This window comes from Paraburkholderia domus, assembly GCF_905220705.1.
GTDB lineage: Bacteria > Pseudomonadota > Gammaproteobacteria > Burkholderiales > Burkholderiaceae > Paraburkholderia > Paraburkholderia domus.
In genome coordinates this window covers 1-57,088 of sequence record NZ_CAJNAT010000020.1, presented here as the reverse complement: position 1 = coordinate 57,088, position 57,088 = coordinate 1, and the positions used below count along the sequence as shown (strand labels likewise).

The window sequence follows — 57,088 nt, the reverse complement described above, 5'->3', positions numbered from 1 at the left end:
CGCAGCGGATTCATGCCTCGCGTATGACGCGTGTCGTGGCAATCCATACGACGCGGATGATGTGCCCTGTTTTAAGGGTTTTTGCTTAAGGGCGCGCCGTTGTGACCTGTGCGCATCCGATCGCTTGTCTCGACTGACTACAACTGCGGGAACGCTTCGTTAAGCATCGTTTTTTGAGCGGCTCGAGCTTTTCAACCAGCACGCCGCCTTTACGGCGGCCCGACAGCGTGCAGCGCGGCGGCCGACTCGAGCAAACGCAGAAGGCGCTCGGGCGTCAAAGGTTTGGCGCAATGCGCGTCGAATCCAGCGGCCTTGGCACGCGCCCGGTCTTCGCGCGACGCAAAAGCCGTGCAGGCGACGAGCAGCATGTCCGAAGTCAACGTGTCAGCCCGCAGACGACGAGCCAGTTCAAGGCCATCGAGCCCAGGCATCTTGATGTCGAGCACAACGGCGAACGGCTGCCACTCACGGGCCACGCCGCACACGGCGAACGGATCTTCCAGCGCGCGGCACTCGAAGCCATCGGCATTCAGGAGCATCTGCAAAGCTTCGGCTGCTTCCAGGTAATCGTCGACCACGAGCACGCGACGGTTTGATGCCATCGCATACTGAATAGACCGCCAGACCACGACGTCATCGCTCTCGTCCATGCTGTTGTCGAACGTCACCCTATTCTCCCTGGTCTCTTCTTAGTGGTATTTTGGGGCATCGAAAAACTTGCTCGCAAGATTCGCTCCCGTCGCGCAGCGAGCGCTCATTGCTCGCCAGGCATTCGCTTCGGTTTGCGTCACGCTGCGCCCGATGCGCCGCCCCATACGCGTTACCTCATCACCATAGCTCACTCGGCGGACTGCCGCTTCCTGATTTACGCTGTCTTGACGCGTCCCGATATACCGTGCGCAAGCACGGGATGTTGCGCTGAAGTACGGATGAAACGCACTTCCGTCGTGCATGTCGCCCTTGCCGCGTGCATTGCGCATCACTTCGCGTTGACCTCGACATCATCAGCCCGTTGTATACGAACGAATATAGTCGTGGCGAGTTGGGGAAAACACCCAAACTTCAGTTGAAGGAAAACCCGCAATCTGTCGGGAAACCGGCATCGCGTTAAGGAATCCTGCCTGCGGGTTATCCCGCACCGTCGTCGATGAAATTCTTCAGACTGCGGTACCATGCCCATTTATTCCGCGCCTCGCCTATTCGCCGCTTATTCCGGCAGGCCACAGGACTCGACGATGAGCACCAGCAAGCGCAACAACATACATAACCCGGCTCGCGGCAAGCGGACCATCAGTCTGTAAGACGATGCAAAGCACGCATCAGAAAGAGTTGCAGGAAAGCCGTGACGTGCTGAGTCTCGCCATGCGCGGCGCGCGCATGGGTGCGTGGTCGCACGAGCCGAAGTCAGGCAGATTCTGGTGGAGCCGCGAACTGGAAGCGCTCGCGGGCTACGCCGAGGGTCGTTTTGCGAAAATGCCCGGCGGCTTTTTCGAACTGATTCATCCCGGCGACCTGATTGCGCTCAAAGAGGCGGTCGACCATGCCGTGGCAAGCGGTGACGACTACGTCGCCGAATTCCGCTTCCGGCATGCAAGCGGCGACTGGTGCTGGATGGAAGGCCGCGGCCGCGCCACCTACGACCGTCACGGCGAGCCGCTGACGATCTATGGCCTCGGCATGGACATCACCGAACGCAAGGACGCACAAACTGTGCTGTTGCGCCAGGCTGCGATCTTCGAGCACCTGAGCGACGCGATCGTCATCACCGACCTGAGAGGCAACATCACCGATTTCAACCCCGGTGGCGAGCGCATGCTGGGTTATCGCATGCGTGACATTCTCGGTAAGCCGATTGCGATGCTCAATCCGCCGGAAGATGCGTTACGCATCCGCAGGGAAGCGCTTGCCGCCCTCGCCGCCGACGGCACGTGGCGCAGCGAACTGATTTTCGTGCGGCGCGACGGCACACGCGGGGTCTGTGAAACAGTGGTCAAACCGTTGGCGAACGCACGTGGCGACATCTACGGCGCAGTCAGCGTGAGCCGCGACATCACCGGGCGCAGGCGTGCCGAACAGCAATTGCAGCGTCTGAATCTGGAACTCTCAAAGGCCGACAGACGCAAGGATGAATTTCTCGCCACGCTCGCGCATGAGCTGCGCAATCCGCTCGCGCCGATGCGCAATGTGCTCGAAATCCTGCGTCTGAAGGAATTCGCCGACCCGCAATTGATCTGGTCCCGCGACGTATTCGACCGGCAATTGCAACACATGACGCATCTGGTCGACGACCTGCTTGAAGTGTCGCGCATCACACAAGGCAAGCTCGAATTGCGCAAGCAGCGGCTCGAACTCGCGCGCGCGATGCAATCCGCAATGGAAGCGGCGCGGCCCACCGTGCAGGCGTTGGCGCATCATCTGAGCGTGACGTTGCCGCGCGAGGCGCTCTTCCTCGACGCCGATCCCACGCGCCTCTCGCAGATGATCCTGAACCTGCTGAACAACGCCGCCAAGTACACGCCGCCCGGTGGCAGCATCTCGCTCGCCGCGGAGCGCGAAGGCGACGAAGCCCTGATCGTCGTGCGCGACTCCGGCATCGGTATTCCGCGCGAGCATCTGGACAGCGTGTTCGAAATGTTCTCGCAACTCGCCCCGGCGCTCGATCGCTCGCAAGGCGGGCTCGGCATCGGTCTCGCGTTGGTGCGCGGCCTCGCCGAGCTTCATGGCGGCACCGTCGCCGCGTTCAGCAGCGGTCCGGGCACCGGCAGCGAGTTCGTGATCCGCCTGCCGCTATCGAAAACGCCCCCGGTGCCGTCGCATAGCGCGCCGTTCGAGGTGCCGCGCACGGCGGGCTTGCGCGTCGTGATCGTCGACGACAATACGGACGCCGCCGATAATCTCGCCATGGTGCTCGAACTCGAAGGCCACGAGGTACGCACGGCCGGCGACGGGATCGCAGGGCTGCAACTGATCGGCGAATTCGCGCCGCAAGCGGTGATTCTCGATATCGGCTTGCCGAGCCTGAACGGCTATGAAGTGGCGCGGCGCATTCGCGAGACTCATCGCGACACCGGGATTCTGCTGATCGCCGTCACCGGTTGGGGCCAGCAGCAGGACAAGCAGACCGCTGAAGAGGCCGGCTTCGATCATCATTTCACCAAGCCCGTCGACCCACGGGAATTGCAGCGCGTATTGAGCCGGCAACGGGATTAAATGCTCGTGGCCCATTGAGTGGGTCCGGGCTACCCGTCTGTCATTCCTCGGTTACCAGGCGGGTATGTCGCGTGTGTCCCGCTGTCATTCCGCGTTTAACCGTTAAACTCACGGCACAACCGCTTGCCTCGCCAACATGCTCACCGACACGACTTCAGCCCTCGCCGCCGTCCTGCACGAAACGTTCTCGCCATGGACGGAGACTTCAACCGATGCTCGATGAAGCGCTGGTCGTCAGTGCCCTCGCTGCGCGTGACATCGTTCCCGATGTCACTCAGCGCGAAGCCATCGCGTCGCTGGTCGCGCTGCTCGGCGCTAACGGCCGACGCACGCATTCCGGCTCCGCGCTTGCACACCAGGGCGTGTATTGCCACGGCCTGCCCGGCCGCGGTAAAAGTCTGGTGGTCGATACGGTGTTCGAGCTGGCAAGCTGCCGCAAGCGCCGCCTGCACTTTCACGAATTTCTGCGCGAGATGAACCGGCGTCTGGTGAGCGAGCCACGCGGCGACGATCGGTTGGGGTCGGTCTCGAGACAATGGCTCGACGGCGTGGAACTGCTGTGCTTTGACGAATTTCACGTGCACGATATCGCCGATGCGTTCCTGATGGGCCGTTTTCTCGATACCGCGATTGGTCTCGGCACGCGCGTCGTGCTGACCTCGAACTACGCACCGGACGCCCTGCTGTCCGATCCGGAGTTCCACGAGCGTTTCCTGCCGACGATCGAACAGATCAAACATTGCTTTACCGTGATTCACTTCGACGGCGCACGCGATTACCGTTTCGACGGCGAAGAATCGGCACTTCCGCATTTTTTTGCACCGCTCGACGCCGCAACCGGCGACGCGCTCCTGCAAATTTTCGTGCGCTATGAAGGCAGCGAGACGCTGGAGCCCGCCACCGTCAGCGCGGCAGGCCGGCCGCTCGCTGCCCGCGCTGCGGGCGCGGCCTTGCTATGGGCGGACTTCGAGAGCCTGTGCGTGGCGAGCCGTTCGCACCTCGATTATCTGGACCTGGCTGAGCAATGGCACGGGCTGATTCTCGACCGGGTGCATACCGAATGGCTTGCCCAAGCGCATACGCTGCAGCGGTTCATATGGCTCGTCGATATCTTCTACGACCGCAAATGCGCGCTGTTCATTGCATCTGATCGACCGATCGAGGCGGCCCTCAGTGGACTCGAGGGCGCGCACGATCTGTCGAGAACGCTCAGCAGGCTCGCCGAAATGCAGTCGCGTGGCTATCGCACCACGCTCGACGGCACTGCTGGCAGCATTGGAATTGCAGCAACGCAGACGGTCGCTCTGCCGTGATAGCAGCGCGACCGTCCGCGAACACGCCCTACTGCTTGCTGCTCTTCGCCTTCACTCGCGCAATCTGCTGCTTCGCCGCGTCATAAACGTGCTCGGACGTGAAGCCGAACTTCTTTTTCAGGTCGGGGAATGGCGCGGACGCGCCGAACGTATGCATCACCACCTGCGCGCCGAGCCGCCCGACATAGCGGTCCCAACCGAGCGTTGCCGCCTGTTCGACCGCGACGCGCGCGTCAACATCGGGCGGTAGCACGGCGTCCTGATACGCCTCGCCCTGGCGCTCGAAGATATCCCATGATGGCATCGACACCACCCGCGCCGCGATGCCTTCGCTCTTGAGCTTCTCGTAGGCATCGACACACAGCGACAGTTCGCTGCCCGTGGCGATCAAAATTACTTCGGGCTTCTGCCCGTCAGGCGCATCGGCGAGCACATACGCGCCCTTCTCCACGCCTTTCGCCGACGCATAGCGCGTGCGGTCCAGAGTCGGTAACGCCTGACGCGTCACGACAATGCACGACGGCCGACGCGGATCCGACATCGCCACGCGCCACGCCTCGGCGACTTCGTTCGCGTCGCCCGGTCGCAGCAAGGTCAGCCCCGGCACGCCACGCAGCGACGCGAGTTGCTCGATCGGCTGATGGGTCGGACCATCTTCGCCGACGCCGATCGAATCGTGCGTGAACACGTAGATGGCCGGCACTTCCATGATCGCGGAAAGGCGAATCGGCGGCTTCATGTAGTCGCTGAAAATCAGGAAGGTCGAACCGAACGGCCGCATATTCGACAACGCGAGCCCATTCACCGCCGCGCCCATGCCGTGCTCGCGAATCCCGAAGTGCAGGTTGCATCCGCCATAGTTGTCGTGTTCGAAGCTGCCCGCGCCTTCGAATTTCAGATTGGTCTTGGTGGACGGCGCGAGATCGGCCGCACCGCCGATCATCCAGGGCACGCGCGCGGCAATCGCATTGAGCACCTTGCCCGACGAGTCGCGCGAGGCCATGCCCTTCGGGTCGGCATCGAACGTGGGGATGTCGCTATCCCAGCCCGCGGGCAATTCATGCGCGTCCATCTGCGCGAATTCGCGCGACAGTTCCGGGTATGTGCTCTTGTACGCGTCGTACTTCGCCTGCCATTCCTCGCGCGCCGCCTTGCCGCGCGCGCCGATGCCCTGCGCGAAGCGTTCATGCACACCGTCCGGGACATAGAAGAACTTGTCCTCGGGCCAGCCATAAAACTTCTTGGTCAGTGCCACCTCTTCGACACCGAGCGCTTCGCCATGTGCGGAGGATGTGTCCTGCTTATGCGGCGCGCCCCAACCGATGATGCTGTGGACCACGATCAGCGTCGGCCTGTCCGTGACGCCTTTCGCTTCGGTAAACGCGGCTTCGAGCGCGGCGGCATCGTTCGCGTCGTTCACATGCAGCGTGTGCCAGTTGTAACCTCGGAAGCGGCTTTCCACATCGTCGCTATAAGCGAGGTCGGTGTGGCCTTCAATCGTCACGCGGTTACTGTCGTAAATCCAGATCAGATTCGACAGCTTCAGATGCCCTGCGAGCGAGGCCGCTTCGTGCGAGATGCCTTCCATCATGTCGCCGTCGCCGCATAGCGCATAAACGCGGTAATCGAATAACGGCGCGTCCGGCTTGTTGAAGTGGCTTTCGTGCCAGCGTGCCGCCATCGCCATGCCGACGCTATTGCCCAGCCCCTGGCCGAGCGGCCCGGTGGTCGTTTCCACACCGGTCGTCATGCGGAATTCGGGGTGGCCCGGCGTGTTGCTGCCGAGCTGGCGGAAATGTTCGATGTCGTCGAGCGAGACGGCGGGCGCGCCGGTCGGCTTGCCGTCGTCGTCCAGGGCCTTCACGTTTGCCAGATGCAGCAGCGAGTACAGCAGCATCGACGCATGCCCCACCGAGAGCACGAAGCGGTCGCGGTTCGGCCACAAGGGCTCGTCCGGATCATAGCGAAGGTGGTTTTGCCACAGATGATAGGCGACCGGTGCCAATGCCATCGGCGTGCCGGGGTGACCGGAATTGGCCTTTTGCACAGCGTCCATCGAGAGCGTGCGAATCGTGTTGATGCACAGCTGGTCGAGGGCGGGATCGTTTTGCATGGGGACACTCCTTGTTCGGCGGTTGGGACATCGCCGGAACGCATTGCATCGGCGTGGCCGGCGAACCGTGTTCGTGTGGAAGAACGTGCAAAGAACGCATGAAGAACCGCAGCCAAGCTCGTCGATGATGCGCCGATGCGCGCGAATCTGCACGGCGCGTTACATCCGGCGCCGTGTTGAACTGATGATTGGAGACAGTTCTTTCAGACGGCTTGCGGTTTTGAGCGAACGCAAAAAGGGGTGCGATAAAGGGCAACCGGCGCGATCAGGGCGCGTAGGGGAAGATCGAAAGGGACTCACGATAAGATAGTCGGTCATTCGGCCTCAGCCAAATCGAAAAGCATTATTCGTTATTTGACCATTCATCATTTGCCACTCGCCATGAACGCGCCTGAACTCACCGAAGACGAAAACCTGGGCCTTTACCAACGCGCGACCGAAACGGGCGCGGAATGGTGGCGCGTCAGCGTGGCGGACCGGCCGGAAAATTACCGCCTGGAACATGGGGTCGATGACGGCAACGGCGCCGGATCGGTCGATATCGATCTGGTGGTCGACGCGGAAAACCTGCGCGCCAAGCTGAAGAAGTGGCGCCGCGAGGGTTTTGCGATCGATACGCCCGATGCCCCGGACCAAGCGGGCATGGCAGAACGGGTGGCCTTTATGCCGGAGTTGCAACGCGTTGGGGCGCTGGCCTCGGCGGCGCGGCGACATCGGCAGGTCGAGCGCGCCGGCGAAACCGTGCGTATCGGCCATGTCGACGTGCCTTGCGGCGTGGACAACCCGCTCGTCCCGCGCGTCAATCCGGCCTATCTTTTCTCCGAGCGCTTCAACGACATTGTCGAAGACATCGTCGAGAACCGGCGCGTCATGCTGATCGGTCACACCGGCGCCGGCAAGACCAGCCTGATTGAACAGGTCGCCGCGCGCTCGCAGCACGGCGTGGTGCGCTCGAACATGAATGGGCAAACCACCGTCGGCGATTTTGTCGGCTTCTGGACGGTCAAGGGCGGCGAGACCATCTGGGTGGACGGCGTGCTGCCCACCGCGATGCGCGAAGGCTTGTGGCTGATCGTCGACGAAATCGATTTCGCCGAACCGTCGATTCTTGCCGCCCTCACCGCCGTCCTCGAACCGCACGGCCGCCTCGTGCTGAAAGAGAAAGGCAACGAGATCGTGGCGCCTCATCCCGCATTCCGGCTGTTCGCCACGGCGAATGCGGTCGGTGCAATGAGCCAGTTCCGTCATCTGTATCAGGGCGCGAATCTGATGAACGAAGCGTTTCTCGATCGCTGGCGCGTCTACATGCTGGACTATCTGACGCCTGCCGAAGAAGCCGACGTGCTGGTGCGCACCCTCGCCCCGCATATGACACGCGCGCTCGCCACCACCCTCGCCGCGATCGCCGCCGACTGTCGCGCGGCGTTCGCCCGCGAAGACCTGTCGAGCGCGTTCTCCACGCGGCGCCTGCTCGACTGGGCCGAGCTGATGCTGCGCACCAGCGACCCCGAACGCGCCGCCGGTCCTGCGATCTACGCGAAGGTCAGTCCCGAAGATGCGGCGCTGATTCGCGGCATCGTTCGCCATCACATCGCGCCGGCCGCCTGACGGTAACAATATGAGCGCCATGCACGCAACGCGCGACACGCGAGGCTTCGCGTTCGAATCGACGCTCAGCAAAGTAGCGCGCGTGCTGACCGGCCAATACGGCGTGACGGTCGCCTTCAGTCCGGATGGGCCGCGTGTCGAACCCGGCCGCATTGTGATTCCCGACTATGAGTTGAGCGGCGGCGTCGAGCGCGACGTGCTGATCGGCTATCTGGATCTGCTGGTGGCGCGCGCCAAGCATTCGTCGCTCGCGCAGATGGATGCGCTGCCTGCCGGGGTTGCCGCGAATCTCGCGCAGGTCATCGAGGACCGCCGCGTCTCTTCGCAACTGCTCGACGAGTATCCGGGCGCGCGCTGGTTCATCGGCAAACTGCGTGTGCATGCCGCCGAGCAGGCGCGGCAGCGCTGGCCGAAGCTGCATTGGCGTGACCGGCTGGTCTGGCTGGTGGAGCGCGCGCTGTGGGACGAACAGCCGACCCTGACCGAAGCGAGCCATTCACTGCTGGCCGCGCTGCACGCCGCGCAGGATCTGCTGGACGAAGCGCGAAGAAGCCGTTCGACCGCGCATAGCATCGCGGCGGCGCAGGCATTGGTGGCACGCGTGCGGGCTTTGTCGGCGGGCGATGTCAACAGCATGGTGTTCACCGCGGATCCGGTTGAAGATATCGACACGGAAACCGCCGCGTCGTCGTCCGAGCCGTTCAACGATGACGATACGGCTCAGCCCGACCAGGACAACAGAGCCGCACCGCCGTCCGATAAAAGCGGCGGCGCGCAAGCGGAAAATGCGGTGGGCATGGGGCAATCGCTGGCCGATGCGCAGCAGCCATCGGCGCGTTCCGATGGCGAGGCCCGTGCAGCCTCAGACGCCGCTCGCGTGCAGTTGTCGATTCCGCTCGCCACCGAATTCGATGAGATTACCGACGTCACCGGTCAGGGCGACAGCGCAACGTGGCGCGAGCTTCGCGCAGCGGCCCGTGCGGATACCGCGCCACTCAAGGAGAAACTCGAACGCGCGCTGAGTGCCGACGAACGCACGCGCTGGCGCCGCGAACAGGAACGCGGCGAGATCGACCGCACCGCACTGGCAAAGCTGGCAACCTCACCCGGTTACCGCACGCCGTTTCGCACGCAACGGGCGGCCAAAGGGCGCGACGTCGCCGTGACCTTGCTGATCGATCGCAGCGGTTCAATGGCGGGGCGCAAGATCGAACTCGCGCGCCTGTGCGCGACCGCGTTGTGCGATGCGCTGACGCAGTTGTCGTTCGACTGCGAAGTGCTGGGCTATTGCTCGCTCGAATCCGCACCGATGAAGCAACTGTATGAGCGGCAACGGGCGGCCGGGGCGGATTTGCGGCGCTATAACCGTTTTGTCGAACGGCTCGATCTGAAGGTCTACAAACGCTTTGGCGCAACGGATCTGAGCGGCATCGCCACGATCGATTGTGGTCACGAGAATCCGGACGGCGAAGCGCTGGCCTGGGCCGCGACGCGGCTCGCGGATCATCAGGCCGAGCGGCGCATCCTGATCGTGTTCTCCGACGGCTATCCGTCGACTGGCGACGGCGACCCGCAAGTATTGCGCAGCGATCTGCGCGAACGCATTGCGGCGATCCAGAAACGCGGCATCGAACTGCTCGGAATCGGCGTGCTGACCGACGCTGTCGAGGATTTCTATCCGCACAACGTGGTGGTGAGCCGCCTCGCCGAATTGCCGTCGACGGTGTTCTCGGTGTTGAGCTCGATGCTGCTCACGCGCTAGCGCATCAAAACGCGCCTACGCCAGTTGCGGCTTGAACGAATACTGCTCGATCTCGCCGCCCCGCGCGACCACGGCCGTGCTCTCCGGAATCTCCTCCCACCAGCCCGGCAGATCCGCAAGCGGCTCTGACAACACCAGAAACGCGTCCTGGCCAGCCGTCACGATGCGCGGGTCGTCTGGATACAGTTCGTGCAGATGCCGGAACGAGGTGCTGTGAAAGAGCGAGCGCGACTGCCCTTCGCTCGAATAGCGAACCGCGATGATCTGCTCGCCGTCGGTTGCGCAAACGGTCATGTTCAACGGCTCGTCGATATCGTGTTTGCGCCCGACGTCTTCGACAAAACCCACCATCCGCTCGAGCGCGGTAACTGGCGTCAGTTCGAGGCCGAAGGTCAGCGCCAGAAAAAACAGCACTTCGGAATCCGTCGAGCCTTCGATGGACGGGAACAACTCGGGATCGATCGCCAGCATCAGGTCGCGACGGGCCACCGGAAAGTTACGCACCAGTCCGTTGTGCATGAAAAGCCAGCGGCCGTAACGGAACGGATGGCAGTTGGTTTCCTGCGACGGCGTGCCGGTGGCCGCACGGATGTGCGCGACGAACAGCGGCGCGCGGATCGCCCGCGCGGCCTCGCGCAGATTGCGATCGCTCCATGCGGGCTGGATGCAGCGGTAGCGAAACGGGATGTCGGTCGGATGACCGTACCAGCCGATGCCGAAGCCGTCGCCGTTGGTGGTGGTCTGGCCGAGCCGCGAATGCAGACTCTGGTCGATCAGGGAGTGTTTGGCGTTGAACAGCACCGTTTCGAGTTGAATCGGGTTACCGGTATAAGCGAGCCAGCGGCACATGCGTTGACCTCCTGTCACGACGAGATGTCCGGCGAACCTCGCACAGCCTCGAATAGGCTCGCGCGCCGCCGTCCGTTATTTGACCACGGGTTGCATCTGAGCGATCGGTATCAGGAACTCCGAAAAACCGGTCAGGATAATCTGCACGCCAATGCACAGCAGCAGAAACGACGAGACACGCATCGCGACCTTGGTGCCGTCCACGCCGAGATACTTGGCGAACACCACCGCCCGGCTGTAGATCAGATAGACGGTGGCAGCCACGAGGACCGAGATCACCACCGACGCGATGCTCGACAGCACGAACGCCGAGAGCTTATGCGTGCGGTTCGCGGTCAGCGCGATCGCGGTGGCGATCGAACCGGGCCCGGTGGTGAGTGGAATGGTCAGCGGGAAGAATGCTTTCGACATGGCGTTATCCGAATCCACGCGCTTGACTGCCGGCTGCTCGGCCGGTTGCGTGTCGGGCGCGTTGAGCATCTGCCAGCCGCCGACGGCGACCGCGAGGCCCCCGCCGATACGCAGTGCCTCCATGGAGATGCCGAAGAAATGGAGAATGGGGGTGCCGACAAAGAAGGCGACGAGCAACACGCACATGACGTTGAAGGCAATTTTCTTGGCGAGTGCGGTGCGGTCTTCCGTGGTGAGCGATGCTGTCCGGTCGAGAAAGACGAACGCCATGCCGATTGGGTTGATGATGCTGATCAGCCCGGTGAAGCCAAACAGAATATCCGAGATCAGACTTTCGACCATATGCGATCCGTTTCGGGCAGCGGCTCGGGCAGGCTGATTGACTGACTGCCTACCGATGCGCCGCGCTTGAGTTGAAGTGCTGGACGCCTTCGGGCTGTCCAGATTGATGCTCGCGTTGCGTGGGTCAGATGATATCGCGGCGCGGCATGCAATTCGGTAAAAAAGGGGGCGATGCAAGCAGCGCGCGGCGTTGCACTGCAGCAGACGAACGCAGAAAGATGCGCGCGCAACTTTCGGAAAGCCTACACTTTTTTGACTGACTTTACGTACTCAAAGCATCCGGCATACAGTCCTCAACGAAGCTGCACTTTCAACGAGACGTACTTACCGGTTCGAGGAGTTGCCCCCATGTTGCTTCGTGTACTCGCCGCGCTGCCGTTCGTCGGCATTCTGCTCGGTGTTCCGTTTGTGAATCGTGTCGAGCCGCTGGTGCTCGGCATGCCGTTCGTGCTGGCGTGGATCGTCATGTGGGTGGTGCTGAGTTCGATCATCATGGCGATCGTCTACCGTCTGGACCCGAGCAACCGTCAACTTGCTGCAGAAACCGAGGAGGCCCGATCATGAGCGCACTCGTCATCATTGCGGCAATTACGCTGTTTGCGCTGTACCTGGGCGTGCGCGCGCGGCGCGGCCACGACATGAGTCTCGAACAATGGACCGTGGGCGGCCGCAGTTTCGGCACCGCGTTCGTGTTCCTGCTGATGGCGGGCGAAATCTACACGACCTTCACTTTCCTCGGCGGCAGCGGCTTTGCTTACGGCAAGGGCGCGCCGGTCTACTACATTCTTGCCTACGGCACGCTGGCGTACATCCTCTCGTACTGGATGCTGCCGCCAATCTGGCGTTACGCGAAAAATCACCGCCTCGTCTCGCAGCCGCACTTCTTCTCGCGCAAGTACGACAGCCCGGCGCTCGGCACGCTGGTCGCGCTGGTCGGCGTGGCCGCGCTGATTCCGTATCTCGTGCTGCAACTCAAGGGCCTCGGCATCATCGTCGCGACTGCCTCGTATGGTGCGATCTCTTCGACCGCCGCCATATGGATTGGCGCCGCCGTGGTGACGGCTTACGTGATCATCTCCGGCGTGCGCGGCTCGGCGTGGAACTCGGTCGTGAAGGATACGTTGATCCTGGCGATCGTGCTGTTCCTCGGCATCTATCTGCCGTTGCACTACTACGGCGGCTTCGGCGACATGTTCCGCGCAATCGACGCCGCGCGTCCGGGCTTCCTGACCTTCCCCGCCAAGGGGTCGAGCGTGACCTGGTTCCAGTCGACCGTGCTCCTGACCGCGCTGGGCTTCTTCATGTGGCCGCACACGTTCGGTTCGATTTTCACGGCGAAGGACGAGCGTATTTTCCGGCGTAACGCGATGGTGCTGCCGCTGTACCAGTTGATTCTGCTGTTCGTGTTCTTCGTGGGCTTTGCGGCAACGCTGAAGGTGCCGGGCCTGAAGGGCGGCGATATCGACCTGTCGTTGTTCCGTCTGTCGTTGCAGACCTTCGACCCGTGGTTTGTCGGCGTGATCGGCGCGGCGGGGATTCTGACGGCGCTGGTGCCAGGATCGATGATCCTGACGTCGGCATCGACGCTGCTCGCCAACGACGTGTATCGCGGCATGGTGAGTCGCAAGGCGTCGGATGCGACGGTGGCCAACCTCGCGCGCTTCCTGGTGCCGGTGGTGGCGCTGGTGGCCGTGGGCTTTACGCTGCATGGCGGCGAAACGATCGTGGCGTTGCTGCTGATGGGCTACAGCTTTGTGACCCAACTGTTTCCCGCGGTGATCTGCAGTTTGCTGCCGCATAACCGGGCGACCAAGTACGGGGCGTTTTGCGGGATTCTTGCGGGCGTCGCGGTGGTGACCTTGACGACCACCCTGCATCTGAGTGTTGGGCAGTTGATGCCCTTTTTGCCTGACGCGCTGAAGGACATCAATATCGGCTTCCTGGCGCTGGCCGTGAACATCATTGTTTTCGCTGTGGTGAGCGCTGTGACACAACCGCGGCCGGCAGAACAGACTCACGCGCCGGTGCATTGAGGATGGGTGCCTGCGGCGCTTGCGCCAATCCGAAGGTGTGACTTGCACCCACAAGAGTGCGCCCATGCTGGGCGCACCACATAAAGAAGACGCGATTGCTCGCGCCTTCTTTATGGCGGCGGCGCTGGAAACTTTAGCCGTGCCGCCGCTAAATCGGCTATCGCTTTTTCCTGGAAGGCTTAAACTCCAACTCCGGAGGCGCGATGTCCGGATGTTCTTCGTAGAGTGGTTCCAAGCCCAACACGTATAAATGATCAAGCAACCTAGCCATCGTTAGGCGGAACTCTTTGAACTCATCGTCAGGGCAGCGGTCCCGCGCAAGAATGATTGCGTCGTCGATTGCGCCGCCCATCTTTAGCAGTCGATTGCTTAGCTCCACGGCTACCTCTCGATTCTTAATCATGGCATTCCTTTAACATCCGTTGTCGGCAATACATTTGTTTTTGCACCGGAAAAATGGAATTCCGGTGCCGCCGGGCGTCGGAAGTGTTGTATCGGCGCAGTACTCGATACACTTCTGGTACACCTTGGCGCACCTTCCTGACAAGGCACATTTGACGAAACCAGGATCGGAATCGCTGTTGGCCTGAAACAGTTGAGCATATAGCACTGCGCGTTTCGATTGCCCGTTCTGGTCAGGCATCAGAATAGGAAACGGAACCTGCTCTTGCGCAGCTATTTGCAGTTCAGGCACATCTCCCCGAACCGGTTGCCCTGCCGGCGTGACGGTGAGCCCACGATAGAACAGTTTCCACGCCAACTTGGCTTTTGTGAAGACATAGCACTCCGCGCATACCGGCGGAATCGCTGTCAAACCGCTCGCCTTCAGTGCTTTGAGCGAGCCGGAGAGATTAGCAGGTGGTCCGACCGGGTCGGCCCCCGACTCATAGTTGCTAATCCACTGGTCGATGTCATCACTGGTTATCGGTTCGGCACTACCCCCATTTCTCGCCACGGTGCCGGTGCGACTCGCGACGCGACCATCCGGCGTGTAAGCGTAGTTGACAGTGAGGAAGCGGTGCAAGCCACCAGTCGATGGTCGAGCCTGTTCATCGTACGAAAACTGGCTGACGCGACCGCGTTTGTCATAGGTGAGTCGAGCTTCCCGATAGTTGCCCGTCAGCGACGTAGCGCGGTTAGCCGCGTCACGGTTCTGCGTCCCGAACAGCCAGCCCGAAACAACGTCCTGAGCGGTGTTTATGTTGCCGGTAGAGTCAGAAAAGTAATACCAGTCTTCGGTTTTTACACCGTTCACATAGACAGTTGCTTGCGCCAAGCGGTTATTGGCATCGTAGCGCGCGCCAACAGTCAACTTGTTGCCTGTGCCAGTAGCGGCGAAGCCACTTGCGCCTGTTATGTCAGACGTGTCGAACTCGCTGTATCCTGTGACGTTGCCACTCGCGTCATACACGAACGCACGCATCTTGCCGGGAGTTGCAACAAGCGCTGGATGCAGACTCGTCGCGTCTGCGTAGCGGACTGTCGTTATCACTGTGCCACTAGCACTACTCACCGCCGCACGCACCGGCCGACCCACCGGGTCATATGAATAGGCAGCGGTGCCGGCGGGTGCTGTTTTCTGTAGCAGGTTGCCGTTCGCATCCAGGTTTCGGCTCTCGTTGCCGTCGGCAGTGCTGCCGCCAGTCAGTCGCAACATTCCAGCGATGGACGCGTAGTTGATGGTGCCGGATTCATTACTCCAGGACATCGTGGTCAAGTTGTTGCCATAGGAAAACTGAACGTTCTGCGTCGTATCCGGGTGACTTGCGGCGGTCGCGCGACCCCGTTCGTCATATGTCCACGTTGCGATCCGTGAGCCGCTTTCGTCAACTACGCCGGTGAGTAAATTCTTGAAGCGAGAGTCGTCATAGACATACCGTCGCACATACCCATCGGGCCACGTTACGGATACGAGATTGTTGTTCGCGTCATACCCATATTGCGTAAGTCCGCCGCTTGGGTTGGTCATGCGGTTGATCCGCCCTTGAGTGTCGTAATCAAGTTTGATCGTCAGCAGTTCATACTTCGGGACTGCATCTGCCGCACGCTGATTGATTGCCGTGAGCCTTCCCGCGCCATCGTAAGTAAGCGTCCTGGTAAAACCCGTATGGGTTGTCTCAGACAGCATGGCACCCTGTGCCGAATATGACTCGACGGTATCGGTCGTTAGGTCGGTAAGCGTCCATCCGGAGCCGTTTTGAGTAATCGCAAACCCACTAAAACTGGACGTCCTCCACTGTCCACCGGTCAATAGGAACGTGAGCGGTTGGCCGTTTGCGCGATAGGCGATGACCTTCGGAGAACTGCCGCTCGCCCCGGCGACGTTTAGTTGCCGCTGCCAGTTATTTATCCACCCTGGCCCCATGGCAGTCGCCGAGTTAAGAAACGGTGAAGACAGGTAGCTTCGTATGAACGTTAGCGGTATCCCGTCACCGCTGCGGAAGTCATTTTCAGAGAGCGTCACCATGCCGTTGGCAGGATAGATAGGATCGGCAACCGGGCAGGAATCTTCAGGCTGCGGATCGGTTTCGCCCGCGCACCACTTCTTGATGAGATCGATGTCGTTCAGGCAGGCGTAACCACCTGGACCGCCCGGCGAGTTACTCGCCGCGTCAAGCGCACACCATTTACTGCCTTGTGTCGCACCAGATTTTGCATAGCGACTGGTACAGTCAGACGTGTAGTCAGCTCTTGCGCCGAACGCCACCAGTAGCAGCATGAATGCGGCCAGTAGACGGGCAAAATTGCCTGCTGGCCGACAAGACGGTTTGTTTATTCTCATACATCTCCCTTTTGTAACGTGTCGTTAGAAATTCGTAGTGAAACGACACTGCATCGGGGAGTTGGGAGCCAAAATAGGATTTTTCTGAAAAGCGCCGTCGTGCGACACATCCTTACAGACAGGCTGAAATTGGCAGCGTTAAAGCAAGTCCGGCGCTAACCCTGCGCGACAACAACGCCCCCATCTCGGGCATTCTGCGGATGTCACCATCAGCGACTCACATATCGAATCGGGCGCAACGGAAGAACTCGATGCACTGGGCGGCATCATTGAACTGCGCGAACTTGAGATGGACCCGGATCATGGTGACGCGACCGAAAACTCATTAAAAAGCCCGCAGTAGCGGCACAGGAATGAGTCATTCGCCAGTTCACGGTCCGTCACGGCGATGACGTGTACGCATGCATGAGCGGCGTGCAGATTCATTCGTGTCAGGCTTCAGCAAAAACTTACCGCACTCAAGTTGCTCAACCTGCCGCGTGAGAGAGCCAGCGGCAAGCTCACCCGAACCCGCGCCGCTCCCCCGAACCGACGGGACAGCCCTGGCGAATCTCATATTGCGCGTCGCTTATCCACTTGCTCCGCTCCGCCGCTATGGCTGTTTCAGCTCGCTGTAACCTGGTCTCCCATGCAGTCTCTCGAGCTCGAGGCCTTCACGAGTCGCGCTAGACTACGCCCAAATTCAAGCCGGTCAAATCGAACAAACATGCGGAGCGAATCAATGGACTACCTTCTTTATTACTCGCCAGGCGCGGCCAGCATGGCCGTTCACTGGATGATGATAGAAATGGGCATTCCGTTCGATACCCGTCTCGTCGATATCGACGCCGGCAATCAGCGCAACCCTGAATATCTGCGCTTGAATCCTTCAGGCCGCGTTCCCACGCTGGTGGTCGACGGCGTACCGCGCCACGAGTCGGCTGCGTTGCTCATGCTGCTGGCCGAGCGGCATCCTGAAGCCGCCCTCGCACCCGCGCCGGGGTCGGCCGATCGCGCGGCGTGGCTGGAGTGGATGATCTATCTCGCCAACACGCTGCTGCCCGCCATGCGCGACTGGTTTTACGCGGACGTCGACGGCGATCCTGCCGGCGCCGAAGCAGTCCGGGCATTGGCACGGCGACGCATCGAAGAAGCCTGTGATTGGCTCGATACCCATCTCGCCGACGGACGTGACTATCTGGTCGGCGGCAAACTCAGCACCGCCGATTTGCTCGCGGTCATGCTGATGCGCTGGACACGCAATATGCCGCGCCCCGCACTCGGTTGGCCGCATCTCGCGCGCTATATCCGCGGGTTGCGCGCCCTGCCCTCGTTCATCGAATTGAATGTGCGAGAAGGGCTCACCGAGTGGCGCAATCAGGACGATTGATGCGCGCTCAACCAATTTGCTGCCGAAGCTGGCTGGCGTGACAAGTGGCTCGTAAAAAGCGTTGGTTAGTTCGCTCGCGTGCCGACGATCACAATCCCGCGTGAAAGTCCGCTCACACTGTCGACCGCCTGAGCCCCTGCATACAGTTGCGTGACCGGCACCCACACTGCCGGATACTTGTAGCGCGCAACATCGAGAAGCAGCGCGCTATCGCTCGCGGCGTCGTATGCGGCAAGCGGCGACCAGTGGCCGCCACCTGCTTCGCCTATCTCCGCCCGCCTGAAGTTCAATAACGCGAAGCGGTCGCTGCGGCCCGTCGTGTCACGAATCAGATCGCGAAACTGACCGAGCGTCAGATCGCCGGCATGGAATTTCCTCACCTCGACAGGAAATGTGCTCAGGGCCGCGCCGAGCTGGTCGAGCGTCATACCCTCCTTCGATACCTGCGCGGCGTTGGCCACCTGCGGGTCGATACTGCGAAAGAAATCCTCTTGCGAGAAGTAGGGAAAGTCCGGGTACTGCGTCGATTCGGGACGATGGATGCCCAGTGCATTGAGCGCCATCACCGAAGTCGCGACCGAACAGTAGGCTTCGTTGCGCTGCGTTTCGAAGTACTCCGAGAGCGGCCAGTACGACTGGTTATGGGCGGAGGCCATCAACCGTTTCTGGCCGGCCGGTTGCGTCAACGCAATGAGGTTCGGAGGAACGGGCAGCGGCCCGGCGGCCGGGCGTGCTGCGGCCGATGCGGCCGATGCGGGGACTTGAAGCGAAGCTTGATGCGAGGTTTGATCGGCGGCCTGATTGCCAGCCGGCGGCACCGGCGCACAGGCCGCCAGTGTTGCGACCACACATGCGGCAAGCCACGCAAGCGGGTTCGCACTTCGCGCTGCACGAATCAAAGAATATCTGGGCATTGTCCTGACCGCAGAGGTTGAACTTCGAACCATTGCTTTCCTGCCTTGCCGACGCCCCGAAGGAAGTCCCCTCGGGGGACGCGTCTCTTCTGCATCGGCGATGCTTCGAATTTGTAACACGAAACAAATCGACGCGTGAGTTCGCGCCTCGGGCGCATGCTGGTTCAGCCGCTTGATATACTCCCGCGGCATATTCTGGGCGACGCGCCCGAACAGCTTCTCGGCGTCGCTCACAGCCAATTCAAGCAGACCGGATTCGAAATGAGTGACTTAAAAAGCGCTGCGTATGGCGCGGGAGGCGACCCTGGCTCGGCGGGCGCATCCGATATAAAACAAACTGAATCCAGCGGAATCGGCGCGCCGATCATAGCGGTTCCTTCACCTTGCATCGACATCTGCAAACTCGACGTCAATACAGGTTTGTGCATCGGCTGCCTGCGCACGCGCGACGAAATCCGCGGATGGAAACATATGACCGACGACCTGCGCCTGCAGTTGATCGATGATCTGTCGCACCGCAAGGCGAAGCTGGACACCGCGAAGGCGGAAACGCTGTAAAGCAGACCTCATAAAGCGCATGGGTCAACGCGTCTCGCCCACGAACGCGTAACTGTTCTTGCCGCTGCGCTTGACCCGGTACATCGCTTCATCGGCTGCGGCCACGAGGCGATGGTAATCGTCGACAGAATCCGGAAAACTGGCAATGCCGATGCTGGCTCGAACCAGTCCGACCCCTATGTCCTTGTCGGTTTGAACCACGCAGGCGATCAGCCTGCGGGCGATTTCGCCCAGTTCTGCGTTCGTCGAAAACTCTCGAACCAGGACGGCGAATTCGTCGCCGCCGATCCGCGCGACGACATCGCCCTTACGCACCGACTCGCGAAAGCGTTTCGACACCGCGATCAGAAATTGATCACCGACGCGGTGGCCGAGCGAGTCATTAACCTGCTTGAATCCATCCAGATCGACATACAGCACGGCTATTTTGTGAGGCGCCGCGCTCACGGACGACTTCGTCGCCGCCTCTTCGAGCGCGGCAAACAGCTTGCGCCGGTTCGACAAGCCGGTCATCGGGTCGTGCAACGCCGCGTACTCGAATTCGTGAGACTGACCTGCCAGCAGACGATTCCGTTTGGCATACATCCCCAATGCTGTGATCAGCATGCAGAACAGTAGCGCCGCCAACGCGATCAGCGTGCGCGCGACGTGAGCAATCCGCAGGCGTACGTCGGCGCTGTCGGCGTCGCGCTGCGCGCGCCAATAAGCCGATACGGTGCTAAGTAAGGCATCCGTGTCGGGCAGATCGGCGTCGGCTGTGAGCAGGGATGGCGGCAGATGCGGCGCGGCTGAGGGACTCGCATTCACCAGTGCCGCGAGTGACGTGAGGCGATGGGCAAGCTCGGTTCGCGCATGCCGATACCCGGCGGCTCTGGTTTCCGTTGCGTCGGGCAGTTGCTGCCAGACGCCGACCAGACTCCGGGCACCTTCCGCCCGTTCGACCGCTTCGAGAACGAGCCCCGCATATTCCTGCTTCAACTGGTCGGAAAAAATCGTCCTGATCTGCTGCGCAAGATACAGAAGGCCGATCAGCAGGCAAATCAGCGCGGCGGCGGCGATTGGCGCCGGGCCCGGCCTGAAGCGGATCGCGAGGGCGCGCCCACGAGCGGCGCGCTGAGTACGTGTGCGCTCAGGGATGGGAATAGATGTCTTGCTGGCTTCCGGTGCCATGCTGGCGATAGCTTACGCGACGAAAGAACGACCCCATCCGGGCGAACAGACTGCTCTTGTGCCGGGAATTTGCCGTCGAAGAAGATCGATGATCCTGCTGTGCGAGACGTGGGTCTCTGCCGGGACGGCTGGACGCCAACTGCTGCGCGGCTGGATTCGAAGGGGCCGTCGCGCGGTGAGCGGCTGGGACAGACGATGCGGCGACAGCGGGTGTCGCATCCGCGACGCTCGTTTCGCGACCCGCAGGCGTCGAGAATTGCGTGACCGGGCCGGACCAGGAGGCTTGTTGTCCTCCTTCTTCTCCGTCCAGTTCTGCTACTGCCTGCGTTCGTGCTGTTGCCGGCATACCGGCCGTTACCTGCATTCCTGTGGTCACCGGTGTGGCTGCGGTTGTGGCCTGCATGCCAGCCGCTGCCCCCCCGGCTGCCGCCATCGCTGCCGATCGCGTCGCTGCCGCGAACGTTACCGGCCCTAACGGTGCAATTGATTGCGCCAACGCCGGTCCTCCCATAGGCGCTGACGCAGCTGCCCCGAGCGCTTGCCGCGCGCCTGCCATCGCATCGGCATACGCCTGCTGATCATGGTTGAACCAGATGCCATACGCGACCGTACCCACCACGCCAAAAGCTAGCGCGCTCGCCGCCGCGACGCACAGTGCAAGACGTCCGAATCGCGCGGGCGGTGCCGTAGCCGACGGCTCAGCGCCAACGTCGAAGCCGGCATCAAGACTATCCATGGCAGTTTTTTGCAAGTCGGTATCGTTGAGCATCGCAATACGCTCCGGAATCCTTACGTCTGACGTGTCGGCAGACTTTGTTCATACGATTCGGCGATGGTCGATCTGAAGTCGTTAGAAGAATTTATCCCGCACGCCGCGGCCGCGACAATATGTATGGCAATGCTGCGCTTTAAACGCCGGCTTTGCGAGTCCGCTGCGCATCGAAACTACAAGTAAAAGATTCAACGCCGCGTGTATCCCCGGGCGGTGCCGCGAGCCCTCGCAGGCCGCTTCCATGCTGGGCTGGGAGGCGGCGATGCGAGCAAGCGTTGCGTCTCTCCGTTTTGCAAAATGCACGCCAATATGGAACGTCGCGATCTGCGGCCATCGCTTAAAACGCCGTGCACGCACAGTGGGGCGCATGGCGCCCCACTCGGAATCCGGCACCTATTGCACGGTGATCGTTTCTCTCATGTTCGGATGAATGCCGCAAAACACCTTGTACACGCCAGGCTTGTCGAACTTGAACTGGAACGTGTCGTTCTGATCGAGCGCGGCGGAGCGGAACATGCCCGCATCGTTCACGACCGTATGCGGCTCGCCGTCGAGATTTTTCCAGGTGACGGTCGAGCCGGCTTTGACCGTGAGCGCCATCGGCGAGAACATGAAGTTCTTGATGACCACAGCGTTCGGGCTCTCCGCACGCGCAACGGAAATGCCCGCCGACGCTGCCAGCAGCGCCGAACTCCCGAGCAGCACAAAGAATGCGCGGCAAAAAACATTAGTTTGCATAACTGATCTCCTACGAGCGAAAAATATTCACAAAATCAAACGAGTGTCGTGTCGGCAAGCGTCGCCTTCAACGGATGACGCACGATCTTGATACTGGTCACGCCGAGCATCCTGGGGAGCTGATCGCTCGCTACCGTGAGTGGGCCAGGGCCGGGACCATTGCCGGCGGTCGGCTGCGGATAGGCGGTCGAGCGGGCGGTATGGAAGGTAATGTTGCCTTCGACCTTCGACACAATCTGGTGAATATGGCCGTTCAGCACGGTCACCGAGCCGAAGCGTTTCAGATAGCTCATGGCCTGACCGGCATCGCCCGTGCCCCACCCCCACGGCTCGTAGATCGTCCACATCGGCATGTGGGCAAAGACGACGATCGGCGTGCTGGATGAGCGGCCCTTCAGATCGTTTTCGAGCCAGGCGAGTTGCTCGTCGCCGAGACCGCCCAGGCCGTTCGGCTTGAAATGCATCACGTTGACGAGCGCGACGAAGTGCACGCCGTTGTGGTCGAAGCTGTAATAGCCTTTGTTGTCCGAGGCCTTACCGAAGCGGCTGAAGTATTCGGTGCCGGGGCCATCCGTCACGTCGTGCTCGCCCGGCACGGTGTGGAGTTCGGTAATGTTCAGACCCGACATCAACTGCGCCGCGAGATCGAACTCCGCCGGTTTGGAGAGATGCGTGATGTCGCCCGTATGGATGGTCAGCGCGGGCTTGACCGGCATGGCATTGACGTAGTCGATCGTCTGTTTGAGCGTGCCTGCGACGTCCGGGTTGGCCTCCTTATTGAAGCCGATATGCGAATCGCTGATCTGCAGGAAAAGCGGCACGCCCGCGGACGTCGAGGATGATTTCGCATCGGCCGCGAGGGCCAGTTCCACTGGCGTGAGAATGCCGCCTGAAAGAACGAACACCGTGCCTACGCCACCGAAGGCGAGACATTTCAGCGCGCTGCGGCGTGATGGGTTAAATGCGGGGTTGAATGCGGGATTGAATGCAGGATCGGATGAATGATTTGACGACATGTTGACCTCACGATAAGGATTCGCAGGCAAACCGCGGGGTCATCCGGCGGGCCTCACGACTCGGTTCATCTGGAAGACTGCCGTGCCGCCGGTTTTATTCCCGGAACAGAAAATTAGCGCGGGTCAGCAAATCCAGCCGTTTGGGCTGACATGACCCGCACCAGGGAAAATGTGGGAATAGCCACGGCGTGCCTGCAGTCAAGCAGATGAGAGAACCTGAAAAGGAGTAGCCAACATGGACATCATCGACATGGCCCGTGCCTCGGGCATGGCGGTCATCCTCGACGGCAGGATTGGCCGCGAGGAATACCAGAGCGTGTGCGGCTCGCTGTCCGCATTACAGCGATTTGCCGAAGCGGTGCGCCAGGGTACGGTGCAACAGAGCAGACACCAGAAGCGCACTACCACGGCCGCTCGCAGCGCGTGAGATAAGGCAGACGCGCCGGCAGGCTCGGCGCGGCTCCACTGCGGTCTCCCAGGCCGTTTTCGGGAGCATACAAAATGAAAGGAGGGTAATGTGCGACCGGAATTGCGGCCCGTTCTGCGCCGCCTGCAACTCGGATCAGGCGTGGTACTGCTCATTTATCTATTTTTGCACCTGGTCAATCATGCGCTCGGAATCTGGTCGCTCGATCTTGCCGGACGCGGACTCACGTTCGCATTGTGGATCTGGCATAGCGTGCCCGGCACGATCCTGCTGTACGGTTCGGCGCTTGTTCATTTCGCGCTGGCTGTTCGCACGATTTACGGGCGTCGTCACTGGGCGCTCCCGCCCGCCGAATGGATCCGGCTATGGGCAGGACTCAGCCTGCCTCTGCTGCTGATCCGGCATGCGGTGGCGACGCGCCTCGCGGCGTCGCTGTATGGCTTCGAGCCGAATTACGAACGAATCGTGATATCGCTGATCACGAGCGGCACGCAGGGTCTGCAACTTGCGCTGCTCGCGCCGGGCTGGATCCACGGCTGCCTCGGCGTGTGGTTTCGATTGCGTCACTATCCGGCGGCGCAACGCGCGCGGCCCGCACTGCTTGCCCTGCTCGTTGGTTTGCCATTGCTATCTGCAGTGGGTTTTTTGCGGATGAAACAAGTTGTCTTATCCATGCATGCTGTCCTCCCTGCGCCTGATTCGAAACTGCTGGCGCACCAGTTTGCGCTCGATACGTGGCGTCACACCCTGGTCACGCTTTACCTTGCCGTGATCGTTAGCGCGCTTCTGGCGGGACTATTGCGTAACTGGCTGGAGCGCCGGCCGCGTTCGGCATGAGTGGCAACGGAAAAGTCCGCGATCGTCAGGCCGTCGCCAAGCAGCCACTGACGGCCTTTGAGGTGCTGATCGAGTACGCCGGCATGCTTGCGAAACCAGCCCTGCCCCTCTGCGACTTTCGACGGATCGGGTTCGCCGAGTCCAAACGCCGGCTTGATGATGTGCTCGAAGTAAAGCGAGCCGGCATGCCGGTAAAAATGCTGACTGTTCCAACTCAGCCAGCGCACGACATCGGTCTGCCTTGCATCATGCGGCCAGAGTTCGGATTCCGCGCGCTGCGCGAGATGGCAGATGATGGCGTCCTGTTTGCGGACCATCGCCAGTCCGTTCTAGACTGCGGATCGGCCACATTCGAGAGGACAACCCGGTATGGAGATTCTTCAAGGGATGGCAGTGTTCAAACGTGTCGTCGACGCGTCGAGTTTCTCGAAAGCGGCCGATCGGCAGCGTCCGCGTGACGAGGGCGCCGCGTCTCCTGCGGCTTACGCCCGCTCGATTAGTCCGTAACGCGCCAGTTCCGCCGACAACGCTTTCGCGCTGACAAACTGATATCCCTGCAGGCCGGCGTCGAGGGCGCCCGTCACGTTGGCGTCCGTATCGTCGACGAACAGCGCTTCGGCCGCGGGAACACCAAGTTGCTCTACACAGCGAAGATAGGTTTGAGCAGCGGGCTTCGCCGCGCCGAACGCAGCGGACGCGTAGACGTGAGGACCAAACAGTTGCGCGGCGGGTGGATTCAGAAAACCGATATGGTCGGTGAGCAGACGGCAGTTGTTGGTAAGCACGGCAATCCGGCGGCGTTCGGCGACTCTTTCAGCGAGCGCGAGCACCTCCGCATTGGGCGTGATCGATGCGTGGCGCGCCGCCAGCCAGTCGTCGCGGCTGATGGGGTAGCTCAGCAGATCGCCAAGCAAGCGCAGATATTCGTCGTCGCTGATCTGCCCGGCGTCGGCACGGGCTTCGAGCCCTGACCCCCAGATCGCGTGACGCACGACTTCCGGCGTCCGGCCGGAAATCGCGGCCAGACGCTCGACCCGTGCCGAACGGTCGTAGTGGGACAGGACGCCCTCCATGTCGAACAGAACGAGTGTGATGGGTGCCGTCATGCTGTCCACCTCGCGTCGAGAGCTTTCGGAAAAAAGGGACCTGGGCGTTTCTATTGTGCCTCGCCAAATCGGGTTCCGTGCCCTCAAGGTATCGCGCCACCCGTCCCGCCCGGGTCGTGTGTGCTGCTGACCCGGGCGGCCGCGACGCTGGCCTGCCATCTGCACTGTCCCGAGATGGGCATACCATGCAAGGGCGTGTCGTATCTTCCCGGCATGCTGGTGCCGACTGTTATCGGCGCATTGCTCGGACCGCGCCTGCAGCGTTGGTAAAGCGGCCGGCACGAAGCGGAGGCCAACATGTCGTCGATTGATTCCACACTGCCCGATCCGCCGGCGAGCCCGCCGCGCGCCCCGCTGACCGCCTTCGTGTTCTCCGGCGGCGGCAGTCTGGGTGCGATCGAAGTCGGCATGCTGCGGGAACTGGTCAATCGAGGCGAGCATCCCGGTTGTGTTGTCGGCGCATCCGCGGGTGCCATTAATGCCGCCTATTTCGCTGGAAGTCCGAATCGCGAAGGCGTGGCAAAGCTCGAGTCGTTATGGTGCCGGATCCGTCGGCAGGACATCATGCCGTTCTCGATGCTCGGCCTGCTCGATATGGTGCTGCGGCGCCGCCCGCATCTCGTGGAAGCAACCGCATTGCGAATGCTGTTGGAAAGGAACCTTTCATTTATGCGTGTGGAGCAGGCCGCCCTGCCGTTGCACATTGTCGCGACGGACTGTCTGTCGGGTAACGAGATCGTGATATCGTCCGGTCCGGTGGTGGATGCAGTGTTGGCAAGCGCGGCGATTCCGGGGGTGTTTCCACCTGTACGAATCGACGGTGTGGATCTGGTCGATGGCGGCGTCGCCAATAACACCCCGATCTCGGTTGCGATCGCGCTTGGCGCAACTCGTATCGTCGTACTGCCGGCCGGCTTCGCCTGCGCGCTCCGTGCGCCGCCCACCAGCGCGATTGCTCAGGCGATGCACGCGCTCACGCTGGTCATCGCACGCCAACTCGTTCGCGATCTGGAGTTCTACACCGCGCGCGCCGAGATTTTCGTCGTGCCCCCGCTTTGTCCGCTCGACATTTCACCTTACGACTACACCCAATGTGATCGCCTGATCGACCGTGCCGCCGAGAAAACCCGCGCCTGGCTCGATGACGGCGGCCTGCAGCGTGTTTTCATTCCGGGTGAATTGCGCCAGCATTCACACACGGGGCATTGAATCCGGCCGTCCAAAATTTATTTGTGGGGTCGCGGTCAGAATTTCGCCTCTGTTCCGACTAAGCACCACGCCGACTTTTGAAGAGGAAATCAGGGTGGATGACATCAATTTCGAATGCACCGCATGCGGCAAATGCTGCCACGACTTGCGCCTCGCGCTGACGATTACCGAGGCTATCGCCTGGCTGGAGCGCGGCGGGCAAATGGAACTCATCTGCGAGGCCATACCGTGGCCCGTCGAGCCTGAGCTAGGCAATGCGCAAGCTGAGTACAAGCGGGCGCGTTCTTCACCGGCAATGAGCGGAAGCCTGCCGGTCCGCATTTCGATCGTTCTCGCCGCGGCCTTCACTGGCGCGTGTCCCAATCTGCAAGCCGACATGCGCTGTGGTATCTACGAACAAAGACCGCTCGTGTGCCGGATCTATCCCGCTGAAATCAATCCGTTCGTCGAACTGGTGCCGGAAAACAAGGGATGCCCTCCGGACGCGTGGCAGACGACGCCGCTGCAAAGGCAGGGAATCCTTGTCGATGCGACGACCATCGAACTGGTCGGGCAGTCACGTCGCGCGAATCAGTTCGAGGCGCCGCTGCGCATGCAGCTTTGCCTCGAACTGGGACTGAACACTGCTGCGCTCGCGAACGAGGGCTTTGTCATGGTGTCGCCGGATAGCGAAGCCCTGTTGACGGCCCTGCGCCAGATTCACGCGACCGCTCAATCGCAGGAAGCCGCCACACAGTGGACGTTCGTTTCGAATCGCGCGGGCACCCTGGAGACGCTCCTGTCCGTGGGCGCGACCGGCCATCTCGCTGAGGCCACCGCTACCGGCAATTCCCGGTATCACGGTTTTTTCCCGCCCTCATCGACGTAAAACCACAGGCGGGTTCTCGTTCTCGTAGAGCATTAGACGCCGTTGCCGCCTACGGTCTTAATGCTCTTCCACTGCCCTTGCTGGACCTGAAACAGCGTGTACGGCGGCTTGATCAGATCGCCATAAGGATCGAAGGTGATATTGCCGGTCACACCGGTCACCTTCACTTTCGACAGGGCGTCCACAATCTTCGCGCGATCAAGCGAGTCGGCGCCGTGAATCGCTTTGATCATGGCGAGTGCGGCGTCGTACGCGAACGGTGCATAGAGCTCGACATCCTGATTGAAGCGCGCCTTATAACGCTTGCCGAACTCCTGTGCGGCGGGCAGCTTATCGAGCGCCGGACCGGGTTCGAGATCCTGCGTACCGTCACCCGCGGCGCCGGCGATCTGCAGGAAAGCATTGCTCTTCAGTGCGCCCGCGCCGAACAGTTGCGCTTGCATGCCCAGTGAGCGCATCTGCTTGACCAGCATTGCCCCCTGCTCGTCCAGCCCGCCGAAAAAAATCAGGTCGACGTTCTTGCTCTTGAGCGTCGTCAGGATGGCGCGAAAGTCCACCGCCTTGTCATTCGTGAACTCGCGATCGACTATGTTGCCGTTCGCTTCCTTTGCACCTTTTTCGAACGCATCCGCCAGCCCTTGCCCGAACGCCGTGCGGTCGTCGATGATGCCGATACGCTTCGCCTTCATCTGCTCCACCACGAAATGCCCGGCTACGACACCGCCGATGCCGTCATGCCCCATCGTGCGGAACACGTTTTTGTAGCCTTGCTTGGTGAGTTGCGGATTGGTCGAGCCCGGCGTAATCATCGCAACATCCGCCTGGTGATAGACCGTCGACGCAGCGACAGGATCTGGCTCGCGAGTTGTTGCCGCAGGAATTGCTGCAGACCGATCCAGCGTGCATGTTCGTGTGGCTCAAACTGCCGCCGCCGTGGCGTGCCGACGACTTCGCGGCGAATGCGAAGGCGCGCGGGGTGGTGGTGATGCCGTCGTCGGCATTTGCCGTGGACCGCTCGGAGATCGAGCACGGCGTGCGGATCAACCTCGCATGCGCGACGAGCCGCGATCAACTCGTGAGTGCGTTAAGACTGCTGACGGGCACGCTGAAGGATCGTCCTCGGGATTTGTTTGGGACGATCTGACGGGCGGTCACCGTATTGCACCGCAGAGACGATGGTCAGGCGCTTCACGCTGTGCGAGGCGTAAGCAGACAGCGTGGCGAGACGTTCCACACTCAGCAAACGGGTACACACGTTTCAACGAGTGAACAAATTACCTGACCACTCACTGCACGCGATCTTCGCGTCAAGCTTCAGCAGCGTTGTCTTCACCGTACCGCATGCCATGCGTGCTGAGCAAACGGTACAGCGTTGCGCGTGAAATGCTGAGTTCACGCGCGGCGTCGCCGAGCCGGCCGCGCTGGCGCAGCAGCGCGAGTTCGATGGCCTGCCGCTCCGCTGTCTCACGCGCCTGCGCAAGCGTCACGGGCGCGGTCGCGACGTAACCCGACAGTTCGAGATCGTCCGCGGTGATCGTGCGGCCCTCCGACATCACCATGGCGCGGCGAACCCGGTTGATCAGTTCCCGTACGTTGCCGGGCCAGTCGTATTGATGCAGCACTGCGATCGCGTCCGGAGAAAAACCGTATAGCCGGCGGCTCGCATCCTTCCTGTAGCGATCCAGCGTGTACAGTGCGAGCAGCTCGATGTCCTTGCCGCGCGCGCGAAGCGGCGGCTCGTCGATCCTCAATACGCACAAACGGTGGTACAGGTCCGCGCGAAAGCGGCCGTCTTCGATTGCAGCCTCCATATCGACGTGGGTGGCCGAGATGATGCGCACGTCCACATCGATCGCACCGTTGCCCCCCAGGCGGTCGATGGTGCTTTCCTGCAGGAAACGCAGCAGGCTCGCCTGACTCTCGAACGGCAGATCGCCGATTTCATCGAGAAACAAAGTGCCGCCGTGAGCGGCTTCGACGCGCCCTATTCTGCGTTGACTCGCGCCCGTGAAGGCGCCGCGCTCATAGCCGAACAACTCGGATTGCAACAGGTGCGGCGGAATCGCACCACAGTTGATGGCGACGAACGGCGCATCACGACGCGGCGAGCGAGCGTGAATCGCCGCGGCTGTCAGCTCCTTGCCCGTTCCCGATTCACCGGAGACAAAGACGGGCGCGTCGGTTGTCGCGACTTTGCGGATGGAGCGGAATAACGCGAGCATGGCATCGCAGGTGCCGATCATCTCGCCTTCAACCATGGACGTATCGACGAATACGGGCTCGCCGAGCGAGATCATGCCGCAGGCATGGCCAACCGTATCGACAATCCTGGCGTTCGCAGCAGGGAGCGTGACGTAATCGAAACAGTAATCGCGCACCAGCCGGCGTATGGCGGTGTCATCGAGTTCCGGCGCGGCGGTCATCGCCACCCAGCCGATGTTCGGCACCGCAAGGCAGGCTTCCAGCGCGGCAATATCGCGGGAGTCGAACACACTCGACAGATCGACCAGCCCGCCCGCCAGCGAGCCGTCATCCACGGCTCGCCGTACATCGCGAACCGAGCCGATGACCTGGACCTCCCAATCGCGCTCCTCGAAGCTCGCCAATAGATCCGGCGAAGGATCGCACGTGAAGTAGATGACACGCCGCGTAGTGGCCTTCATTTTCTGCATTGTTTTTTGTTTTCCCGCAGAGTCTATCCCGACACGTATTGCATTCAGGTCCCTCGCTGCTGCGTTGTTCCTGCTGCGCCGCGAACGCGAATGCCTGTCCTCCCTCCGGAATCAGGTGCGTACTGGGTGCCACTATTTCATGGTGCATCGGGTTCCGGTGAATCGACGGCGCTGCGAACGCAGGCTGGCGAGAAACCGAATGCAATGACGATCGCTGATCATACGCGGCTGCACGATCGCCGCAATGGGTCCGGACCATATTTGATGATTAAGTTCACATGCGCGTCACGCGACGTTACCTGGCCACATTGAGAGGCACACTGATCAGACATACGCGTACGCTGGATTCGGCCATGCGACATGCATATTCAGCCAGACAACATGACATAAATGCGATGCACGAAGTGCCTCGGCATCGATATCGAATCGATGCCTCGTGCGTCGACACAATTGAGTCGACGTGCCTAAGCTCTCAACTTCCTGAACATTTTGCGAATCTCGGCAGCGAGCAAATCAGGCTTTTCCATCGCAGCGAAATGACCGCCGCTCGGCATGTCGGTCCATTGCACAACGTCGAAGGTCCGTTCGAGCCACGTGCGCGGCGGATGATTGATCTCTTTCGGAAAGTGGGCGAATCCCACCGGCGGCACGACGCGTTGCCCCTCGGCGAAGCGCATTGGCTGCAGCCGGTTTTCCCAATACATCTGTATGGCCGATCCGATACTCTGCGTGTGCCAGTAGAGTGAAATGTTGGTGAGCAGCTCGTCTTTCGAAAACACCTGCTCGACGTTCTCATCGCAATCGCTCCACGCGCGAAACTTCTCGCCGATCCAGGCAGCGAGTCCCACCGGCGAATCGTTCAGCGAAGCAGCCAGAGTCTGCGGTTTCGTGGTGTGCATATGGGCGTAGCCGCCTTCGAGAGCAGCCCATTCGTTCTTCTCCCGCAGATAGGTTTCCTCCGCGGGCGTGAGCGGTGTCTGCGCGGCGCCGTTTGCAGGCTCGTATGAACTCGGCAAGAAGTTGAGATGAATGCCGTCGACACGCTCGCGATGCCGTGCCGCAAGCGCGATCGAGACGCCTGCACCCAGATCGCCGCCCTGGGCACCAAAGTGTTCATAACCGAGGCCACGCATCAGGGACGCCCACAAGTCCGCCACCTGAAATGCGGAAGTGCCGGGCTCGACGGGAGCCAGCGAGAACGCGAAGCCGGGCAGCGACGGAACGACGACGTCGAACGCATCGGCCGGATCGCAGCCGAATGCGGCCGGGTCGCATAGTCGGTCAAGCAGTGCGTGGAACTCGAAAAACGATCCCGGCCAGCCATGCGTGACCACGAGCGGATAACACGCCGGGCCGACGCCGCGCCGATGCACGAAGTGCACGCGCTGACCATCGACTTCGGCGAGAAATTGCGGTTGCAGATTCAACCTGCGCTCGGCCTCACGCCAATCGAAACGCTCGGCCCAGTACTCGGCGAGTTCACGCAGCCAGGCGGAATCGGCACCCTGTTGCCAGGCTGGCGACGGCGTCGCCGGTGCCCAGCGCGTCGCGCGAATACGCCGGCGAAGATCGTCTATGTCAGCGTCCGGCACGGCAATCTGAAACGGCTCTATTTGCATGTCAATTCATCCGGCACAGGGGGTGGGGATAACGGGCGCTTCGAATTCGATAGCGCTAGTCACGGCAATTCAGCAGGACCAAAGCACGGAGCGAGCATGGAGGGCACGAAGCAATCTGCATGGTACACAATGGCCGCATTTCCCGTTGTGTGTCCCGTAGACCACCGCGTGAGCTGCCCGCTTCGCAACACGCTCTTCGCAATAGCCGGATAATGGGACTTCCCTAACCGATCGAGAGGAGCTTGTTGCGATGTCTGCTTACGAATCCAAAGTGCCGCGGGTACTGTTGACGAACGACGACGGTATCGACGCGCCCGGCCTCGCCGTACTCGAAGCGGTTGCCGCCGAGCTCGCGCACGAAGTCTGGGTGGTCGCGCCTGAACACGATCAGAGTGGCACATCGCATTCGATCAGCCTGCATTCGCCGCTGCGAGTCAGCCGCCAGGGCGAGCGGCGTTTTGGCGTAGTGGGCACACCGGGCGATTGCGTCGTGATGGGGGTGCGGCATCTGATGCGCGACGCGCCGCCTACGCTGATTCTTTCCGGCGTCAACCGTGGCGGGAATCTCGGCGTGGAAACGATGTTCTCCGGCACGGTCGGCGCCGCGATGACGGGCCTGTTACTTGGACTGCCGTCGTTTGCGTTGAGTCAGACTTTCAGCGACCGCAACAAGGTGCGCTGGGACACGGCCCGTGCGCTCGCGCCAGGCGTCATTCGCCAATTGCTCTCGATCCAGCACGATGCACCCACCTGCCTGAACATCAATTTCCCCGACGTCGACGCGGCCTCGGCCGGTCCGCTCACACCGAGCAAACAGGGCGTCGGACTCGTCGAGGATATCGAGGTGCTGCCGCACGTCGATCCACGCGGGATCGATTACCACTGGTTGCGGTTTCAACGCGGCACGCGTGCGAACGACCCCGATAGCGAAACCGCCGTGGTGGCGTCGGGACGCGTGTCGGTTACGCCGCTTGCGTTCGATCGCACGGACGAACCCACGTTTGCGCGGCTCGCTGCGTCGTTGCGCTAACCGCCGGCCTGCGCGGTTTCATGGACGCGGCGCGGCACTCAGGCTCGGTGCGCCGGCGGGTCCAGCCGGGTCCGGATTGCCGAACGCCGGAAGGCTGCCATCGGCTCGGGCGCGGGCGATTTCCGCGCGTACCTGTGCGCGTGTTTTTGGCCCGCCGTCCGGCTTCAATAGCGAGCCGGCGGCGGGCGCAAACTGGGGTGCCGGCGGCGCCGGTACCGATTGCAGGCTTGGCGATGGTGCTGATGTCGACTGTATCGACGGTATTGGCTGTGTCGCCTGTATCGGCTGTATCGCAGCAGACGCGCGGGTTTCATTCGAGACCACCTTCCCGTCAACTGGCTCGGAAGATGACGAACTCGCAACAACAGGTGCAGCAGTGGCGCTCGCTCTTCCACCCGACGTGTTACCGGTGCTAACAGCGGCTGCTTCGGCTTCCGGAGCACGCCGGGTCTTCGGGTAACCGGAAGACGCAACGTTCGAGTGATCGCGTGCCGCGACATAGCTTCTATGGGTGTGGCCTGTTTTCCCGGAAGACGGTGCTGAGGATCGCGCCGATTTCGACCGTTGCGGCGTCGGCGTTTGCACATGCGCAACGGCCAGCGGATGCCGCGCCTGCTCCGTGCGCGCAGCTACTTCTCTTTGCAGCGCGAGAACCTGATCGTCGTCGCGGTGTGCTGAACGCACCGCATCCAGTTGCGCTTGGGCAGAGACAAGATCGTTACGCTGCAGACTATTGCGCGCAGCCCGGAGATCCCCGGCAACGGCCGCAGCCGAATCACTGCGTGAAACGACCGGTCCGGACCTCACCGAGCCGGTCACCATGTCGCCGCGGGTGTAATGAGCCGACGCATTGTCGCGACCCAGGCCGAGTTCGTCCGTCGACAGCCATCTTTTGTCGGACTGCGAAATATATGCTGTGATCGCAACCGCGCCGAAAAATAGGCTCAAGAGAACGATCTTCCTGGATTCACCAACCATGACGTCTCCCTCTCAAATCGTGGACATGCGCGTTTTCGGTTTCGCAAACGTGCTCGAATTCATCAGAGTGTTCGCAGCGAATCGATCGATGCCGGCGCAACGACCGCGAGTTCGGGTCGACACTGTCACGTACGAGTAAGAGTGCAAGCTGGATGCCTGCTATCTATCATTTATAGTCGTCAAACGCCGATTCGTCCGCTTGCGTAGGGCGTGTTGTCCGAAAAAGCCAGCTTGCTGGCCAGGCTTTCCTAGGACGATTGTTTGAACTGCGAAGCAATGAAAGGCCGGTTTGAATTCGGCGTTTGAATTCGACGCATGCAGCGCACGGCTACACGAGCGGTCCCTCAGTCTGTTTGCCGCGCACGGCAACCGCGATCGAGCTGCCGACAATCAGCGCAATGCCGAGCAGCGACATGCTGCCGATCGTCTCGCCCCACACGACGTAGCCGAATAACGCCGCCCACACGATGCTGGTGTAGTTATACGGCGCGAGCGCACCGGCATCGGCCTGACGGAACGCCATGGTCATCAGCAACTGTCCTGCCGTGGCAAACCCGCCGAGCAACGCCATCACCGCGAGTGCTTCGATCGACGGCGTGCGCCACGCGAAAATGAGCGATGCGCTGGTGACGATCGTGCCGATCACCGTGAAATACAGCACCGTGGTGCCCGAATCGTCGGTGGCGCGAATCCGCTTGATCTGAATGATCGATAACGCGCCGAAAACCGCGCTCGAAATCAGCAAGGCCGGACCGAGCCAACTCGAGTGCGAACCGTCCGGGCGCACCACGAAAAGTACGCCGACAAAGCCGACCGCCGCCGCGAGTGCATCACGCGGCTTGAGCGTTTCCTTCAGAATCAGCGGTGCGAGAACGATGACCAGCAAGGTCTCCGAGTAGACGATTGCCACCGCTTCGCTGAGCGGCACGTACGGCAGTCCGGCAAAGAACAGCCCTGAGGCGCCGAGCAACGTCAGCGCGCGCAAGGTCTGCCCGCGCACATCCATGTGTTTGAGACGCTCGATGAGCGGTTTGCCGCGCAGACACACCGCTACCGCAGGCACCAGGCCGAACAGCATCCGGAAGAACGTCACTTCATTGGCCGGATAGGCGAGCGCCACGGACTTCGCCAGGGCGTCGACGAGCGCGAAGCAGAACATCGATACGAGAATCAGCGCGACGCTGCGCAGCGGCACGGCTGTATTCCGGACAGCAGTGATGGGCGGCATAAGTTTTCTTGGGGGGGCGCGTAACAACGCGCCGCCCTGGTTTCGCCCTTCGATGAAAGGGTCGTGTAATCGGAAAACGGATTATGCCTGCTGCTCCTCCCACTATCGACTGGAAAAACCGCATTGACCCTTTCCGCATGGCGCCGGCAGGCGTTCAGTCAAAACACTGTATAAAAACACAGTATAATGTGCCGTATGAAGCCCCCGCGCTGATTGCGGGGCTATCGCAACTCAAGGATTGGAACGTATGGTGCACCAGCAAGGCTTATTCGCATCCGAGCCTGTGGCCCTTTTCCATGACGCTGAAGGCGGGATTCGCTATTTGCCTGATTCGATCCCCGCAATTACCGCGCAACAGTGGTTCGACCAGGCACGTCAAAATATCGGCTGGATGAGCCAGCAGCGCATGATGTACGACCGGGAGGTGGCGGTGCCGCGCCTGCTGGCCACCTTCGCCCGCGAATCAGAAGATCTGCCTGCGCCGCTGGGCGAAGCATTTGAAGCCGTCCGCTCACTGCTTGGCGCGCCGTTCAACCGCGTCGGCCTCAATCTCTATCGCGACGGCAACGACAGCGTTGCACTCCACGGTGACAAGACGGAAAAGCTGTTGCCGGCCCAGCCGATCGCCATCGTCTCGCTCGGCGCGAGTCGCCGCATGTCGATCAGGCCGAAAGCGGGTTCCGGCCGGATCGTGCACGTGGACCTGGAGCCCGGCAGTTGCATCGTCATGAGCTACGCTTCGCAATTCACGCATGAACACGGCATTCCCAAGATGGCCGGGGTGACCGGGCCGCGTATCAGCCTTGCGTTCCGCTGCTTTGCCGGTTGAGGCTGCTTCTAGGCAAGTTTCGCGAGCAGTGCTTTCGCCGCGGCTTCCGACGAGGCGGGATTCTGCCCCGTGATCAGATTGCCCGCGACCACGACATGCGACTGCCAATCCGGCCCCTTCGAATAGCCGCCGCCGTTCTTCTTCAACATGTCTTCGACGAGGAAAGGAACAACGTCGGTCAGGCCGACTGCGGCTTCTTCGGAATTGGCAAAGCCGGTAACGGGCTTATCGCGTACGAGCGGCGTTCCGTCCGGCGCCTTCGTATGACGCAGCACACCGGGTGCATGGCATACCGCACCGACAGGCTTTCCCGCGGCATAGGCCGCTTCGATCAGGGCAATCGAATGTGGGTCTTCGGCGAGATCCCACAACGGTCCGTGGCCGCCGGGATAGAACACCGCGTCATAGTCCGCGGCCGACACGGTGGAGAGCTTGGCGGTACTCGCCAACGCGGCTTGCGCGTCCGGATCCTTGCCGAATCGCCGGGTCGCGTCGGTCTGCGCATCGGGATCGTCGCTCTTCGGGTCGAGCGGCGGCTGGCCGCCTTTGGGCGACGCGAGTGTCACATCGGCGCCGGCCTCCTTGAACACGTAATACGGCGCAGCAAACTCTTCGAGCCAGAAGCCGGTTTTCCGGCCCGTATTGCCGAGCTGGTCATGTGAAGTCAATACCATCAGAATTTTCATGGAAACCTCGGAGCCAGATTCAATTCGCGTTACAACACGCCACGGAGCGGGGTCGTCCGCTCCAGATGCTCAGGCAGTATAGGCGGCGATCCGCAGCGCAGAAGAGGTTTTCTGGTCCTACTGCGCTCGCCTTGTCGGAAGGTGGCGCCCCTCGCCTCCAACGTCACGCTAGACGACATAAATTTCAGGGTTGTCCACTAACGGCAGAAACTGCCCGGTGCGCCCATCGAGTGCGAGCATTGCGCCGCTCTCGATATCGAAAATCCAGCCATGGAGCCGCAGCGTTTTGTTCACGAGGCCCACAGCCACTGACGGATGAGTGCGAATGTTCGAGAGTTGTGCAATCACGTTATCTTTGACCAGGGCGTCGAGACGCTCTGCATCCGATGCGTACGTTCGCGACGCATTGATCGCTTTCGCGGCGTCCGCGTGACGGAGCCACCCCGCCACTGCCGGCAGATGGTCGAGGTTCTTGCATGTGCAGATCGCCGTCATCGCCCCGCAATTCGAGTGGCCGCAAATCACGATATCCCGCACGCCCAGCACAGCGACCGCATATTCGACGGTGGCCGATACCCCGCCCGGCTCCGGCCCGTAAGACGGCACGATGTTGCCCGCGTTGCGGATCACGAACAGCGCGCCGGGTTCCACCTGGGTCAGCAACTCGGGAACGACACGGCTATCCGAGCAGGTCACGAACAGCGTGTTCGGACTTTGCGAAATCGACAAACGTTTGAACAATGCGCTCTGCTGCGGGAAGACTTCGCGTTGAAAGCGGATGAATCCTTCTATGATTTCCTGCACGACGTTCTCCGGATAATCAAAGCCTCAGCCTGCCGAGCGAGCGGCAAGGGGCCAAGGCGTGTCTACGATCGGTTCGCGCGACTATACCGCAGCCGCAGTGACCGCCGCCTCATCCCTCATCGCCCGACACCGCAATTGAGGCTCCCAAAGTCAATCATGAAGCACGAACTGCAGGTCTGCAAACACCATCGCCGAAGACGAAAAAAACCCCGGCTGTTACCAGCCGGGGCCAACTCTCTCGCTCGCACACCGGGAACCGTGCGTGCATCAGTACTGTACCTGCGCGGATAAAGCGGATCTACATGCGACGCTGGAAGAGTCCTTTCCCCCCCTCGCCGGCTCCGCTGCTCAAATCTGAACGTGTCGCGCTATAAATTGCTGGGTAAATGGGTACACGCGTTGCTACATGAATTGCGGATCCCGCGATCAGAAGCGCGTACGCAGTCCCACGGTGCCCACGACCTGATTGCCGGTCGAGGACGCGCCGCCCGCCGTATTGATGAAGGCGGTATAGCCCTGGCCGCTCACGTGCTGATACATCGCTTCGGCGTACACGTCGGTGCGTAACGAAAGTGCATAGACGGCCTGCACATTCACCTGATTCCACTTCGGATCGGAGCCGAAAGTCGACGTGCCGCTCACGTGCGCGTTCGTGTACGTGTACGACGCGCCGAGGCTCAGTGCGGGCGTCACCGCGTACTTGCCGTTCACTTCGAAATTGTCGAAACGCATCGAGCCGTGCGTCGCGCCAAACGACGCCGTGTTCTGAAACTGGCTATGCGTATAGACAAAACCGGTCGTCACCGGGCCGAAGCCGTAGCTCAGCGCTGCGCCGGCCGTGCGCTGAACGTCGGCGCCGAGCTGAAAACCGCCCGTACCATTGGCCGCCGACTCCGCGAGATCGACCGCACCGCCCGTGTTCGTCGTCGAATTGGAACCATTGATCTGCAAGTAGCCCGCGGCCGCCTTGAACGGGCCATTGCTATAGCTCACGCCCGCGCTATAAGCACGATTGACGGCGAAGTCGGTGTTGTTCGAAAACGCGTAGAGGCCGCCGAACGTAAAGCCACCGTAATTCACGCTCGTGTACTTGATGGCGTTGCTCATGCGCACCGAGTGGTTCAGGTTGTCGTTGTCGAACGGATGGGCAAAGCCTGTATCGCCAAAAGTACCGGCCGTGCCCGACAGCGGCGCGACGAAGTCGACGAGCGAGTCGTATTGACGACCGAGCGTCAGCGTGCCGAACTGCGTGCTGCTCAGACCAGCAAACGCCTGGCGGCCGAACATGCGGTTGTTCTGGCCGAGCTTGCCGTTCTGCACGTTGTAGCCGTCTTCAAGCACGAAGATGGCCTTCATGCGGCCGCCGAGATCCTCGCCACCGCGCAACCCGAAGCGGCTGCCGTTGATATTGCCACTCGTCGCTTGAACCAGCGCGCCCTGCGAGCCGCCCTTCTTGACGTTGTTGGTGTACATCACACCGGCGTCGATGAGGCCATACAGCGTGACCGAACTTTGTGCGTTTGCCGCGGTAGCGGCAAGTCCTGCAAACGCCGCGACTGCGGCGGAAATTTTTTTCACGAAAATGCTCCTGCGTAGCTGAAGTCTGGTTTTGAACAGCGACGCGGAGTATAAAAAGCCGGGCCCGTAAAACGAATGCCCGGGCTCTGGAGCAGTCCTTTATAGATTTAAGAATAATCGTTCATCAATATGCAGCAATTCAGACGCGATGCGCGCGGACGCTGTGTTTCTGCCATCTGAGGAAGTTGACCGGCTCGCTCGTGCCGCGGGTCCGGTTGCGTGCGAACAACAACACGTCCTGCCGGCGAGGCGCACTATTTCATGCGCTGCCACACGACCTTCGACGATCCATAGCCGAAGGCTCCCGGCGTGATGTAGGTCAGCCGGTCACCGTCGAGCGTAAACGGGCGGCGCTGAACCTCTGCGTCCCAGTTCGGAAAAGTGCTTTTTTGAATGTGAAAAACGATAACCTGCGCTGCTGGGTCCACGGCATACGTGCCGAAATGCGCGACGTTGCCGCGGGTGATTTTCGCGTTTTCTTCCGCCGTGCCTTGCTGCCTGTCCCCTGAATTGCGTAATCCGCTACACGCCTGCGCGGCACAGTATCCGGGTCTCGACCGCTTTCTGGTATCCACGAACGGGTGGAGGCGATTATGTTGGGCGAGACAAAAGACCGAACAGATCGTGTTCGGGTGTTTTGAAGCGTAGGTGGTTTGCTGGGGAAAATCTATCGGAGCAGGCCCGGCACGCAGATGCCGGACCCTCCTCCTCTCTCAAGATTTGGGCTGCTCGGGCCTCAGTTGAAATCCCCGGTCTCGAGTTCCACGGATTGCCCCCCGTTTTTCTCGAGTACCCGCCGCGTAGCATTTTCAATCCGCGCGCGATTCGCCTCGAAGGTCCCGACCAGATCGTGGGCCGATGGTCCCGCGTTGCCGAAATGGTCGTTCAGCGCGTCCAGCGACACGCTGCACCAGACGTCAGCCCCATCGACATTGGCTTCGAAGGCGACGCGCGCGGCTGCCACCACTTCACGGCGTCCGGTGAATTCGATCCTCATAATGACCCTCCATTTGGCGAAAGTAAGGCTGAACGGGCAAATGCTGTGCCAAGCCGCTTTAGCTTCGCCAAAGCGGCTCGCGTTCAGCACACATTCTCCGCAAGGTGCATACTCCACATCGGCCGCCTTCGCGCGGCCGCGCTTTTGCGTCGCGGTGTGCGTGTGACCTGTCACGCCGTTAGACGCTTCCAACATCCTAATACTACCGCCCCATGTCCCGCAGCCCGCAATCGTCGCGTCCTTTAGTCATTGCCGCAGTCATGGCTTCGATGGCGATGGTCGCCATCGAAGCCACCATCGTTTCCACCGCCATGCCGCAGATCGTCGCGCAACTCGGCGATCTGCATCTGTATAGCTGGGTCTTTTCGTCGTTCCTGCTGACGCAAACCGCGATGACCGTGGTCTTCGGCAAGCTCGCTGACCTCTACGGGCGCAAGCCGGTCATGCTCGCCGGCATCGCGATCTTTCTGCTCGGCTCGGTGCTGGCCGGCTTTGCCTGGTCGATGCCCGCCATGATCGTGTTCCGCCTGATTCAGGGCATTGGTGCGGGCGCGATCCAGCCGGTCACGCTGACCATCGTCGCCGACCTTTACCCGGCGCGCGAACGCGGCAAGGTGCAAGGCTATCTTGCCAGCGTGTGGGCCATTTCCGCGGTGGTCGGGCCGATGGTGGGCGGCTTCATCATTCACAACCTGTCGTGGGCGTGGATCTTCTGGATGAACGTGCCGATCGGCCTTGCCTCGGCAGCCGGCTTCATCGCGTTCCTGCGCGAATCGGAACGGCATGCGCGTCCATCGATCGACTTTGCCGGCGCGGCGCTGTTCATGGCGGCGATCGCGGCACTGATGATGGCGCTCACCTACGCAGGCGACGACGACATCGCCCGGGCGTCGCTCGCGGGTGGCGCATTCATGCTGTGCCTGCTGTCGTTCGTGTTTCAGGAGCGCCGCGCGGCTGAACCGATGATCTCGTTCGCGCTCTGGAGCCACCGGCCGATTGCCGCGTGCAATGCCGCAACCGTGCTGTCCGGCATGATCCTCATGGGCGCCACCACCTTCCTGCCGATGTATGTGCAGGGCGTGCTGCACCGCTCGCCGGTGGTCGCCGGTCTTGCGCTCACGATGATGATGGTGGGCTGGCCGGTGGGCGCGACGCTCGCGGCGAAAACATTTCACCGCATCGGCTTGCGGCGCATTCTGATCGGCGGCAGCGCGTTCATACCGCTCGGCGCGGTGCTGCTGCTGTTCCTGCAGCCTGGCGGCTCGCCGCTCATCGCAGCGTTCGGTTCGCTCATCATGGGCTTCGGCATGGGTACGTCGAGCGTCAGTTCGCTGGTGCTGATCCAGGAGATCGTCAAGATGGAAGAGCGCGGCAGCGCCACCGCATCGAATCTCTTTTCGCGCAATCTCGGCAGCACGCTGGGCGCGACGCTGTTCGGCGCGGTGCTCAACTTCGGGCTCAGTCACTCGAAGGGCGTCGCTGTGGTCACCTCCGATCAACTGAAAGCGCTGCTGCAGAATCAGGCGGCGAGGCTCGCCGATAGCGACATGATTCGCATGGTGTTGCATCAGTCGCTGCACCTGACCTTCATCTCGATCTTTGCGATTGCGATTTTTGTGGTCGTGCTGCTGGGCTTCGTGCCGGCGATCAGCATCGGGCCAGAGAAGACGATGCCGCTCGAAGCGTTGTCGCCGATCGAGGACTGAACCTCGCTACGAGCCCCCCGCTGGCAACGTGGCGGCGAAAAAGTCGAGCGCCCGTTGGGCCGTCTGCGCATGAATCGCATCGCGATCGACGCCCGGATTGTCCTTGCAGATGGTCGCAAGGTGTTCGACTGCAGCGGGGAAGCAAGTATCGAGAAAGGTGTAGTGCGACGCACCCGGCACCATCGTGACGTTTGCCTTCGGCATAAAACCTGCGATGCGGTGGATATTGGTGTTCACGGGCGCGGTCACGTCGGCCTCGCCTGCTAGCAGCGACACGGGAATGGTGACGTCGGCGAACGAGGTGCTATCGAACGCCTCGCCCAGCGCCGGCGCGATCGCAAAGACCGCCTTGATGCGCAGGTCCCGGTACGACGCACCGGCACGTGCCCGGGACGCCTTCGTCTCAGGCGATAGGGTGGCGAGCGTCAAGGCAGGCGCGCCAGGGTCTTCATGGATTCTCGCGGCCTCGGGCGGATGACAGATGGCATCGGCCTGGGGTGACGTGCAAAAGCGCTCGAACGCCGCCAGATTGGTGCGTGCCCCCGCCAACTCAAGAACCGTATAACCACCAAGCGAGAAGCCCACTGCGCCGATCCGGTCCCGGTCGACATGCGGACCCAGCATCGGATCGGCGAGGACGCCGTCGATCACTTCGCTGGCGTCGGTGGCACGTTCCCACCAGAGCATGAAGCCATCGCGGGTCATCGGCTCCAGTGCGTTGTTACCCGGATGGTTGGTGCCGGCGACGATATAGCCTTCGGCCGCGAGCGCCGAAGCCAGCCAGTCGAGACTGTCCGCGCTGCCACCGGTGCCGTGCGACAGCACGAGCAGCGGATAGGTTGCGCGCACGCTGGACAGAGGCGCATCAACGACTGCCGGATGCCCATGAAAAAACGGATGACCGGGCGCGCCGATGTCATGCGTGGCCTCCGCGAGTGCCGGGTCGACCGGATACCAGATTTGCGTCACCAGCGCCTGCGTTTGAGCGCCGCGCCAATGACGGACCACGGCGGGATGAAACACGCGCCCGGCCTCCCCCACATGCCAGGACGCCTGATCTGCCGGCGCGGCGGCGCCCGCCCACAACAACGCCACCAGACACGCGAGGGCGGCACAGCCTAGACGAAACATGGTGAATCCTTGTGGATGGGGATCATCAGATCCGTGACGCAGGCGTTCTGCAAACCACCGCCTCATCGCTGGAAGGGCGTACAGAGCTTGCGAAATTTACCGGGGCGCACGCTCGACGTTCAATACTACATGCGGTTCCTTGTGCGCCCGACGCGCAACAGGACCTGCTGCGCGTCAATTGCCGTCCCGGCAGCGCCTCACCATCCACTCATAAACCGCATCCACCGCGGCGGAGCGCGCCGGTTGGGCGGAGCGCATTAACCAGAGCGGCGCGAGTGCGAAACCAGGCACCTGCGGCAAGATCTCGACCCGCCCGCTTGTTAAAGCATCGGCGGCGGTGAGCCGGGACACCATCGCGATACCCGCTTCCTGCTCGGCGGCCGCCACCAGGATGCGGGGATCGTCGATCGTCATGGCGCGCCGCGTACGCAAACCGCCGCGCCTTAACTCAGGCAACCACGGCGCCCACTCCGGTCGCGCCTCAAGCATCAGCAACGGCGCTTGCGTCAAGACCTCGGGAAAGGGCGCCGAACGCAGACGACGCGCGGTCATGGGCCCGCAGATAGCGACCGCCTCCTCGTCGAGCAACGGTTCGCAGATCACTTCGGGTGTGCGGATCTCCTTGGCGGACACGACCAGGTCGACATCGACACGATCGATCTCGTTCACCTCGTCCCCGGTGATGAGCCAGATCTCGATGTCCGGCAACGTCGCCGAAAACGCAGGCATGCGCGGCATGATCCAGCCCGTCGCAAACTGCGGCGCGCAATAGATGATCACTGAATCGGGATTGCCATACGGCTCGATGCGATCGCGCCCGTCGGCGAGCGTGGCCATTGCCGACGTCACGGTCTGCGCAAACAGCACACCAGCGGCCGTCAACGCGACGCCGCGCCCGATCCGCCGGAACAGCGGCACCCCGGCCCACTCCTCCAGTTGCTGGATCTGATGACTGATCGCCGATTGCGTCAGCGCGAGTTCTTGCGCCGCGCGCGTGAAGCTGCCGAGGCGCGCGGCGGCGTCGAAGGCGAGCAAGGCCTGCAGAGGGGGAAGTCTACGCATTGGATCGCCATGGTTTCGGGAAGATATTAAAAATATCGATACTTCCAGCAAGATTCTTCGCTTTTCGCTGGAATATTGCCCCGCAATCATAGCGCCAGTTGCCCCTCACACGCCGCATGCCGTTTCATCAAACATGAGGAATATTTGTGTGACGGTGCTCGTTAAAACTGACCGGATCGACCTGCATGACCCTGAATCTGAACGCTTCGCAGCTCACTGCCACCGCGGCCGACGCAGCCGGCCAACCCGCTGCCCCCACCTACGCCGGCGTGCTGTCCTTCATGCGCCGGCCCTACACGCGCGATCTCACCGGCGTCGACGTCGCCGTATCGGGCATTCCGCTCGACCTCGCGACCACCTTCCGCCCAGGGACGCGTTTCGGCCCGGCGGGCATGCGCGCCGCCTCGGTACAACTGTCCGAGCTGGGCGCGTTTCCGTGGGGCATCGATCCGTTCGATCATCTGAACGTGGTCGACTACGGCGACTGCTGGTTCGACGCCCACAACCCGCTCGGCATTCGCGACGCGATCATCGCTCATGCCCGCGAGATTCTCGCAACGGGCACCCGCATGCTGACATTCGGCGGCGATCACTACATCACCTACCCGCTGCTGGTCGCGCACGCTGAAAAATACGGCAAGCCGCTGAGCCTGATTCATTTCGACGCGCATTGCGACACGTGGCCGGACGACAATCCCGATTCCTTGAATCACGGCACGATGTTCTACAAGGCGATCCGTGAAGGGCTGATCGATCCCGCGCGCTCGGTGCAGATCGGCATTCGCACCTGGAACGACGACTTCATGGGCGTGCGCATTCTCGACGCGCCGTGGGTGCATCGCAACGGCACGCAGGCGACCATCGATCAAGTGCTGTCGATTGTCGGCGACGCACCGACCTACCTCACCTTCGACATCGACTGCCTCGATCCGGCCTTCGCACCCGGCACCGGCACGCCGGTAGCAGGCGGCCTCAGCTCGGCACAGGCGCTGGAAATCGTTCGCGCGCTTGGCCCCGTGAATCTGGTCGGCGCGGACGTGGTGGAAGTGTCGCCCCCCTACGACCACAGCGACGTGACCGCGCTCGCCGCGGCCCACCTGGCCGCCGATATGTTGTGCCTGATGCGCAATCAGAAGCTGCAGCGCCATCAGCACATGTAAGGCCGGCAACCGCCCTGTTGAAACCACTCTGGATGACCATCATGCCCCACCCCATCATGAAGACCAGGCCGGCCGTGTCGATGCTGGCAGCGCTGCTGTTGAGCACGTTCGGCGCAACCGCGCACGCCGATGAAAAGCTGCTGAACCTGTACAACTGGGCCGACTACATCGCGAAGGATACGGTGCCGAACTTCGAAAAAGAGTCTGGCATTCATGTGCGCTATGACGTCTACGACGGCGACGAAACCTTGCAGGCGAAACTGCTGACGGGCTCGACCGGCTATGACGTCGTGGTGCCGACCTCGAACTTTCTCGCCCAGCAGATCCAGGCCGGCATCTACCAGAAACTCGACAAATCGAAACTGCCGAACCTGGTGAATCTCGACCACAGTCTGCTGAAGCTGGTCGCGGATGCGGACCCTGGCAATCAGTACGCGGTGCCGTGGGCGTGGGGCACCACAGGGCTCGGCTACAACGTCACCCGGGTCAAAAAGATTCTCGGCAACGACGCGCCGCTCGATAACTGGGACATCCTCTTCAAGCCCGAGTATCTAAGCAAACTGAAGAGTTGCGGTGTGTCCGTGCTCGATGCGCCGACCGATGTGTTCGCGGTCACGTTGCACTATCTCGGCCGCGATCCGAACAGCGTGAATCCGGCCGACTACCAGGCCGCGTACGAAGCGCTGAAGAAAATTCGCCCGTACATCACGCAGTTCAACGCGACGAGTTATATCAACGACCTCGCCGGCGACGACATCTGTTTCGCGTTGAGCTGGTCGGGTGACGTGTCGATGGCGAGCCATCGTGCACGCGAGGCCAACAAGAGTTACGAGGTTAAATACTTCATTCCTCAAGGCGGTGCGCCGGTCTGGTTCGACATGATGGCGATTCCGAAAGATGCACCCCATCCGGAAGCGGCGCTCGACTGGATCAACTACATCGAGCGCCCCGAGGTTCATGCCGGCATCACCAATGAGGTGTTCTATCCGAATGCGGACGCCGCCGCGCGCAAATTCGTGCGTCCGGAAATTCTCAACGATCCGACCGTGTATCCGCCCGAGTCCGTGTTGAAAACGCTGTTCCTGCTCAAGCCCTTGCCCGCTCCGATCAAACGCCTGGAAGGCAAGCTGTGGGCGCAGTTGAAGACGGGGGGATAACGGGTCAGACGGTGCGGATCAGCCGCCTTTAGCGTACAACGTCGACTCTGCAAATCCTTCGGCAGCCAGCACCTGTCCGACCAGAATCAGCGCCGTCCGCTCAATATTGGTTGACTGCACTTTGCCGACGATATCGTCGAGCGTACCCGTGATTTTTTCTTCATCTGGCCAGCTTGCACGATAGATCACCGCGATCGGACAATCACCCCCGTAATGCGGCCGCAATTCATCGACGATGCGCGCGAGATGGCGCACGCCGAGGTGAATTGCCATTGTCGCGCGATGTCTCGCGAGGTCGGCGAGTTGTTCGCCTTCGGGCATCGTCGTCTTGCTTGCAAAGCGCGTGAGGATCAGCGTCTGCGAAATGTCCGGCAACGTGAGCTCGCAGCCTAGCGTCGCCGCGCATGCCGCGGTCGCCGTCACGCCGGGCACGATCTCGTAGGGAATGTCCAGTTCGCGAAGCCTGCGGATCTGCTCGCCGATCGCGCCGTACAACGACGGGTCGCCGGAATGCACACGTGCCACGTCCTGGCCGTTGTCGTGCGCTGCCTTGAGTAACGCGACGATCTGATCGAGGTCGAGGTCGGCGGTATTCACGACCTGCTCCGCGCTATGCCCCTCGAGAACAGCCGCAGGCACCAGCGAGCCGGCGTACAGGATCACCGGGCAGCCACGCACGAGCCGCTGCCCTTTCACTGTGATCAGTTCCGGGTCGCCCGGTCCCGCGCCGATAAAAAACACCGTCATTCAATACTCCATGATTCGTTTGGCCGGCATGTCATGCATGCGCCATTTAAGCTGAGACTTGCAATGCTTCCAGCAAGTCGGCCACGTTTGCAAACTCGCGATCGACGGCGGCCAATTCAGGGCGCCGCAGCATGACGACCGGCAAGCCGCGCTCGCGTGCGACTTCGAGCTTGGCCTCGGTGGCGCTACCGCCGCTGTTTTTGCTGACGACGACATCGAATGATTCCGCGCTGAACAACGCTCGCTCGCCTTCGAGCGTAAACGGGCCGCGCGTCGCCAGAATCCTCGCACGTGGAGTGGCTTCGTGTGCATCGAGGCAGCGCACAGTCCAGAACTGCTGCGGCGGGATTTCGTCGAGATGCGCGAGCGGTTCGCGGCCGAGCGTGAACAGCGGCCGCTTGAACGAAGCGAGCGCGGCCGTGAGTCCGGCCCAATCGTCGACCATGCGCCAGTCGTCGCCGGCCTGCGGCTGCCATCCTGCGCGACGCAGCGCCCAGCACGGCACATGCGCGGTGCGGCTCGCCCTCGCGGCATTGGCGCTGATCTGCGCCGCGTACGGATGCGTCGCGTCGATCACGAGGTCAATACCTTCATCCTGGATATAGCGCGCCATGCCTTCGCTACCGCCGAAGCCGCCCACACGCACCCAGCACGACAGGTCGTCCGGCACCTTGCCGAGGCCCGCGAGACTGTAGACGTGCTCGGGACCAAGCTGTTTGGCGATCCGCAAAGCGTCGCCGGTTCCGCCGAGCAGCAGGACCCGCTTCATTGCGCGGCTCCGATCAGATTGCCCTGGCGGTCGATCGCGAACATTTCGACGGCGACCTGCGGCGGCACGATATCGCGCGCGACGGCGAGCGCGTGACGGCAGACGATATCGCCGAGCGGCACGTTTTGCGCATGCGCCAATGCAACAGCCTGCTGACTCGTGTTGGCTGCGAGGATCGCGGCCTGCAATGCATCGTCCGCGCCATGCCCGGCAGCCCAGCTTGCAAGCCGTTCCAGATCGATGCTCGAATTCCGGCTGTGCAAATCGAGGTGCCCTGCCGCCAGCTTGCTAAGTTTGCCGAAGCCACCGCACACGCTCAAGCGCTCGACCGGCGCACGCTTCATATGCTTGAGCACCGCGCCGACGAAGTCGCCCATTTCGATCAGCGCGATATCCGGCAGACCGTAATGCGCGCGCATCGCGTCTTCGCTCGCGTTGCCGGTGCAGGCAGCAAGATGCATGTAACCGTTGGCACGCGCGACGTCGATACCCTGATGAATCGACGCGATATAGGCCGAGCACGAGAACGGCCGCACGATGCCGGTGGTGCCGAGAATCGACAAGCCGCCGAGAATGCCGAGGCGCGGGTTCATCGTTTTCAGTGCGAGTGCTTCGCCGCCTTCGACGCCGATCGTCACTTCGAAGCCGCCGGTGTATCCATAGTCCGCCGCGAGCTCGGTCAGATGCTCGGTCATCATTCTGCGCGGCACGGGATTGATCGCCGGTTCGCCGACCGGCAGCGTGAGGCCGGCGCGCGTCACCGTGCCGACGCCTGGTCCCGCACGGAATGTCACCCCCGGTTCGGCAAGCAGCCGCACGCGGGCGAATACGATCGCGCCGTGCGTCACGTCGGGATCGTCGCCGGCATCCTTGGTGGTGCCCGCTTCCGCGCCGTCGGCGCTCAGGCGGCAGAACACCAGCGGCATCGGCACATGCTGGCCCTTCGGCAACACGATCTCCGCGACCTCGCTGACGATACCCGCGAGCAACAGGCGCGCGGCCGCGAGCGACGTCGCGGTGGCGCAACTGCCGGTCGTGTAGCCGCTACGCAGCGGCGCGGGTTGTTCGGGCGTTTCTTCGCGCATTACGGTTGGGGGGAATCGGCGGAGGTAGTTAAAGTGCCGGACGTGCTTGATGCGCTATTTGCGGCGTTCACGATGGCGGTGACGTCCGTGCGATGAACGGGCTTCGTGACATCCAGCAGCGTAATCGGCAACGCCTGGCGCCACGTATCGAAGCCGCCGAGCGGCTGTGCGTCGGCAAGCGCGATACGGGTCAGTGTGCCGCCGTATTGCTTACGCCACGCCACGAGCGACGCCTCGCCTTGCAAAGTGACCGCATTGGCGACCAGTCGCCCGCCACCGCGCAGCCGCGCCCAGCAGGCGTCGAGCACGCCCGGCACCGTCACGCCACCGCCGATGAACACGGCATCCGGCACAGCCAGTCCCTCCAGCGCATCAGGCGCGCGGCCGGCCACCAGTTGCAGACCCGGCACGCCCAACGCATCGCGATTATGTTCGATGAACCGTTGCCGTTCCGCGTGCCCTTCGATCGCGATCGCGCGGCAAGTCGGATGAGCGCGCATCCATTCGATGCCGATCGAGCCGCTGCCCGCGCCTACATCCCATAGCAATTCGCCGGGCGTCGGCGCGAGACGCGCCAGCGTGATCGCGCGGACGTCGCGTTTGGTCAACTGACCGTCGTGGCGAAAGGCGTCGTCGGGCAAGCCGGTGGTCAGCGGCAGACGCGGCGCACCCTCCGTTGCGCGGCATTCGAGAGCAATCAGGTTCAGCGCCGCCACGTCCCCCGCGGACCACTGGTCCGCACGGCCATCGATACACCGCTCCGACTCTCCGCCCAGGTGTTCCAGCACGGTCATCCGGGTCGCGCCGAAACCGCGCGCGTTCAGCAGTTCGGCTAATGCTGCGGGCGTGCGCCCGTCGGCGCTCAGCACGAAGACGCGCGCACCGTCGTGCAAATGAGCGTTCAGTGTCGGCAACGGCCGGCCGACCAGCGAAACGGTAGCGACATCCTGCAATGGCCAGCCGAGCCGCGCAGCCGCCAGCGACAACGACGACGGCGCGGGCAGCACCCGCAACTCGCCTGCCGGCAACTGCCGCGCCAGGGTCGCGCCGACGCCGAACAACATCGGGTCCCCACTCGCCAGCACACACACGGCCCCCGCGGACTCCACGGCACCATTACGCTCCGCCAGCAAAGGCGCGAGATCAAACGGCTTCGGCCACGCCGCACGGCGCGCGGCGAGGCGTGCAGGCAGCATCGCCAGATGACGTTCGCCGCCGTAGACCACCGACGCTTCCAGCAAAGCACGCCGCGCGGCCCTCCCCAAACCGGCGAAGCCGTCCTCGCCTATGCCCACCACGGTCAGCCACGCCGGCATGCATCCATCCTCATTCTGTATCTTCAAATATTGCGCTGTGCCACGCCGATCAAAGCGTCCAGCCTCGTTGTGCTGTTCGAAAAAAGGCATAATACAGCCGCCGGTGCCCTTCGGGGCCGAAGAGGGAACACAGTGCCGCTGTGGCTGCCCCCGCAACTGTATGCAGCGAGTCCGCCTGCGCTCCGCGCCACTGGTTCGACCGGGAAGGCCGCAGCGGACCATGACCTGCGAGCCAGGAGACCTGCCGGCCAGACTGTTCGTGCCAGCCTACATCGGGCGGGGTGTACCGATGCCGTAGCCATGCCGCCTTGCGGCTTGCTCGGGCCGTCGCGCGACGCTCAACCCGGTGTCCGTCTTGAATCAAGCTTCGCCCTCCACTGCTTTGTCCGACGCGGCTCTCGCGCTGCGGCCCTCGGCGTGCCCGGGGCTGCTGCGCATCGTCGCCGCCCGCGACGGTGGGATTTGCCGCATCAAATTGCCCGGCGGTGAGTTGAGCGCGGCGCAAGCTGCCGTCATCGCCGACGTCAGCGAGCGGCATGCGGCCGGCGTGGTTGAACTGACCAATCGCGCGAATCTGCAGGTGCGTGGCGTGCGCAGCGGGCATGAAGCGGCGTTGATCATGGCGCTGGTCGATGCGGGGCTGGGGCCCATCCGGTCGTTAGGCGCAACTGATGCGTCCGGGCTGACACCGGCGACCGCGGCAGATGTTTCAGAGGCGTCTCAGGCCGACGCAGCGGACGCTTCAAAAGCACGATCGCCAACCGCACAGCACGCTTCAAATCCGATGCAGGCAACTGCTGCGGACGATGTGCGCAATGTGATGGTGAGCCCGACGGCCGGGCGCGATCCATTTGCGCTGTTCGACACGAGGCCGCTCAGCGTCGAACTGCTCACCCTGCTGCAAACTGAAGCGCGTTTCGCGGCGCTTTCACCGAAATTCGCGCTACTGCTCGACGGCGGTGAGCGCCTTGCCAGGCTCGATCATCCGCATGACGTCTGGCTGGCAGCGACTCAGGCGGAAGACGGCGTGCGATTTGTGTTTGGTTTGGCGGGTTGCCCGCCTGGGGTGGCGAACGCGAACGCGAATGTTGAAGTTGATGCAGATGCAGATGCAGATGCAGATGCAGATGCAGATGCGTTCCAGCATGCCGAATACGCCGACTCGCATGACGCCAAGGAGCGTCTTCGCACGGATAGCTCCGGCGCTCTGGCGGCCGTGTTGCCTTCGCAAGTCGCCGTCCTTGTTCGCGCGCTGCTGCACACGTTCCTCGATCTGGCCACAGCCGATGCCACGCGCATGCGTCATCTACTTGCCACGCATTCCGTCGACGCGCTATTGCAGCACGCTCAAAAATATGTCGATTTCCCACTGACACGCGACACCTCGCTCGCAAGCTGGCAACGCCTCACGCCTGCCGATGCCACGCTGCGCCTCGGCGCGCACGCACAGCGAATCGTCGGCATGCTGCACGCAGGCGGCCAGCCGCCGCTCGGACGCCTCGACGCCGCAACCTTGCGCGGCCTCGCCACGCTCTCGCAACAGCAGGGCAACGGCACGCTGCGCATGACACCCTGGCAAAGTGTGTTGCTGCCCGATATCACTGCCGATGCCGCGCCCGCCGTGCTCGCTGAAATGAAGGCACTCGGCCTCGCCTGCGATCCCGCGCGACCCATTACGCACTTAATCGCGTGTGCCGGTTCTACGGGCTGCGCAAAAAGCCTCGCCGATACCAAAGCCGACGCGCTAGTTTTGGCGGATCGCTTGCCTGACGGCGTCGACGTTCATCTGAGCGGCTGTCCGCGCTCATGCGCCGCCGCACATTGCGCGCCGTACACGCTGCTGGCCGCGGCACCCGGCATCTACGACCTTTATCGACGCGACGGCCAGCCGGGTTTCGGCTCGTGCGTCGCGCACCAACTCACGATCGAACAGGCCGCCGACATGCTCGACTCATTGGCACACCCGGCCCGGAGCCCTTTAGATGCTTGAATACATTCGCGACGGTCAGGAGATCTATCGCCAATCCTTCGCGACGATACGTGCGGAGGCCGATCTCTCACGCATCCCCGCCGACCTCGAAAAACTCGCGGTACGCGTGATCCACGCCTGCGGCATGGTCGACGTCGTTGAAGACCTTCAGTTTTCTGAAGGTGCAGGCGCGGCGGGCCGCACGGCACTGGCACGAGGCGCGTCGATCCTGTGCGATGCAGGCATGGTGGCACAAGGCATCACGCGTGCGCGACTGCCTGCGAACAACGAAGTGATCTGCACGCTCACGCATCAGGACGTGCCCGCACTCGCGCGCGAACTCGGCAATACGCGCTCGGCGGCGGCGCTCGAATTGTGGCGGCCGCATCTGCCAGGCAGTGTGGTCGTGATCGGCAACGCGCCGACCGCACTCTTTCATCTGCTCGACATGCTCGATGCCGGTGCGCCGAAGCCCGCGTTGATTCTTGGTTTTCCAGTCGGTTTTGTCGGCGCGGCCGAATCGAAAGCGATGCTTGCTGAAGACAGCCGCGGCGTGCCCTACGTCGTGGTTCACGGTCGACGCGGCGGCAGCGCGATGGCCGCCGCCGCTGTGAATGCGCTGGCGACGGAGGTCGAGTAAATGACGGTGCAAGGACGTTTGTTCGGCCTCGGCGTCGGCCCGGGCGACCCGGAACTCATCACACTGAAAGCCCTGCGGTTGCTCAAAGCGGCACCCGTGGTCGCGTATTTTGTCGCGAAGGGCAAAAAGGGCAATGCCTTCAGCATCATCGAGGCGCATCTGCATGATGCTCAACAGCATTTGCCTCTCGTTTATCCCGTCACGACCGAAGCGCTCGAGCCGCCGCTTTCGTATGAAGCGATCATTGCCGATTTCTACGACACCGCGGCGGAGATCGTCGCCGATCATCTCGATGCCGGCCGCGACGTCGCGGTGATTTGCGAAGGCGATCCGTTTTTCTACGGCTCGTATATGTATTTGCACGACCGCCTCGCAGCGCGTTTCGAGGCCGAAGTCGTGCCCGGCGTGTGCTCGATGCTCGGCGGCGCGGCGGTGCTCGGCTCGCCGCTGGTGTATCGCAATCAGAGTTTGTCGGTGCTCTCCGGGGTATTGCCCGAAGATGAATTACGGCGGCGCCTCGCCGATGCGGACGCTGCCGTCATCATGAAACTGGGCCGCAATTTCGATAAGGTGCGGCGCGTGCTCGGCGAACTGGGGCTCGCGCATCGTGCGCTTTACGTCGAACGCGCGACGATGGGCAATCAGCGCATTGTGCCACTCGCCGAAGTCGATCCGATGGCGTCGCCGTATTTTTCGCTGCTCGTCGTGCCGGGGGAAAAATGGCAAGGATGACGCCACCCGCCATCGTGATTCTCGGTGCGGGTGCGTTGGCGACCGCACGGCGGATTCAGGCGCTGTATGCCGGCAGCCAGGTGCATGCCTTGCAGGGGCGTGTCGAGGCCGACGTCTCGTACACCGAGCTCCGCGCGCATCTGTGTGATCTGTATGCGCGCGGCACGCCGATCATCGCGTTGTGTGCCGCCGGGATCGTGATTCGTTGCGTTGCGGCGTTGCTGTCGAACAAGGGCGTCGAGCCGCCGGTGTTGGCCGTTGCCGAAGATGGCAGCGCGGTCGTGCCGTTGCTCGGCGGACTTGCAGGCGTCAACGTCATGGCGCGTGAGATTGCTGCTGAATTGGCTGTATCGCCTGCGATTACGACAAGTGGTGAACTCCGCTTCGGCACGTGCGTGCTCAATCCGCCTGAGGGCTATGCGCTCGCCGATATCGCGCAAGGTAAGCGCTTTGTTTCGGATCTGCTCGCTGGAGAAACCACGCGAATCGAGGGTGAAGCACCGTGGCTCGATTGTGCGCAGTTGCCGCGCTCTGAATCAGCACGTCTCGCGATTCGCGTGACGCCGCGAGCGTGGGATGGGCGTGATGACGAGTTGGTGATTCATCCGCGGAGTGTCGTCGCGGCGGTGACCGTGGTGGGCACCGACACCGCCCCCGGCGCAAATGCGGATGCGGATGCAGACGGGAATGCAGATGCGGGTACTGGTACCAGTGCACACCCTGCTACGAACGCAGGCCTCGGCGCAAAATCCAGCCCAGACGCGCAGACGAATTCCGGTGCGCGAATCACTGCGCTGGTGCGCGAAGCGTTGGACGCGCATGGCCTCGCGGCGCTTTCGCTCGCGGCATTGCTCGCTTCTCCCGAACACATGGCGAACCCGGCGCTCGCCGATGCCGCTGCGAGCCTGAACGTGCCGCTGCGTTTTGCTCAGCCGCGCCCAGAAGACGGCGAGCCACCGGGTAATTTGCTGCATGCCGCGCTGCGCGTCCCTTATGAAATGCTGCATAACAACGCGGACGCGGGCGTTGCGCTTGCACTGGCGCCGTTGGCAATCGACCCCGACACGATTGGTCGCGCACGTGGCCGCTTGACTGTAATCGGCCTCGGTCCCGGCAGCGCCGACCTGATGGTGCCCGCCGCACGGACAGCGCTGAACGAAGCCACCGATATTCTCGGCTACGAAACCTACGTGAAAATGGCCGGCCCCTTGCGCGCCGATCAACGCGTACATGGCACGGACAATCGCGAAGAGATGCAACGCGCACGCCATGCGTTCGAACTGGCCAGCACAGGACGGTCGGTGGTCATGGTGTCGTCCGGCGATCCGGGCGTGTTTGCGATGGCGGCGGCAGTGCTTGAAGCACTCGAAGAAGGCGGCTCGACGAACGCCGATTGGCGCGCGGTTCAACTCGCCATCGTGCCGGGCGTGTCCGCAGCCATGGCGACCGCAGCGCAAGCCGGCGCGCCGTTGGGCCATGACTTTTGCATGCTGTCGCTATCCGACAATCTGAAACCGTGGACCATCATCGAAACACGTCTGCGGCATGCGGCCGAAGCGGATCTGGTAATGGCTTTCTACAACCCGATCTCTCGCGCACGACCGTGGCAGTTGGATAGAGCTTTGGACATCGTGCGGGAATATCGCAGCACAGCGACGAAAGTCGTGCTCGGCCGCGATATCGGCAGATCCGGCAGCACACTGCGTACGATCACGCTCGGTGAACTTCGCTCGTCGGATGTGGATATGCGGACAATGGTGATCGTGGGGTCGTCGACGACGCGCGCGTTTGCTAACGGCGTCGACGGAGAATGGGTTTATACGCCGCGGTGGTATGAGTGAACATTGTGCTCGCTCAATTTCTCTCTTGACCGATTGTTGAAGGCGAGGCCACCTTTCATTAGCCCTTCAACAAATTACTAAACGCCGTTGAGAACAGGCTGAATTCTTAGTATGACTCTCGCAATTGCAGACTGACTAAGAACATTCCAAAAACAGCTTGCAGTGTTGTAATAATAAGCATTCCAAATATTTTTCAATCCCCACGTTTTCGGACTTATCCGATTTCGTCACCCCTCTGCCTCATCAAAACTCAGCGACTACTTACTTCGAACACGGCATTCGGCGCCTCTCTCACGACACGCTGATCGCGTCGTGTTTTCATAGGCTGAGGGACAAACATCACGATGTGGCGGAACCATGCTCTACGCGATGGACAACCGACGAACTCCGTAGCGATTGCCCTGTGTGCATTCGTTTTTCTATTCGGCTTCCGGCCGGCCGGGGCAGAAAGTCTCTCCCAGTTCGCCGCCGATGCGTTCGCGCATGACGCCAAGCTTGCGAGCGCCGAAGCTAGCTACCGGGCGGGTCTGGAAAAGGAACCCGAAGCCCGCGCCGCATTGCTTCCGCATCTCGGACTCACTCAATCTGATTTCAAAAATGCCATTCATGTGCCGGGTCAACCGGCCGCGCCCTATTCCACAACCGGCGCAACACTCTCGCTGAATCAGTCAATTTTCAATTGGGACGACTGGCAGGCCTGGCAGCAAAGCAAGCTATCTGTCGCCGACGCCGGTCTCGCGTTCTCAAGCGCCAAACAGGACTTACTGCTGCGCGTCGCACAGGCCTATTTCGACGCGCTCGCAGCGAAAGACAATTTCTCGCTTGCCCAGCAGCATCAGCGCTCTGTGAATGAACAGCTTGCGTTGACGAAGCGAAGCTTCGCGTTAGGCGCGGCGACCATAGTCGACTTGAATGAAGCGCAAGCGGGAGCGGATTCGGCACTGTCCGATCTGGTTCAGGCGCAAAGCACGCTCGACAGGCGCTACGCCGCGTTGCAAAAGATCGTCGGTCATCCCGTGGATTCAATCGACCCAATCGACGCCGATGCGAACGTTTCGCGGATCATCGCCGACTCGCCCGATCCATGGATAAGCGACGCGACATCATCCGGCCTCGACGTCAGGCGGCAACAGATTGCGCTCGAAATCGCGCGACGCGATGTCAGCAAAGTCGATGCGGGTTATATGCCGACGGTGTCGATCATCGGCAACGCAAGCCATGGCAACGCCGCGTTCATTAACGGACAAACCAACTTCTACACCGGCGCCAACCGCGCGACATCGGGCGAGATCGGCATCCAGATCAGCATTCCGCTCTTCGACGGCCTGTCGACGATGAGCAAGAAACGCGAAGCCCTCGCGCTCAAAGACAAGGCTCAGGACGACATCGAGGACGCACGCCGCTCGGCCGCTCTCGACGCCCAGCAGGCGTTCCTCGGTGTACGCGATGGACAGGCGCAGGTCTCGGCGTTGCGCACCGCACAGCGCTCGGCCGCTTTCTTGGCTACGTGCCGCAGGACGTGGAGCTGTTCGCGGGAACCGTTGCTGGGAATATCGCGCGCGATCCGAGCCCCGCTGCTGCCGACACCGGCGCGATTGTGCGCGCAGCGCAACGGGCACACGTCCACGAGATGATCCTCGGGTTGCCCAACGGCTACGAAACAGAAATTGGCGAGTCCGGCGAAACCTTATCGGGCGGTCAACGTCAAGCGATTGCCGTGGCACGGGCGCTCTATGGCGATCCGAGACTGGTCCTGCTCGATGAGCCGAACGCCAATCTCGACGCAGAAGGCGAACGGTTGTTAAACAGCGCGTTGCTGCAGTTGAAACGGGACTGACCTTGCCCCTGTTTGACGAATCCCTTAGCCAAGCGAATTATGCGGCTTCACCTTGCTGAGCCGCGAACCAGTTCTTCTCGAATGTCATGGGGCTGACGTAGTCGAGTG

50 protein-coding genes, 2 pseudogenes and 1 riboswitch are annotated in these 57,088 nt (G+C 61.9%); of the genes and pseudogenes, 25 read left to right on the top strand and 27 right to left on the bottom strand.

Going from position 1 to position 57,088, the window contains the following annotated elements; translation table 11 throughout:
• Positions 1-209: 209 nt before the first annotated feature.
• Positions 210-668: a response regulator gene (locus KHO31_RS27085; protein WP_211624522.1), complete on the bottom strand. Its 459-nt coding sequence runs from the start codon at positions 666-668 to the stop codon at positions 210-212.
• 637 nt (positions 669-1,305) lie between these two features.
• Here KHO31_RS27085 and KHO31_RS27080 point away from each other — a divergent pair.
• Positions 1,306-3,210 (top strand): hybrid sensor histidine kinase/response regulator, encoded by a 1,905-nt coding sequence (locus tag KHO31_RS27080; RefSeq protein ID WP_236071489.1) that lies wholly within the window; start codon positions 1,306-1,308, stop codon positions 3,208-3,210.
• 212 nt (positions 3,211-3,422) lie between these two features.
• The gene (zapE, locus tag KHO31_RS27075; RefSeq protein WP_201072884.1) at positions 3,423-4,523 is read left to right on the top strand and encodes a cell division protein ZapE; all 1,101 of its coding nucleotides are present in this window, start codon (positions 3,423-3,425) and stop codon (positions 4,521-4,523) included.
• A gap of 28 nt (positions 4,524-4,551) precedes the next feature.
• On the opposite strand, the gene tkt is transcribed toward zapE, so the two are convergent.
• On the bottom strand, positions 4,552-6,636 hold the full coding sequence (gene tkt / locus KHO31_RS27070; protein ID WP_201072882.1) for a transketolase: 2,085 nt from the start codon (positions 6,634-6,636) through the stop codon (positions 4,552-4,554).
• Positions 6,637-7,017: 381 nt separating this feature from the next.
• Here tkt and KHO31_RS27065 point away from each other — a divergent pair, with 381 nt between their 5' ends.
• On the top strand, positions 7,018-8,244 hold the full coding sequence (locus KHO31_RS27065) for an AAA family ATPase (RefSeq protein WP_201072879.1): 1,227 nt from the start codon (positions 7,018-7,020) through the stop codon (positions 8,242-8,244).
• 19 nt (positions 8,245-8,263) lie between these two features.
• Entirely contained in the window at positions 8,264-10,006 is a 1,743-nt protein-coding gene (locus tag KHO31_RS27060) for a cobaltochelatase CobT-related protein (RefSeq protein ID WP_201073015.1), read from the top strand.
• 15 nt (positions 10,007-10,021) lie between these two features.
• Here KHO31_RS27060 and KHO31_RS27055 read toward each other — a convergent pair whose 3' ends face one another.
• Positions 10,022-10,855 (bottom strand): class II glutamine amidotransferase, encoded by an 834-nt coding sequence (locus tag KHO31_RS27055; protein WP_201072877.1) that lies wholly within the window; start codon positions 10,853-10,855, stop codon positions 10,022-10,024.
• A 75-nt stretch (positions 10,856-10,930) separates the two neighbouring features.
• Positions 10,931-11,608, bottom strand: coding sequence for a MarC family protein (locus KHO31_RS27050; RefSeq protein ID WP_201072875.1), 678 nt, complete (start codon positions 11,606-11,608; stop codon positions 10,931-10,933).
• Between the two features lie 348 nt (positions 11,609-11,956).
• On the opposite strand from KHO31_RS27050, the gene KHO31_RS27045 reads away from it, so the two are divergent.
• Entirely contained in the window at positions 11,957-12,172 is a 216-nt protein-coding gene (locus KHO31_RS27045) for a DUF3311 domain-containing protein (RefSeq protein ID WP_201072873.1), read from the top strand.
• Positions 12,169-13,641, top strand: a complete 1,473-nt coding sequence (locus KHO31_RS27040) for a sodium:solute symporter family protein (RefSeq protein ID WP_201072871.1) — start codon at positions 12,169-12,171, stop codon at positions 13,639-13,641. The genes KHO31_RS27045 and KHO31_RS27040 overlap by 4 nt, the downstream gene beginning before the upstream one ends.
• A gap of 412 nt (positions 13,642-14,053) precedes the next feature.
• Here the strand turns inward: KHO31_RS27040 and KHO31_RS27035 are convergent, their stop codons facing one another.
• A complete protein-coding gene (locus tag KHO31_RS27035) occupies positions 14,054-16,360 on the bottom strand; it encodes a DUF6531 domain-containing protein (protein ID WP_211624520.1) in 2,307 nt (768 codons plus the stop codon).
• Positions 16,361-17,144: 784 nt separating this feature from the next.
• Between KHO31_RS27035 and KHO31_RS27030 the strand changes: the two genes are divergently transcribed.
• The gene (locus KHO31_RS27030; protein ID WP_201072866.1) at positions 17,145-17,792 is read left to right on the top strand and encodes a glutathione S-transferase family protein; all 648 of its coding nucleotides are present in this window, start codon (positions 17,145-17,147) and stop codon (positions 17,790-17,792) included.
• 65 nt (positions 17,793-17,857) lie between these two features.
• Here KHO31_RS27030 and KHO31_RS27025 read toward each other — a convergent pair whose 3' ends face one another.
• Positions 17,858-18,706: a phytochelatin synthase family protein gene (locus KHO31_RS27025; protein WP_201072864.1), complete on the bottom strand. Its 849-nt coding sequence runs from the start codon at positions 18,704-18,706 to the stop codon at positions 17,858-17,860.
• Between the two features lie 135 nt (positions 18,707-18,841).
• On the opposite strand from KHO31_RS27025, the gene KHO31_RS40085 reads away from it, so the two are divergent.
• On the top strand, positions 18,842-19,264 hold the full coding sequence (locus tag KHO31_RS40085) for a DUF1289 domain-containing protein (RefSeq protein ID WP_407945967.1): 423 nt from the start codon (positions 18,842-18,844) through the stop codon (positions 19,262-19,264).
• A 24-nt stretch (positions 19,265-19,288) separates the two neighbouring features.
• Here KHO31_RS40085 and KHO31_RS27015 read toward each other — a convergent pair whose 3' ends face one another.
• The 4 genes from KHO31_RS27015 to KHO31_RS27000 form a co-directional block, all read right to left on the bottom strand.
• The gene (locus KHO31_RS27015) at positions 19,289-20,434 is read right to left on the bottom strand and encodes a GGDEF domain-containing protein (RefSeq protein ID WP_201072862.1); all 1,146 of its coding nucleotides are present in this window, start codon (positions 20,432-20,434) and stop codon (positions 19,289-19,291) included.
• Positions 20,394-21,203 (bottom strand): hypothetical protein, encoded by an 810-nt coding sequence (locus KHO31_RS27010; protein ID WP_211624518.1) that lies wholly within the window; start codon positions 21,201-21,203, stop codon positions 20,394-20,396. The genes KHO31_RS27015 and KHO31_RS27010 overlap by 41 nt, the downstream gene beginning before the upstream one ends.
• 396 nt (positions 21,204-21,599) lie before the next feature.
• A complete protein-coding gene (locus KHO31_RS27005) occupies positions 21,600-21,944 on the bottom strand; it encodes a cupredoxin domain-containing protein (RefSeq protein WP_201072858.1) in 345 nt (114 codons plus the stop codon).
• Positions 21,945-21,979: 35 nt separating this feature from the next.
• Positions 21,980-22,960, bottom strand: a complete 981-nt coding sequence (locus KHO31_RS27000; RefSeq protein ID WP_201072856.1) for a metallophosphoesterase family protein — start codon at positions 22,958-22,960, stop codon at positions 21,980-21,982.
• A 235-nt stretch (positions 22,961-23,195) separates the two neighbouring features.
• On the opposite strand from KHO31_RS27000, the gene KHO31_RS26995 reads away from it, so the two are divergent.
• Positions 23,196-23,387, top strand: a complete 192-nt coding sequence (locus KHO31_RS26995) for a hypothetical protein (RefSeq protein WP_201072854.1) — start codon at positions 23,196-23,198, stop codon at positions 23,385-23,387.
• Positions 23,388-23,489: 102 nt separating this feature from the next.
• On the top strand, positions 23,490-24,224 hold the full coding sequence (locus tag KHO31_RS26990; protein WP_201073012.1) for a hypothetical protein: 735 nt from the start codon (positions 23,490-23,492) through the stop codon (positions 24,222-24,224).
• On the opposite strand, the gene KHO31_RS26985 is transcribed toward KHO31_RS26990, so the two are convergent.
• Positions 24,146-24,541, bottom strand: coding sequence for a glutathione S-transferase family protein (locus tag KHO31_RS26985; RefSeq protein ID WP_211624516.1), 396 nt, complete (start codon positions 24,539-24,541; stop codon positions 24,146-24,148). The two genes, KHO31_RS26990 and KHO31_RS26985, sit on opposite strands and share 79 nt — an antisense overlap.
• A gap of 165 nt (positions 24,542-24,706) precedes the next feature.
• Complete coding sequence (locus KHO31_RS26980; RefSeq protein ID WP_211624514.1) at positions 24,707-25,330, bottom strand: HAD-IA family hydrolase; 624 nt, start codon at positions 25,328-25,330, stop codon at positions 24,707-24,709.
• On the opposite strand from KHO31_RS26980, the gene KHO31_RS39880 reads away from it, so the two are divergent.
• From KHO31_RS39880 to KHO31_RS26965, 3 genes are all read left to right on the top strand, one after another.
• Entirely contained in the window at positions 25,277-25,600 is a 324-nt protein-coding gene (locus KHO31_RS39880) for an NrsF family protein (protein WP_201085059.1), read from the top strand. The two genes, KHO31_RS26980 and KHO31_RS39880, sit on opposite strands and share 54 nt — an antisense overlap.
• 27 nt (positions 25,601-25,627) lie before the next feature.
• Entirely contained in the window at positions 25,628-26,539 is a 912-nt protein-coding gene (locus KHO31_RS26970; protein WP_201072846.1) for a patatin-like phospholipase family protein, read from the top strand.
• 94 nt (positions 26,540-26,633) lie between these two features.
• Positions 26,634-27,407 (top strand): YkgJ family cysteine cluster protein, encoded by a 774-nt coding sequence (locus tag KHO31_RS26965; RefSeq protein WP_236060991.1) that lies wholly within the window; start codon positions 26,634-26,636, stop codon positions 27,405-27,407.
• A 32-nt stretch (positions 27,408-27,439) separates the two neighbouring features.
• On the opposite strand, the pseudogene KHO31_RS26960 reads toward KHO31_RS26965, so the two are convergent.
• Positions 27,440-28,255 (bottom strand): annotated as a pseudogene (locus KHO31_RS26960) (branched-chain amino acid ABC transporter substrate-binding protein); the annotation flags it as partial.
• Here KHO31_RS26960 and KHO31_RS26955 point away from each other — a divergent pair.
• Positions 28,252-28,551 (top strand): annotated as a pseudogene (locus KHO31_RS26955) (PLP-dependent aminotransferase family protein); the annotation flags it as partial. The pseudogenes KHO31_RS26960 and KHO31_RS26955 overlap by 4 nt on opposite strands.
• Positions 28,552-28,714: 163 nt before the next feature.
• On the opposite strand, the gene KHO31_RS26950 reads toward KHO31_RS26955, so the two are convergent.
• Entirely contained in the window at positions 28,715-30,070 is a 1,356-nt protein-coding gene (locus tag KHO31_RS26950) for a sigma-54 dependent transcriptional regulator (RefSeq protein WP_211624558.1), read from the bottom strand.
• Between the two features lie 473 nt (positions 30,071-30,543).
• Positions 30,544-31,698, bottom strand: a complete 1,155-nt coding sequence (locus tag KHO31_RS26945; RefSeq protein WP_201072842.1) for an epoxide hydrolase family protein — start codon at positions 31,696-31,698, stop codon at positions 30,544-30,546.
• A 250-nt stretch (positions 31,699-31,948) separates the two neighbouring features.
• Between KHO31_RS26945 and surE the strand changes: the two genes are divergently transcribed.
• The gene (surE, locus tag KHO31_RS26940; RefSeq protein ID WP_201072840.1) at positions 31,949-32,728 is read left to right on the top strand and encodes a 5'/3'-nucleotidase SurE; all 780 of its coding nucleotides are present in this window, start codon (positions 31,949-31,951) and stop codon (positions 32,726-32,728) included.
• A 1,306-nt stretch (positions 32,729-34,034) separates the two neighbouring features.
• Here the strand turns inward: surE and KHO31_RS26930 are convergent.
• A complete protein-coding gene (locus KHO31_RS26930; protein ID WP_211620673.1) occupies positions 34,035-34,934 on the bottom strand; it encodes a DMT family transporter in 900 nt (299 codons plus the stop codon).
• A gap of 247 nt (positions 34,935-35,181) precedes the next feature.
• Between KHO31_RS26930 and KHO31_RS26925 the strand changes: the two genes are divergently transcribed.
• Positions 35,182-35,763, top strand: coding sequence for an alpha-ketoglutarate-dependent dioxygenase AlkB family protein (locus tag KHO31_RS26925; protein WP_201072834.1), 582 nt, complete (start codon positions 35,182-35,184; stop codon positions 35,761-35,763).
• 8 nt (positions 35,764-35,771) lie between these two features.
• Here KHO31_RS26925 and KHO31_RS26920 read toward each other — a convergent pair whose 3' ends face one another.
• From KHO31_RS26920 to KHO31_RS26900, 5 genes are all read right to left on the bottom strand, one after another.
• The gene (locus KHO31_RS26920; protein ID WP_201072832.1) at positions 35,772-36,449 is read right to left on the bottom strand and encodes a type 1 glutamine amidotransferase domain-containing protein; all 678 of its coding nucleotides are present in this window, start codon (positions 36,447-36,449) and stop codon (positions 35,772-35,774) included.
• Between the two features lie 168 nt (positions 36,450-36,617).
• Positions 36,618-37,253: a carbonic anhydrase gene (locus tag KHO31_RS26915; RefSeq protein ID WP_201072831.1), complete on the bottom strand. Its 636-nt coding sequence runs from the start codon at positions 37,251-37,253 to the stop codon at positions 36,618-36,620.
• 426 nt (positions 37,254-37,679) lie between these two features.
• Positions 37,680-38,831 (bottom strand): porin, encoded by a 1,152-nt coding sequence (locus KHO31_RS26910; protein WP_201072829.1) that lies wholly within the window; start codon positions 38,829-38,831, stop codon positions 37,680-37,682.
• A 254-nt stretch (positions 38,832-39,085) separates the two neighbouring features.
• Positions 39,086-39,406, bottom strand: a complete 321-nt coding sequence (locus KHO31_RS26905) for a lipocalin-like domain-containing protein (protein WP_236071487.1) — start codon at positions 39,404-39,406, stop codon at positions 39,086-39,088.
• A gap of 161 nt (positions 39,407-39,567) precedes the next feature.
• The gene (locus tag KHO31_RS26900; RefSeq protein WP_201122455.1) at positions 39,568-39,828 is read right to left on the bottom strand and encodes a DUF1488 family protein; all 261 of its coding nucleotides are present in this window, start codon (positions 39,826-39,828) and stop codon (positions 39,568-39,570) included.
• Positions 39,829-40,040: 212 nt separating this feature from the next.
• Here KHO31_RS26900 and KHO31_RS26895 point away from each other — a divergent pair, with 212 nt between their 5' ends.
• A complete protein-coding gene (locus KHO31_RS26895) occupies positions 40,041-41,534 on the top strand; it encodes an MDR family MFS transporter (protein WP_201072825.1) in 1,494 nt (497 codons plus the stop codon).
• A gap of 6 nt (positions 41,535-41,540) precedes the next feature.
• Here the strand turns inward: KHO31_RS26895 and KHO31_RS26890 are convergent, their stop codons facing one another.
• A complete protein-coding gene (locus KHO31_RS26890; RefSeq protein WP_201072823.1) occupies positions 41,541-42,665 on the bottom strand; it encodes an alpha/beta hydrolase in 1,125 nt (374 codons plus the stop codon).
• A 174-nt stretch (positions 42,666-42,839) separates the two neighbouring features.
• Complete coding sequence (locus KHO31_RS26885) at positions 42,840-43,727, bottom strand: LysR substrate-binding domain-containing protein (protein WP_201072821.1); 888 nt, start codon at positions 43,725-43,727, stop codon at positions 42,840-42,842.
• Between the two features lie 185 nt (positions 43,728-43,912).
• Between KHO31_RS26885 and speB the strand changes: the two genes are divergently transcribed.
• Entirely contained in the window at positions 43,913-44,887 is a 975-nt protein-coding gene (speB, locus tag KHO31_RS26880; RefSeq protein ID WP_201072819.1) for an agmatinase, read from the top strand.
• A 56-nt stretch (positions 44,888-44,943) separates the two neighbouring features.
• Entirely contained in the window at positions 44,944-46,044 is a 1,101-nt protein-coding gene (locus KHO31_RS26875; RefSeq protein WP_201073006.1) for a polyamine ABC transporter substrate-binding protein, read from the top strand.
• An 18-nt stretch (positions 46,045-46,062) separates the two neighbouring features.
• Here the strand turns inward: KHO31_RS26875 and cobM are convergent, their stop codons facing one another.
• Genes cobM through cbiE form a run of 4 tightly spaced genes read right to left on the bottom strand, consistent with a single transcriptional unit; the run spans position 46,063 to position 49,961 of the window.
• Complete coding sequence (cobM, locus tag KHO31_RS26870; RefSeq protein ID WP_201072817.1) at positions 46,063-46,791, bottom strand: precorrin-4 C(11)-methyltransferase; 729 nt, start codon at positions 46,789-46,791, stop codon at positions 46,063-46,065.
• 46 nt (positions 46,792-46,837) lie between these two features.
• Complete coding sequence (locus tag KHO31_RS26865) at positions 46,838-47,560, bottom strand: cobalt-precorrin-6A reductase (protein ID WP_211624510.1); 723 nt, start codon at positions 47,558-47,560, stop codon at positions 46,838-46,840.
• Complete coding sequence (locus tag KHO31_RS26860) at positions 47,557-48,645, bottom strand: cobalt-precorrin-5B (C(1))-methyltransferase (protein WP_211624508.1); 1,089 nt, start codon at positions 48,643-48,645, stop codon at positions 47,557-47,559. Before KHO31_RS26860 ends, KHO31_RS26865 begins: the two co-directional genes overlap by 4 nt.
• The gene (cbiE, locus tag KHO31_RS26855; RefSeq protein ID WP_201122396.1) at positions 48,645-49,961 is read right to left on the bottom strand and encodes a precorrin-6y C5,15-methyltransferase (decarboxylating) subunit CbiE; all 1,317 of its coding nucleotides are present in this window, start codon (positions 49,959-49,961) and stop codon (positions 48,645-48,647) included. The genes KHO31_RS26860 and cbiE overlap by 1 nt, the downstream gene beginning before the upstream one ends.
• Before the next feature lie 84 nt (positions 49,962-50,045).
• Positions 50,046-50,224, top strand: a riboswitch (cobalamin riboswitch).
• 83 nt (positions 50,225-50,307) lie between these two features.
• On the opposite strand from cbiE, the gene KHO31_RS26850 reads away from it, so the two are divergent.
• The 6 genes from KHO31_RS26850 to KHO31_RS39480 all read left to right on the top strand — a co-directional run bounded on the left by KHO31_RS26850 (position 50,308) and on the right by KHO31_RS39480 (position 56,980).
• Positions 50,308-51,951, top strand: coding sequence for an oxidoreductase (locus KHO31_RS26850; protein WP_211624506.1), 1,644 nt, complete (start codon positions 50,308-50,310; stop codon positions 51,949-51,951).
• Positions 51,944-52,570: a precorrin-8X methylmutase gene (locus KHO31_RS26845; RefSeq protein WP_201122400.1), complete on the top strand. Its 627-nt coding sequence runs from the start codon at positions 51,944-51,946 to the stop codon at positions 52,568-52,570. The genes KHO31_RS26850 and KHO31_RS26845 overlap by 8 nt, the downstream gene beginning before the upstream one ends.
• On the top strand, positions 52,571-53,302 hold the full coding sequence (locus tag KHO31_RS26840; protein WP_201072792.1) for a precorrin-2 C(20)-methyltransferase: 732 nt from the start codon (positions 52,571-52,573) through the stop codon (positions 53,300-53,302). It begins immediately after the preceding gene.
• Positions 53,299-55,143, top strand: coding sequence for a precorrin-3B C(17)-methyltransferase (cobJ, locus tag KHO31_RS26835; protein WP_211624504.1), 1,845 nt, complete (start codon positions 53,299-53,301; stop codon positions 55,141-55,143). The genes KHO31_RS26840 and cobJ overlap by 4 nt, the downstream gene beginning before the upstream one ends.
• Positions 55,144-55,487: 344 nt before the next feature.
• Positions 55,488-56,777 carry a TolC family protein gene (locus tag KHO31_RS39485; RefSeq protein WP_236072355.1) on the top strand — a complete coding sequence of 430 codons (1,290 nt, stop codon included), beginning with the start codon at positions 55,488-55,490 and terminating at the stop codon, positions 56,775-56,777.
• A complete protein-coding gene (locus KHO31_RS39480) occupies positions 56,663-56,980 on the top strand; it encodes an ATP-binding cassette domain-containing protein (RefSeq protein WP_328822740.1) in 318 nt (105 codons plus the stop codon). Before KHO31_RS39485 ends, KHO31_RS39480 begins: the two co-directional genes overlap by 115 nt.
• The last annotated feature ends 108 nt before the right edge of the window (positions 56,981-57,088 follow it).

What these genes read in the sequence shown, in the direction of transcription:
- KHO31_RS27080 (WP_236071489.1), top strand. Translation starts at nt 1,306, where the DNA reads ATGCAAAGCACGCATCAGAAAGAGTTGCAGGAAAGCCGTGACGTGCTG.
- zapE (WP_201072884.1), top strand. Translation starts at nt 3,423, where the DNA reads ATGCTCGATGAAGCGCTGGTCGTCAGTGCCCTCGCTGCGCGTGACATC.
- tkt (WP_201072882.1), bottom strand. Translation starts at nt 6,636, where the DNA reads ATGCAAAACGATCCCGCCCTCGACCAGCTGTGCATCAACACGATTCGC.
- KHO31_RS27065 (WP_201072879.1), top strand. Translation starts at nt 7,018, where the DNA reads ATGAACGCGCCTGAACTCACCGAAGACGAAAACCTGGGCCTTTACCAA.
- KHO31_RS27060 (WP_201073015.1), top strand. Translation starts at nt 8,264, where the DNA reads ATGCACGCAACGCGCGACACGCGAGGCTTCGCGTTCGAATCGACGCTC.
- KHO31_RS27055 (WP_201072877.1), bottom strand. Translation starts at nt 10,855, where the DNA reads ATGTGCCGCTGGCTCGCTTATACCGGTAACCCGATTCAACTCGAAACG.
- KHO31_RS27050 (WP_201072875.1), bottom strand. Translation starts at nt 11,608, where the DNA reads ATGGTCGAAAGTCTGATCTCGGATATTCTGTTTGGCTTCACCGGGCTG.
- KHO31_RS27045 (WP_201072873.1), top strand. Translation starts at nt 11,957, where the DNA reads ATGTTGCTTCGTGTACTCGCCGCGCTGCCGTTCGTCGGCATTCTGCTC.
- KHO31_RS27040 (WP_201072871.1), top strand. Translation starts at nt 12,169, where the DNA reads ATGAGCGCACTCGTCATCATTGCGGCAATTACGCTGTTTGCGCTGTAC.
- KHO31_RS27035 (WP_211624520.1), bottom strand. Translation starts at nt 16,360, where the DNA reads ATGCTGCTACTGGTGGCGTTCGGCGCAAGAGCTGACTACACGTCTGAC.
- KHO31_RS27030 (WP_201072866.1), top strand. Translation starts at nt 17,145, where the DNA reads ATGGACTACCTTCTTTATTACTCGCCAGGCGCGGCCAGCATGGCCGTT.
- KHO31_RS27025 (WP_201072864.1), bottom strand. Translation starts at nt 18,706, where the DNA reads ATGCCCAGATATTCTTTGATTCGTGCAGCGCGAAGTGCGAACCCGCTT.
- KHO31_RS27015 (WP_201072862.1), bottom strand. Translation starts at nt 20,434, where the DNA reads ATGGCACCGGAAGCCAGCAAGACATCTATTCCCATCCCTGAGCGCACA.
- KHO31_RS27010 (WP_211624518.1), bottom strand. Translation starts at nt 21,203, where the DNA reads ATGCTCAACGATACCGACTTGCAAAAAACTGCCATGGATAGTCTTGAT.
- KHO31_RS27005 (WP_201072858.1), bottom strand. Translation starts at nt 21,944, where the DNA reads ATGCAAACTAATGTTTTTTGCCGCGCATTCTTTGTGCTGCTCGGGAGT.
- KHO31_RS27000 (WP_201072856.1), bottom strand. Translation starts at nt 22,960, where the DNA reads ATGTCGTCAAATCATTCATCCGATCCTGCATTCAATCCCGCATTCAAC.
- KHO31_RS26995 (WP_201072854.1), top strand. Translation starts at nt 23,196, where the DNA reads ATGGACATCATCGACATGGCCCGTGCCTCGGGCATGGCGGTCATCCTC.
- KHO31_RS26985 (WP_211624516.1), bottom strand. Translation starts at nt 24,541, where the DNA reads ATGGTCCGCAAACAGGACGCCATCATCTGCCATCTCGCGCAGCGCGCG.
- KHO31_RS26980 (WP_211624514.1), bottom strand. Translation starts at nt 25,330, where the DNA reads ATGACGGCACCCATCACACTCGTTCTGTTCGACATGGAGGGCGTCCTG.
- KHO31_RS26970 (WP_201072846.1), top strand. Translation starts at nt 25,628, where the DNA reads ATGTCGTCGATTGATTCCACACTGCCCGATCCGCCGGCGAGCCCGCCG.
- KHO31_RS26950 (WP_211624558.1), bottom strand. Translation starts at nt 30,070, where the DNA reads ATGAAGGCCACTACGCGGCGTGTCATCTACTTCACGTGCGATCCTTCG.
- KHO31_RS26945 (WP_201072842.1), bottom strand. Translation starts at nt 31,698, where the DNA reads ATGCAAATAGAGCCGTTTCAGATTGCCGTGCCGGACGCTGACATAGAC.
- surE (WP_201072840.1), top strand. Translation starts at nt 31,949, where the DNA reads ATGTCTGCTTACGAATCCAAAGTGCCGCGGGTACTGTTGACGAACGAC.
- KHO31_RS26930 (WP_211620673.1), bottom strand. Translation starts at nt 34,934, where the DNA reads ATGCCGCCCATCACTGCTGTCCGGAATACAGCCGTGCCGCTGCGCAGC.
- KHO31_RS26925 (WP_201072834.1), top strand. Translation starts at nt 35,182, where the DNA reads ATGGTGCACCAGCAAGGCTTATTCGCATCCGAGCCTGTGGCCCTTTTC.
- KHO31_RS26920 (WP_201072832.1), bottom strand. Translation starts at nt 36,449, where the DNA reads ATGAAAATTCTGATGGTATTGACTTCACATGACCAGCTCGGCAATACG.
- KHO31_RS26900 (WP_201122455.1), bottom strand. Translation starts at nt 39,828, where the DNA reads ATGAGGATCGAATTCACCGGACGCCGTGAAGTGGTGGCAGCCGCGCGC.
- KHO31_RS26895 (WP_201072825.1), top strand. Translation starts at nt 40,041, where the DNA reads ATGTCCCGCAGCCCGCAATCGTCGCGTCCTTTAGTCATTGCCGCAGTC.
- KHO31_RS26890 (WP_201072823.1), bottom strand. Translation starts at nt 42,665, where the DNA reads ATGTTTCGTCTAGGCTGTGCCGCCCTCGCGTGTCTGGTGGCGTTGTTG.
- KHO31_RS26885 (WP_201072821.1), bottom strand. Translation starts at nt 43,727, where the DNA reads ATGCGTAGACTTCCCCCTCTGCAGGCCTTGCTCGCCTTCGACGCCGCC.
- speB (WP_201072819.1), top strand. Translation starts at nt 43,913, where the DNA reads ATGACCCTGAATCTGAACGCTTCGCAGCTCACTGCCACCGCGGCCGAC.
- KHO31_RS26875 (WP_201073006.1), top strand. Translation starts at nt 44,944, where the DNA reads ATGAAGACCAGGCCGGCCGTGTCGATGCTGGCAGCGCTGCTGTTGAGC.
- cobM (WP_201072817.1), bottom strand. Translation starts at nt 46,791, where the DNA reads ATGACGGTGTTTTTTATCGGCGCGGGACCGGGCGACCCGGAACTGATC.
- KHO31_RS26865 (WP_211624510.1), bottom strand. Translation starts at nt 47,560, where the DNA reads ATGAAGCGGGTCCTGCTGCTCGGCGGAACCGGCGACGCTTTGCGGATC.
- KHO31_RS26860 (WP_211624508.1), bottom strand. Translation starts at nt 48,645, where the DNA reads ATGCGCGAAGAAACGCCCGAACAACCCGCGCCGCTGCGTAGCGGCTAC.
- cbiE (WP_201122396.1), bottom strand. Translation starts at nt 49,961, where the DNA reads ATGCCGGCGTGGCTGACCGTGGTGGGCATAGGCGAGGACGGCTTCGCC.
- KHO31_RS26845 (WP_201122400.1), top strand. Translation starts at nt 51,944, where the DNA reads ATGCTTGAATACATTCGCGACGGTCAGGAGATCTATCGCCAATCCTTC.
- KHO31_RS26840 (WP_201072792.1), top strand. Translation starts at nt 52,571, where the DNA reads ATGACGGTGCAAGGACGTTTGTTCGGCCTCGGCGTCGGCCCGGGCGAC.
- cobJ (WP_211624504.1), top strand. Translation starts at nt 53,299, where the DNA reads ATGACGCCACCCGCCATCGTGATTCTCGGTGCGGGTGCGTTGGCGACC.
- KHO31_RS39485 (WP_236072355.1), top strand. Translation starts at nt 55,488, where the DNA reads ATGTGGCGGAACCATGCTCTACGCGATGGACAACCGACGAACTCCGTA.